36 protein-coding genes and 7 pseudogenes (1 of these 43 running past the window's edge) are annotated in these 57,671 nt (G+C 71.2%); 14 read left to right on the top strand and 29 right to left on the bottom strand.

Going from position 1 to position 57,671, the window contains the following annotated elements:
* The first annotated feature begins 504 nt into the window (after positions 1–504).
* The 3 genes from ACGRHY_RS00005 to ACGRHY_RS00015 all read left to right on the top strand — a co-directional run bounded on the left by ACGRHY_RS00005 (position 505) and on the right by ACGRHY_RS00015 (position 4,345).
* The gene (locus ACGRHY_RS00005) at positions 505–1,038 is read left to right on the top strand and encodes a hypothetical protein (protein ID WP_394633304.1); all 534 of its coding nucleotides are present in this window, start codon (positions 505–507) and stop codon (positions 1,036–1,038) included.
* A gap of 43 nt (positions 1,039–1,081) precedes the next feature.
* The gene (locus tag ACGRHY_RS00010; RefSeq protein WP_394633305.1) at positions 1,082–3,733 is read left to right on the top strand and encodes a DEAD/DEAH box helicase; all 2,652 of its coding nucleotides are present in this window, start codon (positions 1,082–1,084) and stop codon (positions 3,731–3,733) included.
* A gap of 207 nt (positions 3,734–3,940) precedes the next feature.
* On the top strand, positions 3,941–4,345 hold the full coding sequence (locus ACGRHY_RS00015; RefSeq protein ID WP_394633306.1) for a hypothetical protein: 405 nt from the start codon (positions 3,941–3,943) through the stop codon (positions 4,343–4,345).
* Positions 4,346–4,404: 59 nt separating this feature from the next.
* Here ACGRHY_RS00015 and ACGRHY_RS00020 read toward each other — a convergent pair whose 3' ends face one another.
* Positions 4,405–5,505 (bottom strand): IS3 family transposase, encoded by a 1,101-nt coding sequence (locus ACGRHY_RS00020; RefSeq protein ID WP_394633307.1) that lies wholly within the window; start codon positions 5,503–5,505, stop codon positions 4,405–4,407.
* 329 nt (positions 5,506–5,834) lie between these two features.
* On the opposite strand from ACGRHY_RS00020, the gene ACGRHY_RS00025 reads away from it, so the two are divergent.
* Positions 5,835–6,782 (top strand): peptidoglycan-binding protein, encoded by a 948-nt coding sequence (locus ACGRHY_RS00025; protein ID WP_394633308.1) that lies wholly within the window; start codon positions 5,835–5,837, stop codon positions 6,780–6,782.
* A 450-nt stretch (positions 6,783–7,232) separates the two neighbouring features.
* On the opposite strand, the gene ACGRHY_RS00030 is transcribed toward ACGRHY_RS00025, so the two are convergent.
* The 14 genes and pseudogenes from ACGRHY_RS00030 to ACGRHY_RS00095 form a co-directional block, all read right to left on the bottom strand.
* Positions 7,233–8,537 carry an ATP-grasp domain-containing protein gene (locus ACGRHY_RS00030; protein ID WP_394633309.1) on the bottom strand — a complete coding sequence of 435 codons (1,305 nt, stop codon included), beginning with the start codon at positions 8,535–8,537 and terminating at the stop codon, positions 7,233–7,235.
* On the bottom strand, positions 8,534–10,207 hold the full coding sequence (locus tag ACGRHY_RS00035) for a condensation domain-containing protein (protein ID WP_394633310.1): 1,674 nt from the start codon (positions 10,205–10,207) through the stop codon (positions 8,534–8,536). The genes ACGRHY_RS00030 and ACGRHY_RS00035 overlap by 4 nt, the downstream gene beginning before the upstream one ends.
* A complete protein-coding gene (locus ACGRHY_RS00040; RefSeq protein ID WP_394633311.1) occupies positions 10,104–11,537 on the bottom strand; it encodes a cytochrome P450 in 1,434 nt (477 codons plus the stop codon). Before ACGRHY_RS00040 ends, ACGRHY_RS00035 begins: the two co-directional genes overlap by 104 nt.
* Positions 11,534–13,381, bottom strand: a complete 1,848-nt coding sequence (locus tag ACGRHY_RS00045; RefSeq protein WP_394633312.1) for an amino acid adenylation domain-containing protein — start codon at positions 13,379–13,381, stop codon at positions 11,534–11,536. Before ACGRHY_RS00045 ends, ACGRHY_RS00040 begins: the two co-directional genes overlap by 4 nt.
* Entirely contained in the window at positions 13,374–14,162 is a 789-nt protein-coding gene (locus ACGRHY_RS00050) for a thioesterase II family protein (RefSeq protein ID WP_394633313.1), read from the bottom strand. Before ACGRHY_RS00050 ends, ACGRHY_RS00045 begins: the two co-directional genes overlap by 8 nt.
* A 47-nt stretch (positions 14,163–14,209) precedes the next feature.
* Positions 14,210–14,410 (bottom strand): MbtH family protein, encoded by a 201-nt coding sequence (locus tag ACGRHY_RS00055; RefSeq protein ID WP_093851314.1) that lies wholly within the window; start codon positions 14,408–14,410, stop codon positions 14,210–14,212.
* A complete protein-coding gene (locus tag ACGRHY_RS00060) occupies positions 14,400–15,791 on the bottom strand; it encodes an MFS transporter (protein WP_394633314.1) in 1,392 nt (463 codons plus the stop codon). The genes ACGRHY_RS00055 and ACGRHY_RS00060 overlap by 11 nt, the downstream gene beginning before the upstream one ends.
* Before the next feature lies 1 nt (position 15,792).
* Entirely contained in the window at positions 15,793–23,673 is a 7,881-nt protein-coding gene (locus tag ACGRHY_RS00065) for an amino acid adenylation domain-containing protein (RefSeq protein WP_394633315.1), read from the bottom strand.
* A 35-nt stretch (positions 23,674–23,708) separates the two neighbouring features.
* Complete coding sequence (locus ACGRHY_RS00070; RefSeq protein WP_394633316.1) at positions 23,709–26,411, bottom strand: non-ribosomal peptide synthetase; 2,703 nt, start codon at positions 26,409–26,411, stop codon at positions 23,709–23,711.
* Positions 26,412–26,467: 56 nt separating this feature from the next.
* Complete coding sequence (locus ACGRHY_RS00075; protein WP_394633317.1) at positions 26,468–27,238, bottom strand: aspartate/glutamate racemase family protein; 771 nt, start codon at positions 27,236–27,238, stop codon at positions 26,468–26,470.
* Between the two features lie 525 nt (positions 27,239–27,763).
* A complete protein-coding gene (locus ACGRHY_RS00080) occupies positions 27,764–28,564 on the bottom strand; it encodes a transposase family protein (RefSeq protein ID WP_394633318.1) in 801 nt (266 codons plus the stop codon).
* 43 nt (positions 28,565–28,607) lie between these two features.
* Positions 28,608–29,431 (bottom strand): annotated as a pseudogene (locus ACGRHY_RS00085) (IS630 family transposase); the annotation flags it as partial.
* Positions 29,432–29,913: 482 nt separating this feature from the next.
* Positions 29,914–30,372, bottom strand: coding sequence for a VOC family protein (locus ACGRHY_RS00090; RefSeq protein ID WP_394637865.1), 459 nt, complete (start codon positions 30,370–30,372; stop codon positions 29,914–29,916).
* Positions 30,373–30,491: 119 nt separating this feature from the next.
* A pseudogene (locus tag ACGRHY_RS00095) lies at positions 30,492–31,286 on the bottom strand (IS110 family transposase); the annotation flags it as partial.
* 396 nt (positions 31,287–31,682) lie between these two features.
* Here ACGRHY_RS00095 and ACGRHY_RS00100 point away from each other — a divergent pair.
* Positions 31,683–32,252, top strand: coding sequence for a TetR/AcrR family transcriptional regulator (locus ACGRHY_RS00100; RefSeq protein ID WP_394637866.1), 570 nt, complete (start codon positions 31,683–31,685; stop codon positions 32,250–32,252).
* Positions 32,253–32,325: 73 nt separating this feature from the next.
* Positions 32,326–33,504, top strand: coding sequence for a GDSL-type esterase/lipase family protein (locus ACGRHY_RS00105; RefSeq protein WP_394633319.1), 1,179 nt, complete (start codon positions 32,326–32,328; stop codon positions 33,502–33,504).
* 555 nt (positions 33,505–34,059) lie between these two features.
* On the opposite strand, the pseudogene ACGRHY_RS00110 reads toward ACGRHY_RS00105, so the two are convergent.
* Positions 34,060–34,266: pseudogene (locus ACGRHY_RS00110) on the bottom strand (DDE-type integrase/transposase/recombinase); the annotation flags it as partial.
* 395 nt (positions 34,267–34,661) lie between these two features.
* Here ACGRHY_RS00110 and ACGRHY_RS00115 point away from each other — a divergent pair.
* On the top strand, positions 34,662–36,323 hold the full coding sequence (locus ACGRHY_RS00115) for a glycoside hydrolase family 13 protein (protein ID WP_394633320.1): 1,662 nt from the start codon (positions 34,662–34,664) through the stop codon (positions 36,321–36,323).
* Positions 36,324–36,480: 157 nt separating this feature from the next.
* Positions 36,481–36,752, top strand: a pseudogene (locus tag ACGRHY_RS00120) (IS5/IS1182 family transposase); the annotation flags it as partial.
* A gap of 25 nt (positions 36,753–36,777) precedes the next feature.
* Here the strand turns inward: ACGRHY_RS00120 and ACGRHY_RS00125 are convergent.
* Positions 36,778–36,969 (bottom strand): annotated as a pseudogene (locus ACGRHY_RS00125) (transposase); the annotation flags it as partial.
* Positions 36,970–37,268: 299 nt separating this feature from the next.
* Between ACGRHY_RS00125 and ACGRHY_RS00130 the strand changes: the two are divergent.
* Positions 37,269–38,446 (top strand): IS3 family transposase gene (locus ACGRHY_RS00130; RefSeq protein WP_394633321.1). Its coding sequence is split into 2 segments (ribosomal slippage): positions 37,269–37,530 and positions 37,530–38,446, totalling 1,179 coding nucleotides; the frame shifts between segments, so codons are not numbered across the junction.
* 44 nt (positions 38,447–38,490) lie between these two features.
* Here the strand turns inward: ACGRHY_RS00130 and ACGRHY_RS00135 are convergent.
* From ACGRHY_RS00135 to ACGRHY_RS00145, 3 genes and pseudogenes are all read right to left on the bottom strand, one after another.
* A pseudogene (locus tag ACGRHY_RS00135) lies at positions 38,491–38,748 on the bottom strand (transposase); the annotation flags it as partial.
* 101 nt (positions 38,749–38,849) lie between these two features.
* Positions 38,850–39,701 (bottom strand): hypothetical protein, encoded by an 852-nt coding sequence (locus ACGRHY_RS00140; protein WP_394633322.1) that lies wholly within the window; start codon positions 39,699–39,701, stop codon positions 38,850–38,852.
* Positions 39,698–41,311 carry a serine/threonine-protein kinase gene (locus ACGRHY_RS00145; protein WP_394633323.1) on the bottom strand — a complete coding sequence of 538 codons (1,614 nt, stop codon included), beginning with the start codon at positions 41,309–41,311 and terminating at the stop codon, positions 39,698–39,700. The genes ACGRHY_RS00140 and ACGRHY_RS00145 overlap by 4 nt, the downstream gene beginning before the upstream one ends.
* A gap of 404 nt (positions 41,312–41,715) precedes the next feature.
* Here ACGRHY_RS00145 and ACGRHY_RS00150 point away from each other — a divergent pair, with 404 nt between their 5' ends.
* Complete coding sequence (locus tag ACGRHY_RS00150) at positions 41,716–42,771, top strand: ParB/RepB/Spo0J family partition protein (RefSeq protein ID WP_394633324.1); 1,056 nt, start codon at positions 41,716–41,718, stop codon at positions 42,769–42,771.
* A 436-nt stretch (positions 42,772–43,207) separates the two neighbouring features.
* On the opposite strand, the gene ACGRHY_RS00155 is transcribed toward ACGRHY_RS00150, so the two are convergent.
* The 6 genes from ACGRHY_RS00155 to ACGRHY_RS00180 are packed head-to-tail and all read right to left on the bottom strand — an operon-like array spanning position 43,208 to position 51,352.
* Entirely contained in the window at positions 43,208–44,434 is a 1,227-nt protein-coding gene (locus ACGRHY_RS00155; protein ID WP_394633325.1) for an ATP-grasp domain-containing protein, read from the bottom strand.
* Between the two features lie 39 nt (positions 44,435–44,473).
* Positions 44,474–46,090 (bottom strand): class I tRNA ligase family protein, encoded by a 1,617-nt coding sequence (locus tag ACGRHY_RS00160; RefSeq protein WP_394633326.1) that lies wholly within the window; start codon positions 46,088–46,090, stop codon positions 44,474–44,476.
* 9 nt (positions 46,091–46,099) lie between these two features.
* A complete protein-coding gene (locus tag ACGRHY_RS00165; RefSeq protein WP_394633327.1) occupies positions 46,100–47,206 on the bottom strand; it encodes an FAD-dependent oxidoreductase in 1,107 nt (368 codons plus the stop codon).
* Positions 47,207–47,572: a cupin domain-containing protein gene (locus ACGRHY_RS00170; protein ID WP_394633328.1), complete on the bottom strand. Its 366-nt coding sequence runs from the start codon at positions 47,570–47,572 to the stop codon at positions 47,207–47,209.
* Complete coding sequence (locus ACGRHY_RS00175; protein ID WP_394633329.1) at positions 47,569–48,822, bottom strand: lysine N(6)-hydroxylase/L-ornithine N(5)-oxygenase family protein; 1,254 nt, start codon at positions 48,820–48,822, stop codon at positions 47,569–47,571. Before ACGRHY_RS00175 ends, ACGRHY_RS00170 begins: the two co-directional genes overlap by 4 nt.
* Positions 48,815–51,352, bottom strand: a complete 2,538-nt coding sequence (locus ACGRHY_RS00180; RefSeq protein ID WP_394633330.1) for an ATP-grasp domain-containing protein — start codon at positions 51,350–51,352, stop codon at positions 48,815–48,817. The genes ACGRHY_RS00175 and ACGRHY_RS00180 overlap by 8 nt, the downstream gene beginning before the upstream one ends.
* 672 nt (positions 51,353–52,024) lie before the next feature.
* Between ACGRHY_RS00180 and ACGRHY_RS00185 the strand changes: the two genes are divergently transcribed.
* The 3 genes from ACGRHY_RS00185 (at position 52,025) to ACGRHY_RS00195 (ending at position 54,852) form a co-directional block, all read left to right on the top strand.
* Entirely contained in the window at positions 52,025–52,852 is an 828-nt protein-coding gene (locus tag ACGRHY_RS00185; protein WP_394633331.1) for a TauD/TfdA family dioxygenase, read from the top strand.
* 83 nt (positions 52,853–52,935) lie between these two features.
* The gene (locus tag ACGRHY_RS00190) at positions 52,936–53,883 is read left to right on the top strand and encodes a DMT family transporter (protein WP_394633332.1); all 948 of its coding nucleotides are present in this window, start codon (positions 52,936–52,938) and stop codon (positions 53,881–53,883) included.
* Between the two features lie 78 nt (positions 53,884–53,961).
* The gene (locus ACGRHY_RS00195; protein ID WP_394633333.1) at positions 53,962–54,852 is read left to right on the top strand and encodes an alanyl-tRNA editing protein; all 891 of its coding nucleotides are present in this window, start codon (positions 53,962–53,964) and stop codon (positions 54,850–54,852) included.
* A gap of 595 nt (positions 54,853–55,447) precedes the next feature.
* On the opposite strand, the gene ACGRHY_RS00200 is transcribed toward ACGRHY_RS00195, so the two are convergent.
* The gene (locus tag ACGRHY_RS00200; protein ID WP_394633334.1) at positions 55,448–55,930 is read right to left on the bottom strand and encodes a MarR family winged helix-turn-helix transcriptional regulator; all 483 of its coding nucleotides are present in this window, start codon (positions 55,928–55,930) and stop codon (positions 55,448–55,450) included.
* A 50-nt stretch (positions 55,931–55,980) separates the two neighbouring features.
* On the opposite strand from ACGRHY_RS00200, the gene ACGRHY_RS00205 reads away from it, so the two are divergent.
* Entirely contained in the window at positions 55,981–56,397 is a 417-nt protein-coding gene (locus ACGRHY_RS00205) for a nuclear transport factor 2 family protein (protein WP_394633335.1), read from the top strand.
* 501 nt (positions 56,398–56,898) lie between these two features.
* On the opposite strand, the pseudogene ACGRHY_RS00210 reads toward ACGRHY_RS00205, so the two are convergent.
* Both ACGRHY_RS00210 and ACGRHY_RS00215 read right to left on the bottom strand, forming a co-directional pair.
* Positions 56,899–57,195: pseudogene (locus tag ACGRHY_RS00210) on the bottom strand (GNAT family N-acetyltransferase); the annotation flags it as partial.
* A 47-nt stretch (positions 57,196–57,242) separates the two neighbouring features.
* Positions 57,243–57,671 carry the 3' portion of an MFS transporter gene (locus ACGRHY_RS00215; protein WP_394633336.1) on the bottom strand. It continues 951 nt past the right edge of the window, so the window shows 429 of its 1,380 coding nt (coding positions 952–1,380); the start codon falls outside the window, past its right edge; its stop codon occupies positions 57,243–57,245.

Genomic DNA, 57,671 nt, shown 5'->3' on the forward strand with positions numbered 1-57,671 from the left:
CCGGGAGCGGGACCCTCCGCGCTGCGCGCGGAGCAGCGAACCGCAGCGCTTCGCGCTGCGGTTGTGGCTCGCTGCGCTCGCCGTTCGACGCTTCGCGTCGTGCCTTCGCTGCGCTTCGGCACCGTGCTTCGCGCGGGCGGCTCCCTCCGCTTCGCTGCGGGAGTCGAAGGGGCCGGCGCTGCGCGCCGGGGCCCTCGCTGCGCTCGGGCTGGCCGCGTTGTTTCGCTGGCGCGGCGTCAGGGGTTTCGCTGCGCTCCACCCCTTCGGAGTCGGTCTAAGGGGGGTGTGGGTGGTCTGCCGTCAGCGTGTCTGTGGTGGGCGGTGGTTGGGCCCGCTGCGCGGGCCGGGCTGGCCGCGAGGTGGGGGTGGTTCGGTCTGGTTGGATGTCAGCGTAGCGGCTTCCTCTGGTTTGATGCACATGTAGTCTTGGCGGAAGTATAAGACACCCCTTCAATCATCTGATGCGGGCCCAGATGTCCGCGCCTTCCGGAAAAGGGAAAACGCATGTGGAGTGCTCAGGACGTGGCGCGGGATCAGGTCCGTTGTCAGGCGAATGGCTTGGATGCCGCCGCCGTTGCGGAGAAGGTGGCGGAGGCCGCTGTCCGTGAGCGGGAAACTGCGGAGCAGTTGAGGGGGAACGGATCCTTCTACGAATTCGAGATGGACCGGGAGCGGTTGGCTGTCGTCTGGCTGGCCAAGCACGCTGAGTGGCGGCGCGTCAGGGATTTGATGGCTGCGCTCGGTTGGGGCGTGTATGAGCCGGAGCAGGATATTCAGGGCTCGGTGTGGGCTCGTGAGCGTGAGGAACGGCTTGCTGGTGCGCTTGCGGCACAGGCTGCTTCCGGGGAGCGGGGGCGGGAGGGAGCGGATGAGCTGCGTGCGGAGGTCTGGTTGTCCGTCGCGTCCAGCCGGCTGGTCCGGGCGGTGGCTTACCGGGCGGGGCTGCCTCCCTCTCAGGTCCTGGCCCAGCTTGCCGAGCGGATCGTGATAGGCGAGGACGGTACCGTGTCCGTGCCGCCCTTCACACCGTCCCAGTGACTCCCGAAGCGAGTGAAAAAGAAGTCAGAGAAAGGGCTTGAGGATGCTGGGTATTCAGCTTCGGGAACACCAGGTGGCCCAGAAAGCGGCTTTCCGGAAGTGGGTGGGGTTTCCTGCAAGATCATCCGTTCCCTTGGAGGGGGCGCGGGCCACGATCGTGTCTGCGACCGGATCGGGGAAGACGATCACGGCCGCCGCGTGCGCACTGGAATGCTTCCCCGGCGGCCGGATCCTCGTCATGGTGCCCACCTTGGATCTGATCGTGCAGAGCGCGCAGTCCTGGCGCCGGGTCGGGCACCGCGCGCCCATGGTCGCGGTCTGCTCGGTGGACAGGGACGAGGTCCTGGAGCAGCTCGGGGCACGGACCACGACCAATGCGATTCAGCTCGCGCTGTGGGCGGGGTCCGGGCCGGTGGTGGTGTTCGCCACGTACGCCTCTCTGGTGGACCGCGAGGACCCGGAGGACCCATCGGGCCAGCGGACGGTTCGCGGGCCGCTGGAGGTCGCGCTGGCGGGCGGTGAGCGGCTGTACGGCCAGCAGATGGCCCCGTTCGACCTGGCGATTCTGGATGAGGCGCATATGACGGCCGGGGACATGGGCCGGCCCTGGGCGGCGATCCACGACAACGCCCGCATCCCCATCGACTTCCGGCTCTACCTGACCGCCACCCCACGGATCCTGGCCGCGCCCAGCCCGCAGCGCGGCCGGGACGGCCGGGAGCTGGCGATCGCATCGATGCAGGACGACAGCGCCACCTACGGCACCAGGATTTTCGACCTCGGGCTGGCGGAGGCGGTGGAACGCTCGATCCTCGCGGGCTTCGAGATCGATGTACTGGAGATCCGGGACCCCGACCCGATCCCGGGGCTGTCGGAGGACGCGCTGCGCGGCCGACGCCTGGCGCTGCTCCAGGCCGCGCTGCTGGAGCACGCGGCGCAGATGAACCTGCACACCGTCATGACATTCCACCAGCGGGTCGAGGAAGCCCGCGCCTTCGCCGAGCAAATGCCGTCAACCGCCGCCGAGCTGTACGCCGCCCAAGCATCCGAGGCCGCCCTGGCCGACGCTGAGGAACTGCCCGCCTCCTCCATCGACGCCGCGCTGTACGAGCTCGAGGACAACCGCCACGTACCCCCGGACCGGGTCTGGGCCGACTGGCTGTGCGGCGACCACCCCATCGCCCACCGGCGCGAGGTGATCCACCGGTTCGCAGGCGGCATCAACACCGAGAACCGGCGCGTACACCGGGCGTTCCTCGCCTCGGTACGGGCTCTCGGGGTCGGTGTCGACATCACCGGACTGCGCGGCGTGGAGGCGGTGTGCATCATCGGCTCGCGCAGCTCCCAGATCGACATCGTCCAGAACATCGGGCGGGCACTGCGCCCGAATCCGGACGGCACAGTGAAGACGGCGCGGATCATCATCCCGATCTTCCTGCAGCCCGGGGAGGACCCCAAAGACATGGTCGCCTCCGCCAGCTACCAGCCCCTGGTCGACATCCTCCAGGCGCTGCGCTCGCACTCGGAGCGCATGGTCGACCAACTCGCTTCCCGCGCCCTGACCCGCGGAACCGAGCGCCGACACCTCCACTCCCGCCCCGTCCCCGCAGCGGGAACCAACGGCGGTGACGGCCAGGAGACGAGCGAGACGCAGCAGGAGGCCGATCGGGTCACCTCCATCGTGATCAACTTCGCCCAGCCCCGCGACGCCGCCGACATCGCCGCCCTGACCCGCTGCCGCGTCATCCGCCCCCAGTCCCTGGTCTGGCTCGAGGGCTACCAGGCCCTGCTCCGCTGGCGAGCGGAGAACGACATCACCGGCCTGCACGCCGTCCCCCACGACACCGAGACCGAAGCCGGGACGACGAAGACGTTCCCGCTTGGGCGATGGGTGCACCAGCAGCGCAAGGCGCTGCGCGCCGGAGAACTCGACCCCCACCGCAAACAGCTCCTCGACGAGGCCGGAATGGTCTGGGAACCCGGCCAGGAAGCCTGGGAGACCAAACTCGCCGCGCTGCGCTCCTACCGGCACGCCCACAAACACCTCGCGCCTCGCCAGGACGCGGCGTGGACCGACCCCACCGACGGGGCAGAGGTCCCGATCGGGCAGCACATGGCCAACCTCCGCCGCAAGGGCGGCCTCGGCAAGAACCCCGAGCGAGCCGCCGTACGCGCGCAGCAGCTGACCGCGATCGATGAGGACTGGAACTGCCCCTGGCCCTTGGACTGGCAACGCCACTGGGCCGTCCTCCGCGACCTCGTCGCGGCGGATGGTCCCGGCGTCCTCGACGAGATCAGGCCCGGCGTGACCTTCGACGGCGACGACCTCGGACGATGGCTGAAGCGGCAGAAGAACGCGTGGGCGGAACTGTCGGAAGAACAGCAGAGACGGCTGACCAGACTGAGCGTGAAACCCGCTGAGCGTTCCACCCGGGCACCGGCCGCCAAAAGCACCCGGAAGGCGTCCGGTAAGGCGATCGCCTTCCAACGCGGCATCACAGCCCTCACCCAGTGGATTCAGCGCGAGGGCGACCAAAAAGCAGTGCCGAGAGGACACCTCGAACGCGTCGTCATCGACGGCCAGGAGCACCACCACAAGCTCGGCGTATGGCTATCGAACACCCGATCAAGGCGCGACAAACTCACCAGTGAGCAGCTGGGCGCGCTACGGAAGCTCGGCGTGGACTGGGCATGACCGCCGTGGAGGGTATGTCGTTCAGCGGACCGTGTTCTCGGTGCGGATCATCCGGCGCAGGCTGGTGCGGGCAGCAATCAGGTCTTCTTCTAGGGCGGTGATGCGGGCGCAAAACGTGGCGTTCTCCGAAGCGGCTTCTTCTAGCCGGCGAGTGAGGCCCTGGTTCAGGGCGTTCAGCTGATCGGCTCTGGTTGCTGTGTCGGGGGCGTGGATGGCATCAAGTTGCTGGCCGAGTTGGCGACGCAGGACTGCCTGGAGCCGGTCACGTTCGTCGCGGAGTTCTTTGACTTCCTGCCGGGCGCTTTCGAGTTCGGTGCGCAGACTGAGGTGGGAGGGTCGGCTTGCCGTGGCAGATGGCGGGGTGCTGTGGGCTTGGCGTGTTTGGGCTGCCTCGATGTGCTCGCGTACGCCGGGAACGTAGGTGAGCCAGGTGGAGACTCGGGCAGCGCGGGCGACTACGACGAAGATGAGCGGTTTTCCTTGTTCCTCGAGTGTGGCGAGGACGGTGAGGACGCGGGCTCGTTTGTCGAGGCTGTGGCGGCGTCTGGCTTCGACGAGGGGGCGGGGTTGCCGCGGGGGTTCATTGCGGGTCTTTCGGCTGGGTGGTGGTGAGGGGTAGGAGGGTGTGGTTATGGCCTGCTCGTTGAACCGCCCCGGGTTCGGTAGAGACCTCAGATTGTGGTCGTGACCTGGAGTTCTGTGAGTTCCGTGTAGTAGTTGGTCTCGTACTCGACGGGCGGGACGTGGCCTATCCCACCGTGCAGTCGTCGGTGGCAGTACCAGCCGATCCACTCGGCGGTGGCCGGCTCGACCTGGGAGAGGGTCTTCCAGGGCCGCTGCGGCTTGATCAACCCGGTTTTGAACAGGCCGATCGTGCCCTCCATCAGCGCGTTGTCGTACGCATCTCCGACAGAGCCGATCGAGGCCGCGATGCCGGCCGCGTCCAGGTGCTCGGCCAGCTTGAAACTGGTGTACTGGCTGCCCGCGTCGCTGTGATGTATCAACTCGCCGCGAACATGGGAATGTTCATCACGGTCACGCTGCCACAGCCCCATCTCCAGAGCGTCCAGGACGAGCCGGGTCTCCTTCGACACCGCAGCGGACCAGCCGACGATCCGGCGGGAGAAGGTGTCCACGACGAACGCAACGTAGACCACCCCGGACCAGACCGCCACGTGCGTGAAAAACGAGACCCAGCAGCGGTCCGGCGCCCCGGCGACGAAATCGCGGTCCAGGCGGTCCGGCGCCCGCGCGGCGGCCGGATCGGGGATCGTCGTGATGACCCTCTTGCCGCGCACCGCGCCGGCGATGCCGATCTCGCGCATCAGCCGCTCCACGGTGCAGCGAGCCACCGTGTGGCCCTGCCGGTTCAGCTCCCGCCAGACCTTCCTCGCCCCGTAGACACGGAAGTTGGTTTCGTGGACCTCCTGGATCAGGGTCTTGAGTTCCGCATCCCGCACGGTACGGGCAGACAGGGCGGCCAGGCGTTTGTTGTGAGCGTAGTAGGTGGACGGGGCGATCGTGCAGTCGTGCCCGCCGAAGGTCCCGCAGATCGGCTCGACCCCGCCGAAGCGGCCCCGGTGCCCGTCGATGAACACTACAAACGCAGATATGGCCGGTCGAACTCGGCCGCGAAGAAACCCGCCACGGCCTTCAGAACCTCGTTCGCCCGCTTCAGCTCGGCGTTCTCCTTCCTTCAACACCTTGAGCCGGGCGGACTCCTCCGTCGTCGTTCCCGGACGCGTCCCCGCGTCGATCCCGTGCTGCTTCACCCATGTTCCGCAGCGTCTCGCGGGAGCCGATGCCGAGCTTGTCGGTGACCGCCTACAGGACAGCCGTCTCATTCGGGTAATCACCGCGGACCCCGGCGACCATACACACCGCACAACGACACAGCTCAAAGAGCATAACGAGAAAGTCATGCCATGACCCGACCCCCCCCATAAAACCCAACCCCCACTCAAACCAAGACAATTCAGGTTGATTCCAAGCAGTACACGAGTTTCCGGCTCGCCGGGCGGCACTGCGGCCTGGACCGTACGGAGAGGGGACCATACGCTGCTGTGGCACGGTCCCCGACCCCGACGGAAGGTCCCCTCCCATGCGTTTAGGCAGATCCGGCCCCCTCGGGGTCGCCGTACTGACGGTGGTGACCGCGTTCCTTCTGGCACTGGTCCCGGCGTCCCAGGTCCGAGCCCTGCCCGCCTGGCCGTCGGTCAGCCAGGGCGCCAGCGGCGCGGACACCACGACGGCGCAGTACCTACTGCGGCACTACGGGCACGGCATCGCGGCGGACGGGCAGTTCGGGCCTGCCACCCACTCGGCCGTGGTCAGCTTCCAGTCCGCCCGCGGACTGATCGCCGACGGGGTGATCGGATCACAGACCTGGCCGCACCTGATCGTCTCCGTAAGCCAAGGGGCGAGCGGCGACGCGGTGCGGGCAGCACAGGTCCAGCTCAACGTGTACGGCGCGGGCATCGCGGTGGACGGGCAGTTCGGGCCCGCCACCGACAGTGCCGTGCGGTCGTTCCAGAGCTCCCACGGCCTCGCCGCCGACGGCCTGGTCGGCCCGCGGACCTGGCAGAGCCTCCTCGGCGGCGACGGCGGCGGCTCCCCGTCCGGTTACTCGCTGCCGCTGGACCGGGGCGCCGTCAGCCGGGCTGCCTACGCGGCCTCGCACTGGAACTCCACCCCGGCCGTCGACCTGATCGTGAGCTACGTCCCGACCTACGCGATCAGGAGCGGCGTCGTCGACCACTACAACAGCTCCTCCTGCGGCATCGGCATCCGGCTGCTCCAGTCGGACGGTTCGCGCTTCGTCTACTGCCATCTCAGCGCGCGTTCGGTGGGCGACGGGGCCCAGGTGACGGCCGGCGCACGGCTGGGCACCACCGGGGACACCGGTAACTCCGGCGCGCCGCACCTGCACGTGGAGATCAGGACGAGCGACGGCGTGGCGCGCTGCCCGCAGAGCTACCTGCTGGCGATCTACGACGGCTATACACCGCCCGGTCTGAACACCCTGCCGACCAGCGGCTGCACCGGCTGACGCCGCAGATGACCCGGCGCCTTCTTCGCGGAAGGGGGCGAGAAGTTCGGCGAGCTGCTGTTGCCGGTGCTCTGCGGTGGCAGGTCCGTGGGCGAGGGCGCCTGCCTTGTCCTGGAGGAAGAGCACGTCCACGCGGCCGGGGATGACGTCGGGTTGTACGTATCCGTCGGGGGCGGTGAAGTCATCGCCCAGGTGCCGCTGGCGGGCGATCTCGCGTTGGATCCGTGAGCGGACTTCGTCGGTGTGCCACAGCACCACCAGGAGCAGTCGGTCGACGCCAGCGGCACGCCCGACTTCGGATCGGTCGGCTCCCCGACCAAGGACGGCGACAGCTACACCCTTCTGGGAGACTGGGGCAGGATCACTCGGCCGGTCGGTCACCTCGCCATGCTGCCCCGGCCCGCGCCCCGCCACCGCGGGCGGGGACACGGGCCGTGGGCGGCGGGAGCGTCACCGCGGGGGCCGGACCTCCGCGCGGAGGTCGGCGGCGGGCACCCTGAGGGTCCCTCCGGGGAAGCGGAAGGTGTAGGTCAGGGCATCCAGGGCGCCGTCCACGACCTCCAGCAGGGTGTCGTGGACGTCGCAGGCCCCGATGAGGATGTCCATCTCCTGTGTCATGACGCCGCCGGGCAGGCGGTCGCCCGGGCGGGAGAAGGCACGGTAGCCGTCCACGCCCGGCCTGCGGCGCACCTCCTCGGCCCCCTGCACCCCGGCGAGTTCACAAGGGACGGTCGGGGCGAGGTTGTGGTACTGAAAGTAGACCCGGTCCGCACGCAGCGGATCCAGCTCGACCGGTTTGCCCAGCGCCAGCAGGCCGCCGACGCGCACCAGGTCGACGCCCGCCGCACGGCGGGCCAGTTCGTTGACGTGGCCGCCGAGCCGGCCGTTGACCTCGATGACACGCGGTCCCCGTGCGGTCAGCTTGATCTCGGTGTGGGTCAGGCCGGTGGTGACGCCCAGGGCCCGCAGCGCGCGGGTGGTCAGCCGCAGTACCTCCTCGTGCTCGTCGTCCGGCAGTGCGGCGGGCCAGAACTGGCCTACCTCACGGAAGGGCGGGACCAGGCGGAACTTGCCGGTCACCGCGAGGTGGGTGACGCCGTCCGGGCCGACGGCGCTCTCCACCGAGACGTAGTCGCCGAGGCCGAAGGGCTGCCCGGGACGTCCGGTGAGCAGTTCCTCGACCACGAACCCGGGGCCTCCGGAGGCGACGCGTCCGTCCATCAGCCGGGAGAGCACCGCGCGGGCCTCGTCCTCGTCGGCGACGGTGTGGGTGTCCCGGCTGCCCTCGCCGCAGACCGGTTTGACGATGGCGGGGTAGCCGACCTCCGCGATCGCCTCCGGCCAGTCGACGGGCCCGGTCAGCGGACGGCTGCGCACGTCGTCCGCCCCAGCCTCGCGCAGCGTGGCGCGCTGGCGGGCCTTGTCCGTCAGCAGCAGGGCGGTGGCCGCCTCGTGGAACGGCAGCCCGGTCGCTTCGGCGAGCCGGGCCGTGGTGCGCAGCATGGGCTCGCTGTAGGTGGTGATCGCGTCCGGCTCCAGGGCGCGCACCGCCGCCGCGTCGGCGTCCGGGTCGCCGGTCAGGCGTACCACGTCGCCGAGCCGGGCGAGCACCTGGCCGAGCCGGGCGGTGTGGTCGGAGGCGGCCACCAGGAAGGTGACCCGGCCCAGCCCGGCCAGGCCGCGCCCGATCTCCGCGGCCGAGACGGCGCCCTTGTCGTAGACGACCGCCAGGCCGCCGCTCACGGTGGTGGTCATCGGCCCTCCGCCAGGTCCGCCGTGTCGTCCGCCTCTCGGTCGGGATCCTCGGCGGCGGCGCGCAGGGCCGCGCGGTACAGACCGGCCAGCCGGTGTATCTCCTCCTCCCCTGCCAGGGCGGGGGCGTAGGAGTAGGTGACACCTGTGCCCGCCTCGGGCGACTCGATCGCGAAGTCCACCACCACGGGGAAGCTGTTCTTGTCGTACGCCCACCAGGTGCCCGGCCGTATCTCGCACAGCTCGTCGAGCCGCCGGTAGACGTGGAAGTGCGTGAAGTTGAATGCCACGTCGAAGGGCGGGCGGCCGATGAGCTGCTCGATGCGGCCCAGGGGATAGCGGCGGTGGGGCAGCGCGCGCTGCTCGGACAGCAGCGCGTGGCGCGCCAGGTCCGCCCAGCTCCCGGTCAGACCGGGGAACCGCATGGGCACGGTGTTGAGGAAGAGCCCGGCCATGAGGTCCGAACCGATGATTTCGGGACGGCCGTTGACCACCACGCCCGTCACCACGTCGCGCTCCCGGTCCGCCCAGCGGCCGAGCGACCAGGCGTGTGCGGCCAGCACCAGGCTGCGCAGCGGTACGCCTGCCTGCCGGGCCGCGCGGCGCAGTCGGGCCAGCAGGTCGGCGTCGATGTCGAACGCCACGTGGGCCGACTGGTCGGGCGCGGCGTCGAAACGGCCCCGGTCGAAGCGCAGCGCGGGCACGTCGGCCTCCTCGTGCCAGAACCGCTCGGCCTCGGCGGAGTCGAGTGCGGCACGCTCCAGTTCGGCGAAGATCCGTGCCCCGCTCTCGGGCACCGGGGGGAGACCGGGCTCGGTGCCGCTCAGCGCGGCGTCGTACAGCACCATCAGGTCCACGAGCAGCTGGGCATAGCTCCAGCCGTCGACGAAGGCGTGGTGCAGTGCCAGCATGACGTGGAACGACTCCGGACGGGCCACGACGTGGCAGCGGAAGGCGGGGGCACGGCCGGTGTCCAGCGGCTCGGCGAGCCTGCGCCGCTTCCACTCCTCCATCAGGCCGACGGTCTTGGCATCGTCGCCGGGGTCCTGGGTGGCGACGGTGTCGACGGTCAGCAAAAGCCCGGGGTCGGACCACACGAGCTGGAGCGGTTCGCTGAAGGCGCCCAAGTCGAAGGAGCTGCGCAGCATGGTGTGACGGCGGCAGAGCGCGGCCAGCGCGTCGCGGAAGAGAGCGCCGTCGAAGCGACCGCTCACCTCCACGCCGACGAGATCCTGGTAGAGCGTGGAGTCGGCGGACAGCTGCGAGACGTACAGCAGTCCGATCTGAAGGGCGGTGGCGGGCACGGCGTCGTCCAGACCGTCCGGCAGCGCCTCGCGGTCCGCCTCGGTGACCAGGCCGAACGGTTCGGCGGCGGCCGGGGAGGGCGCCGCTGCGGCGGCGCCCTCCGCCTCCTGGGCGTCGGCCGGGTCGCGACCGGCGAGTTCGGCGGCCAGTTCGGCGGCCGTCGGGTGGAACAGGATGTCCTGGAGGGTCATCGGAAGACCGCGGGCCTGGGCGTCGGCGACGAACCGCAGGGCGACGAGTGAGTCGCCGCCCATCGCATAGAAGTCATCGTCCGGCCGGATCTCCTGACCGGCCAGGTGAGTGGCGAGGATCTCCAGCAGTTCGCCGGTCAGTCGGCGCTCGGTCCACGCCATGGCGTTCTCCCTCATCGGACTCTCCTCTGACTGCGGCGGCTCGGGCTTCGGTGGGCGGGGCCTCGGTGGGCGGTGCGGCGGTCCGCCGCACCGACGCGGCACGTGAGGACGACCGGACCCGGACCGGCAACCGGGTGATGCCCGCGACGAAGTTGGACGCCAGATGGACCGGCTCCCCGGCGGGCTCGAACTCCTCGACCCGCTCGACCACCTCCGCGAAGAAGGCGTTGAGGGTCAGCCGTGCCACGGCCGCCCCGAGGCAGTAGTGCGGCCCGAACCCGAAGGCGATGTGCCGGTTGTCGCTTCGGGTGACATCGAAGCGGTAGGGGCAGGTGAAGACCCGCTCGTCCCGGTTGGCCGAGCCCACCCAGGCGGCCACGGCCTCGCCGGCACGGACCGTGCCGCCGCTCAGCTCGACATCGGTCACGGCATGTCGCAGGAAGCTGCCGGCGGCCGAGGTCCAGCGCAGCCCCTCCTCCACCAGGCCGGGTACCAGGGAGGGGTCCTCACGGACCAGCCGGTACTGGCCGGGGTTCTCCATCAGCGCCACGACGGTGCCGCTGACGGTGTGCGGGGTGGTGGCGTTGGCGCCCAGCAGCAGGCTGTAGCAGTTGAGGATCACCTCCTCGCGGCTGAGCGGCGCGTCGCCCGCGGGGATCTCCATCAGGTACTGGACGAGGTCGGGCCCCTCGGCGCGGAAGCCGTTCTCCCGAACGCGGACCTGCTCGGAGAAGTAGGTGAACAACTCGTGGTGGGCGATGGCCAGCGTCGCTTTGGCGCTGTGCACGCGGAAGGCGGGGTCCTGGGGCGCGGCGGCCATGCCGGTCCACTTCAGCAACCGGGGCCCGTCGCCGGGCGGAAGGCCCATCAGTGCCCCGGCCACGGCCATGGGCAGTTCGGCCGCGCAGGCCGCCAGGTCCCACACCTCGCCGTCGGCGGGCGGACGGAACACCGCGCGGGCCGCCTCGCAGACCAGTTCCCGGGAGGCGTCCAGGCCCTTGCCGGTCAGCATCCTGTTCAGCGGCCGGCGCAGCTCGCCATGGCGCGGCGGGTCGGTGGCCACCAGCATCTTGCCCGCGGCGGCCTCGCCCTGTCCGAGCTGCTGGAGCAGACTGCCGCGCTCCGAGGTGAACTCCCGGTGGCTGCCCAGCACCCGGCACACGTCCGCGTGGCGGGTCACCGACACGAACTCCCGTCCGTCGGGAAGTTCCTGCCGGTGCAGCGGCGCATGGGCGCGCATGGCCGCCCACGCGGGGTGCGGGTCCCCGGTGGCATAGGACTCGGGGTCGAAGAGGTCGAACGCGGCCGGGTCGACCGGTTCGGGCCCCGGGACGGAGATCCTCACCCCTCCTCCCGTTCGGCGCTCCGGCGCTCCAGCAGCCGGGCCAGTCCAGCGGGTGTGGGGTCGATGTAGAACGCCAGCGGGGTGATCTCCACGCCGTACCCGCGGCCCAGTTCGGTGATGATCGACACCGCGAGCAGGGAGTCGCCGCCGACCTCGAAGAAATCGTCGTCGGCGCCGATCCCGGCAATGCTGAGGTGGTCGGTCCACAGGGCCACCACGGCCCTTTCCGTCTCCGTCTCCGGTGTCCGGTGGGGGTCGTTGAGCTCGGGCCGCTCGTACGGGGTCCATTCGCGGGCCAGGGCGGCCCGGTCGACCTTGCCGTTGGCGTTCAGCGGGAGTTCGGGCACGCAGCGGATGAAGGCGGGCACCGCGTAGGAGGGCAGCGACACGGCGAGCCGGCGCCGGAGCCGGAGGGTGGACAGGTCGTCGCCCACCACGTGGGCCACCAACTGCCTGCCCCCGGAGGGGAGGGAACGTGGTACCACGGCGGCCCGTGCCACCCCCTCCAGGGCGGTCAGCGCGGCCTCCACCTCCCCCGGCTCGACGCGGAAGCCGCGGATCTTGACCTGGTCGTCGGCGCGTCCGACGAACTCCAGCGTCCCGTCGGGCCGTCGGCGCGCCAGGTCGCCGGTGCGGTACATCCGGTCGCCGGGCGCGCCGGATAACGGGTCGGGCAGGAACCGCCCGGCCGTCAGCCCCGGGCTGCCAAGGTAGCCGTGGGCGAGGCCGTCCCCTGCGGCGTACAGCTCGCCCGTCTCCCCGTCCGGCACCGGTTCCAGCCGCTCATCCAGCACGTACGCGCGGGTGCGGCGGATCGGCCGGCCGATGGGAACCGCCGCGCCCTCCTCCGGCGGTTCGGTGACGGGATGGCAGCAGGTGAAGGTGGTGTTCTCGGTGGGCCCGTAGCCGTTGACGACGGTGGTGGCGGGCAGGGCGGCGACCGCGCGCCGCACGTGTGCCGGGGAGAGGATGTCGCCGCCCGCGAGCAGGTAGCGCAGCCCGCGCAGGCCGGCCAGAACGTCCGGGCCGAGGTCCACCATCCGTTGGAACAGGCCCGCTGTGAGCCACAGGATGGTCACGCCCTCCCGGTGTACCAGCGCGGCCAGTTCGGCCGGCGTGAGATCGTGCGGCGGCGCGAACACCAGCCGACCGCCGTTCAGGAGCGGCCCCCAAAGCTCCAGGGTGGAGGCGTCGAAGGCGATCGGCGCGAGCTGGAGGAACACGTCGTCGGGGCCGATGGTGACGTAGTCCGGGCCGAGGACCAGGCGCAGCACGGCCCGGTGCGGCACGCACACGCCCTTGGGGCGGCCGGTGGAACCGGAGGTGTAGGCGATGTAGACCGGGTGCCCGGCCCCGGCTGCGACGGTGACCGGGTCCGGCGCGTGCCCTGCGACGGCGGACCGGTGCGGCTCGCGGTCCAGGGCGATCACGGTGCGTCCCTCCAGCCCCGCGGCGTCCGGCTCCCCGAGGGTGAGCACCACCCGGACCGCGGCGTCGTCCAGCAGCAGCCGGTGGCGCTCAGCGGGCTGTCGGTGGTCGAGCGCCAGGTAGGCGGCGCCTGCCTTGAGGATGCCCAGCAGTGCCACCGCGGTCTCCGCCGCGCGGTGGGCCAGGAGCCCGACCGTGTCACCGGGCCCGGTCCCGGCGGCCCGTAGGTGCCGGGCCAACCGGTTGGCGCGTGCGTCGAGTTCGGCGTAAGTGAGCGTGCCGTCGGTGCCGGACACGGCGACCCGGCCCGGATGGGCGTGTGCCCGGCGCGCGACGACGTGTGCGATGGTTCCGGGCTCCGCGGGTGCCTCGGCGGCCGTGGGGCCGGGCGCCGGTTCCGCGATGGTCTCAGACATGGTCGCTCCCCCCCTTCGCCGGTGCCGTGACGCGCTCCAGCAGGGACATCAGGTCGGCGGGGGCCGACAGGAACTCGTAGTGGCCGCCGCCGAGCACCGCGAACTCGACATCGTCGGAGTACGCACTCCACCCGTCGAGCCGTCCGGGCGGGACCTCGGGGTCGTCGGACCAGCGCAGCACCGTGATGCCGGACGGCAGGGGTGTCGGGCCGTCGGTGGTGTACAGCGCGGTCGCGTCCAGGTCCTGGTGCAGGACGTCGAGCGTCAGCTTCATCAGCAGGGGGTGCGGGGTGCCGCCGCGGGCGACCACCTGCTGCGACAGCTCGTCGGTCAGCTCCTCGTCGCTCAGTCCCAGGAACCGGTCGTGCGGGCACTCGTGCGGCGGAACCTGCGCGGACACCACCAGCCGGTCCGGGGTCGGCAGGCCGCGGGCGGCCAGCTGCCGCGCGGTCTCGAAGGCGGGCAGCACCCCCGCGCAGTGCCCGAAGAAGACGAACGGCCGGTCCAGGTGAGGCAGGAGGGGCTCGATGAGGTTCTCGGCCAGCCCCCCGAAGGTGCCGAAGTGCCGTTCCCTGATGCGGTTCTCACGGGCGGGAAGCTGGATCGGGCAGGTCTCGGCTCGGCCGACGCGCCGTGGCCAGCGGGAGAACATGGACGCGCCCACGCCGGAGTAGGGGAAGCAGAAGATCCGCGCTTCGGCGTCGGCGTCCGGTCTGCGCAGCAGCCAGCGCGCCGGGCGCGGAGGGCCCACGCCGTCGTCCGCCGCCGGTGCGGTGGGCACTGCGGGCGCGGCTGATTCCGCCGCCGGCGCCGTTCGGGACGTGCCGGTCATGAGCGCTGACGCAGGCTCAGCGGGCGGATGTCGGTCCACACCCGCGCGATGTGCGCCAGGCACTCGTCCTTGGGTCCCCGGTGGCCCGCGTCCCGCCAGCCCGCCGGGTTCTCCCGGTCTTCCGGCCAGATCGAGTACTGCTCCTCGTGGTTGACGACCACCTTGTAGATACGGTCGTCCGCGTCGTCATGCGCCATGAGTCGTCTCCTCCTTGGTGTGGTTCGTCGCGTGGTCGGGGGTCTCCGTCGCGGTCAGCGCGTCGGGCACTTCCTGTTCCAGCCGGATCACCCGCGGGCGCGCGGTGGTCACGGCGACGGCGGCGAGCAGCAGCAGGCCCGCGCCGAGGAACACCAGGGCGATGTCCGCGCCGGTGCCGGTGATCCGGCCGACCGTTGTCTCCAGGGCGCCGCCGGACGAGACCAGCGGGCGGGCCACCAACTCCACCAGCGGGCCGGCCAGTCCGTACGCGACGGGGCCGGTGGACCAGGCGATGGCACGGCGCACCGCGAAGACGCGGCCCTGCATCTCACGCGGTGTCTTCAGCTGCCACAGGGTGGCCGTGACCACGTTGATCACGGAGTAGCCGCCCAGGACGCCGAACAGCGCCGCGGCGATCACCCAGGGCGAGGGGTGGACACCACAGGCCAGCACCAGCAGGCCGTTGACCGAGGTGATCGCCAGGATGGCGGCCACCCGCCGGGTGGGCGCGCGGCGCAGGCTGAGGTAGAAACCGACGAGCAGCATGCCCGCCCAGCCGACGGCCTCCACGGTGCCGAGCTGCGCCGGGGTGCCGATGCTGAGCACCAGTGGCGGGACCAGCACCACGACGAGTTCGACGGCCAGGTTGGTCACCGCGAAGAACACCAGAAGGCCGAGCAGTCCGCGCCGGGCTCGGATGAACCGCCAGCCTTCGGCGACGTCCCGGCGTACCGACCGTCGGGGCCCGGGCCCGTCCTCCGCCGCCCCCGTCCCGTCCTCCTCCGCAGCGTGCGCCCTCCCCGGCGCGCCGGTGCCGTCGGCTGCCCTCCACCGTCCGGCCACGATCAGCGTGCCGACGGCTACGCAGAAGGTCAGCACGTCGAGCGCGACCAGTCCGGAGAGCCCTATCACCGTGTACAGGGCGCCGCCGAGCGCCGCGCCGACCAGTCGTCCCATGCCGTCGGCGAGACCGATCCGGCCGTTGGCCCGGCTCAGTTCGTTCGGCGGCACGATCTCCGGCACCAGGGCGGACAACGCGGGCCACTGGAAGGCGGTGCACACCGAGGACACCGCCACCAGTGCGTAGACGTGCCACATCACCAGCACGCCGGCGTGGTGCGCCAGGCCGACCGCGGCCGGGACGACGACGGCCACGGCGTCACTGAGCAGCATCGTCCGGCGGCGGTCCCAGCGGTCGACCAGCGCTCCGGCCGCAGGCAGTGCCAGCACCCCGGGCAGGGACGCGGCCAGCACCACGGTGCTGAAGTAGGTGACCGACCCGGTGGTATCGAAGACCCAGACTCCCAGGCCGAAGACGGTGACGGCGGAACCGATCAGGGAGACGAGCTGGCCGAACCAGATCAGGTTGAAGACGCGCACCTCACCGGCCTCCCTCTGACGTCCGGTCCTCCCCGCCCTCCCAGGGCCGGGCCCCGGGATCTTCCAGGGCCGCGGCCAGGACGCCGCGCAGCCCGTCCGCCCAGCCGCGCACCGTGTCGCGGTCGAACAGCTCGGTGCTGTACTCGATCCAGCCGGAGATCCCCTCCCCGGCCTCGTGGCAGCGCACCTGGAAGTCGTATCGGCAGGTGCCCCGGTCCACGGCGACGTCCTCGGCGGTCAGCCCGTGCGGCCACACCGCGCCCGAGGGGTAGTTCTGCACCGCGAACATCGTCCGGCAGGGTGCCACCCGCTCCGTGAGCACCTCGTAGGGCAGGTCCTGGTACTCCCAGGCGGTCAGGCACTCCGCGCGCACGGCACGCACCAGTGCGCGGAAGTCGGCCGGGACGCGCAGGTCGGCGGCGACCGGAACGATGTCGGCGAACGGTCCGACGACATCCTCGGCGACCGGGTCCGGCCGGTTGCTCACCGGCACCGCGACCGCGAAGCGCGGCGCGCCGGTGAGCCGGTGCAGCCAGCTCTGGTGGGCGGCGAACAGCACCATGAAGGTGCTGGCGCCCTCCTCCCGGGCCAGCTGCCGCACGGCGCGCGCGGTGCCCGGGCCGAGGTCGAAGGGAACCGTGGCGCCGTCCATGGCGGGCTCCGCCGGGCGCGGGCGGTCGGTCGGCGCCTCCGGCGCCTCGGGCAGACCCGCCAGTCGGGCCGCCCGCTGCGCCAGGCGGCGCGCGGTGGCCGGCTCCTCCAGCCGGGCCAGCAGCTGGGCGGCGTACGGCTCGAAGCCGGGGACGTCGGGCAGGTCCAGCGGCTCACCGGAGACCAGGTGACGGTAGTAGGCGGCCAGGTCCCGCTCGATCAGGGAGACCGACCAGCCGTCGGCGACGATGTGGTGGACCGCGAAGGCCAGGACGTGGTCGCCGGGGGAGCGGCGCACCAGGGTGGCGCGCGCCAGCGGCCCCTCGCGCAGGTCGAACGGCGCACGCAGCACCGCCGCGGCGATCCGGACGCCGGCGTCGCCGGGGTCGTCCTCCCCGCTGACATCGCGGTGTTCCAGCGGGAACGGCCGCACCGGGTCACGCAGGCACCGCACCACGCCGTCGGCGTCGCCGGGGAAGCGGGTGCGCAGCGCCGGGTGGCGGGCGTGGACCGCGTCGAGGGCGCGCAGCAGCGCGGTGGTGTCCAGCGGACCGGTCAGACGCAGGGTGAAGCCGAGGTTGTAGGCCGCGGTGCCCGGATGTCGGGCGCACCGCCTCCAGGTGTCGTCCTGCTGCGGGACCGGCCGGTTCGTTCCCGGCGCGTCCGTCACCGGTCCGTCCGCCGCCGCCTCCCGTGCCGACGACCGCCGTTCGTCGATGCGGGCGGCCAGCACCGCCACGTCGGACGCGTCGAAGACCGTGCGCAGGGGCAGGTCGACGCCGAAGGTCCGACGGATCCGGGCAGCCAGCCGGGCCGCCAGCAGCGAGTGGCCGCCCCGGTCGAAGAAGTCGTCCTCGCGGCCGAAGGGGCTTCCGTCGTCCAGCAGTTCGGCGAACAGCGCGGCCAAGGCCGACTCGGTCGGGGTGCGCGGCGGTGAGACCGGCGGCCGTCCCATCGCGTGCGCCGTACCCATCGTGTCCGCCGACCTCCCCTCCGCCGCGCCCGGTTCGGGCAGCGCCCGCCGGTCGAGTTTGTTGTTGGGGGTGCGCGGCAGCTCGGGCAGGGCCGTGAGCCAGGACGGCACCAGGTGCGCGGGGAGGGTGTCGCGCAACGCGCGCCGCAGCCTCGGCAGGTCCAGCCCGGCGGGGGCCAGAAAGGCCGCGAGCCGTCCGCGGTGGGCGACGACGGCGGCGTCCGCCACCCCGGGCAGGGCCCGCAGGGCCAACTCCACCTCGGCGGGCTCCACGCGGTTGCCGCGGATCTTGAGCTGGCCGTCGAGCCTTCCGAGGAACTCCAGTTCGCCGTCGGCCCGCCACCGGGCCAGATCCCCGGTGCGGTACGCGCGGGCGCCCGGCACGCCCCCGAAGGGGTCGGGCACGAACCGCTCGGCCGTCAGGTCCGGCCTACCCAGGTAACCGTGGGTCAGGCCCGTGCCGCTGATCCACACCTCGCCGGGGACGCCCACCGGGACGAGTTCGCCGTCGGCGTCCACCAGGGCGATCCGGCAGCCGGGAACGGGCCGGCCCGCCGGCACCGGACCGGAGCCGGCCGTCCCGTCCGGCGCGGCGGGCGGCACCCGGTGGCGAGTGGAGGTCATGGTGCACTCGGTGGGCCCGTACTGGTTCACCACCTGGGTGTCCGGGGCGAACGCCCGGCGCGCCCGGGCGGCGTCGTCGTGGTCGAGCGTCTCCCCGCTGAGCAGCACCAGGCGGACGCCGGGTGCCGGACCGGGGCGGTCCTCCAGCTCGGCGAGCACCGCGCGGAGCATGGTCGGCACCACGCTGAGCAGGCAGGTGACGTCCTCGACGGCGACCAGTCCGGCGATCGCCCCGGGGTCGGTGGCCTGGTCGTCGGAAGGCAGCACCACCCGGGCCCCGGCGGTCAGCGGGCCGAAGAGATCGCGGACGGAGGCGTCGAAGGACACCGGGGCCAGTTGCAGCACCGTGTCCGCCGTGCCCACGCCGTACGCGCGGACCATGTGGTCCAGGTAGGCGACAGCGCCCGCGTGGTGGGCGAGCACCCCCTTGGGGCGGCCGGTGGAGCCGGAGGTGTAGAAGACGAAGGCGGTGTCGGCGGGCGTGGTCCCGGTGTCGGGCGGCGCGGCGGGCCGGCCGGCGATCAGCGCCCGAGTGGCCGGGTCGGCCAGGTCCACCCGCACGCCGTCGAAGCCGCCGAACGCGTCCGGCGCGCCCACGTCACCGTCCGGTCTCCCGCCGGTGACCAGCCGGCACGCTCCGCTGTCGGTCAGCAGCAGGTCCAGGCGGGCCGCCGGGTAGGTGAGGTCCAGGGGCACCGCGGTGGCACCGCTCTTGAGTACCGCCAGCAGGGCCACCGCCAGTCCGGCCGAGCGCGGCAGCGCCACGGCCACCACGTCGCCCCGGCCTGTTCCCAGGGCGCACAGGTGGTGCGCCAGCTGATTGGCGCGCTCCTCCACCTGCCGGTAGGTCAGCCTCCCGTCCGGCCCGTCCAGCGCGGTGGCGTCGGGAGTGCGGGCGGCCTGCCGGGCGATCAGGTCGTGCAGGCACGCCGCCGACGGCGCGGAGGGGGCGCCTGCGACCAACAGCGACTCGCGTTCGGCCGGGGTGAGTATCGCGAGCCGGTGGACCGGGGTGTCGGGGTTCCGCACGGCGGCAGCCAGCAGCGTCCGGAAGTGGCGCGCCATGCGGGCGATCCGGTCGTGCTCGTGGAGGTCGGTCCGGTAGAGGAACCAGCCTCGGACGCCGTCGCGGTCCTCCTCCAGGGTGAGGTTCAGCTCCGCCTTGGCGTGTGCCGCCGAGGGCGGGAGTTCGGTCAGCCCCACGTGCGGGCCGAGGGTCGCCGTGGCTTCCTCCCGCCTCTCCAGGGTGATGGTGTGGCGGCCCAGCGCATCGGCGTCCAGTCCGAGTTCGTCCACCATCCGGTCGAACGGCAGCCGCCGGTGGGTAAAGGCACCCAGGAGGGTCTCGCGGACCTCTCGGCACAGCTCGCGGAAGGCGGCCTCGCACGGGACGCGTACCCGCAGCGGCAGGGTGTTGAGGAACATGCCTACGACGTCGGCCAGTTCGGGCCGCGGCCGGTCGATCACCGGGGTGGTCAGGACGATGTCGTCCTGACCGGTGTACCGCCGCAGCAGCGCGGCGTAGGCGGCGGTCAGTACCATGAACGGCGTGCAGCCTGTTCCGGCGGCCAGGTCTGCGAGCCCGTCGCTCACCGCCCGCGGCAGGGTGAAGGCGTGGACGGCCCCCGCCGTCGAGGGGGTGGCCGGGCGCGGGTGGTCGGCGGGCAGGTCCAGGGCGGCGGGGACGCCGTCGAGCCGGTCGCGCCAGTAGGCCAGGTCCCGGCCCAGCGCCCCGCCGGACACCAGCGCGCGCTGCCAGCGCGCGAAGTCCCGGTAGCGGACCGGGGGCGGGGCGGGCAGCGGGACGTCCGGTCCGTCGAGCAGGGCTTGGTAGGTCCGGTCCAGGTCGCGCACCAGCAACCGGACCGACCGGGCGTCCACGGCGATGTGGTGCGCGGTGAGGGCCAGGACGTGCTCGTCCTCGGCCAGGTGGACGAGCGCGGCGGCGAGCAGCGGGCCGGTCCGCAGGTCGAAGCGGTGGCCGGCCGCGCGGCGCAGCTCATCGCGGAGCGCCGTCTCGCGCTCGGCCGCCGCCAGCCCGCTCAGGTCCCGGCTGCGCAGCGTCACCGGTTCCGGCGCGGCGACCTCGGGGACGGGTGCGCCGTCCCGGTCGCGGTAGCGGGTGCGGAGCGCCTCGTGGCGCTCCACCAGGAGGTCCAGGGCACGGGCAAGGAGGTCGGCGTCGAGCGGGCCGCGCAGCCGGTACGCCTCGGGGACGGTGTAGGAGGGATCGCCGGGGGCGAGTTGTTCGACCAGCCACAGGCGGGCCTCGGCGAAGGAGGGTTCGGGCACCGGGTCGTCGGCGACCAGGACCGGCGGCAGGGCGGCCCCGGCCGTATCGCCCCCGGTCGTGCCGTCGCTCCCGGTGTTCAACCCGGCTACCTGCGCACCGAGTTCGGCGACGGTGGGCGCGTCGAACACCAGGCGCAGCGGTATCTCGATGCCCAGTTCCTCCCCCAGTTCGGCCACCATCCGGGCGGCCAGCAGGGAGTGGCCGCCGAGGGCGAAGAAGTCGTCGTGCCGTCCGACGCCGGGCACGCCGAGCAGCTCGGCCCAGCGGGCGGCCAGGGCGGTCTCCACCGGCCCGGCCGGCGGCTCGTACGCGCCGCGCCGGTAGCTGTCGGGGTCCGGCGCCGACAGCCGGCGACGGTCGACCTTGCCGTTGGCCGACAGCGGGAAGGCGTCCAGGACGACGAAGGCCGAGGGCACCATGGGTTCCGGCAGCCGGAGGCGCAGCCAGGCGCGCAGTGCGCCAGGGTCGGGCGGGGACGCGGGGTCGGCGGGGGTGAGGTGGGCGACCAGCCGGGTGCCCGCCTCACCGGCACGGTCCGCGGTCACCACGACCTGGTCGGTCGCCGGGTGTTCGGCCAGGGTCGCCTCGATCTCGCCGGGTTCGATCCGGATGCCGCGGACCTTGACCTGGTGGTCGACGCGGCCGAGGAACTCCAGGGTGCCGTCCGGGCGCCACCGCGCCAGGTCACCGGTGCGGTAGAGCCTGCCGCCGGGCGGGCCGAGGGGGTCGGGCACGAACCGCTCGGCCGTCAGGTCCGGCCTGCCCAGGTAGCCGCGTGCGATCTGCACGCCGCCCAGGTGGAGTTCGCCGGGCACGCCGACCGGCTGCGGCTCGCCATGCCGGTCCAGCACGTGGCAGGTGGTGTTGGCGGCGGGCCTGCCGATGGGGACGGCGTGCCCGTCCTCGTCCGGTGCGCACCGCCGGGCGGTGACGTCCACCGCGGCCTCGGTGGGTCCGTAGAGGTTGTGTAGTTCGGGCCGCCCCTGCGGTCCGCTGCCAAAGCGGGCGAAGAACGCGGCGCGCAGGTCGGCGGGCAGCGTCTCGCCGCTGCACAGCACCCGCCGCAGACCGGTGCAGCGCGCCGAGACGGGGTCGCGCAGGAACTCCCGCAGCATCGACGGCACGAAGTGGACCGTGGTGACCTCGGCGGACAGGATCAGTTCGCGCAGATGGGCGGGGTCGCGGTGGCGGCCGGGCTCGGCGACGGCCAGGCAGGCCCCGGCGAGCAGGGGCCAGAAGAACTCCCAAACCGAGACGTCGAAGGTGGCGACGGTCTTCTGGAGCACCACGTCGTCGGCGGTCAGGCCGTACTCCTCCTGGGCCCACAGCAGCCGGTTGCGGATCGCGCGGTGGCTGACCATCACGCCCTTCGGGGCACCGGTGGAGCCCGAGGTGTGGATGACGTAGGCGAGGTGGTCGGGGTGCGGGCGGACGCCGGGCGGGGTGTCGGGCCGGGCGGCGACGCGGACGGCCTCGGCGTCGTCGTCCAGGACGACCGTCCGGGCGGGGGTGCCGACCAGGGCGGGGGCCAGCGCGCCGGTGGTGACGGCCAGTGCGACGTCGGCGCCGGTGATGACGGCGGCCAGCCGGTGCGGTGGGTGCTCCGGATCGAGCGGCAGATAGGGGGCGCCCGACTTGAGCACGGCGAGGAGGGCGATCACCAGTTCGGCGGATCGTTCCAGCAGGACGGCGACCGGGTGGTCCGGGCGGGCGCCCGCCGCGATCAGGTGGTGGGCCAGCCGGTTGGCGCGCCGGTGCAGCTCGGCGTGGTCGAGGCGCTGGCCGCGGTGGACCAGCGCGAGCGCGCCGGGGGAGCAGGCCGCCCGCTCCTCGATGAGCGCCACCAGGTCGCCAGGGCCGGGATACCCGGTGGACCGGCCCTGCCAGCCGGTGGTGAGCCTTTCGCGTTCGGTGTCGGTGAGCAGCGGCAGCCGGTCCACCGGGCGGCCGGGGTCCTTCACCGCGGCGGTGAGCAGCCGCAGGTAGTGCCCGGCCATGCGGGCGACGGTGGCCTCGTCGAAGAGGTCGTGGCCGTACTCGAACTCCAGCGCCACCTCGCCGCCCTGCTCGTCCACGTCCAGGAGCAGATCGAAGCGGCTGGTGCCCAGGTCCTGGCAGGGCAGTTCGGTCATCGTCGCCGCGCCCAGCCGGACCGGCTCGCGCGGTGTGTTGTTCCAGTTGAACATCACCTGGAACACCGGAGGCGTGCTGGGATCGCGGTCTGGGGCGAGCGCCTCGACGACCTGCTCGAAGGGAACGTCCTGGTGGGCGAGCGCCTCCAGAGTCCGCTCCCTGGTGTGATCGACCAGGCCGCCGAAGGAGCGCCGTCCGACATCCTCGGCACGGATCACCACGGTGTTGGTGAACACCCCGACGAGTGGCTCCACTTCGGGCAGGAGGCGGCCCGCGACGGGCACCCCGACCAGGATGTCGTCCTGTCCGGAGTAACGGGCCAGCAGCGCGTGGAAGGCTGCGAGCAGCACCATGAACGGGGTGGCCGAGCGCTCCTGGGCCAGGGCGCGCACCGCCTCGGCCAGACCGGGGTCCAGCGACGTGCGGACGCAGCCGCCCGCCCCGGTGGGCTCGGCAGGACGGGGGCGGTCGGCGGGCAGGTCCAGGCGCGCGGGGGCACCGTCGAGCCGGTCGCGCCAGTGCTCCAGGCTCGCGCGGTGGCCGCCGGCGTCCGCGTGGCGGCGTTGCCACACGGCGTAGTCCCCGTACTGGACGGGGAGTTCGGGCACCGGATCACCACAGTAGAGGGCACTCAGTTCCCGCTGCACCACGCCGACGGACCAGCCGTCGAAGGCGATGTGGTGGAAGGTCAGCAGCAGGTGATGCTCGCCGCCGGAGCCGTGGCCGTCACCACCGCTGATGAGCAGACCGCGCCAGACGGGACCGCGCCGCAGGTCGAAGGGGCGGTGCAGCTCGGCGACAATCCGGTCGTTGACCTCCCGCGGGGTGATCTCGGGCCGATGCTCGCACTCCAGTCGGAAGGAGACCGGGCGCACCTCCTGGATCTCCTCGGTGCCCTCGCGCCGGTAGACCGTGCGCAGCACCTCGTGGCGCCGCTCCAGTTCACGCAGCGCCTCATCCAGCGCGTCGGCGTCCAGTGGGCCGTCCACGCGCAGCGGCAGCGGCACGTGGTAGTTGGTCGCGGCGGGATGGAGCTCGTCCAGGAACAGCATGCGCCGCTGGGCGAACGAGGCCGTCCTCTCGCCCCGCACCGGTTCGACGGTGCGGGTGCGGGCCGCGCCGCTCCGCGCGGCCTCGCGCAGCCTGCGCTCCAGGGCCGCCCGACGGCTCCCGGACCGCGGGGCGCCGGACGAATCGACGTGTCCCATGACGGAACTCCCCTCCCCTTCGATGTCGAACGTGCTCACCTGACGCCGCCGGCGAGTCGCCCACCGGGGTCCTCCGGCTCCTCGTGCGGACCGTCGGTGCCGCCCGGACCGTCCGCCTCGTCGAGGTCGTCCAGCCGTTCAGCGAGGGTCTCCTCCACCACCAGGGCGAAGTCCGCCAGCCGGGGGTGGTCCATCAGCCGCGGCAGCGGGACGTCGACGTCCAGCAGCACCCGCAGCCGGGCGATCATCCGTGTGGCCACCAGGGATTGCCCGCCGAGGGCGAAGAAGTCGTCCTCGGCACCGACGCGTTCGACGTCAAGCACGTCCGCCCAGATCGCGGCGACCGCCTCCTCCGCCGCGGTCCGCGGCGGCACATGGGCGCGTCCGGCAGGTCCGGGGGCGGGCGGGGCCGGGAGCGCCCCGCGGTCCAGCTTGCCGTTGGCCGTGACCGGCAACTCCTCCAGCACCAGCACGTCGGAGGGCACCATGAACGCGGCCAACCGCTCGGCGAGGTGGGTGCGCAGTTCCGTGGGGTCGGCCGTCCGCCCCGGCACGGGGACGACGTAGGCGACGAGCCGCTGGCCGCCGTGGGCGGTGTGCACGGCCGCGGCGGCGCTGGCCACCTCGGGGCGGGCCGCCAACTGGGCCTCGACTTCGCCCAGTTCGATCCGGAAGCCGCTGACCTTGACCTGGCCGTCCCGGCGTCCGAGGAACTCGATGGTGCCGTCGGGCCGGTACCGCGCCCGGTCCCCGGTGATGTACAGACGGGCGCCGGGCCGGTCCGAGAAAGGGTCGGGCACGAACTTGACGGCGGTGAGTCCCGGGTCGCCGTGGTAGCCGAGGGCGAGGCACTCGCCGCCGATGTGGAGGTCGCCGGGCACGCCTACGGGCACCGGCCGCAGGTCCTCGTCCAGGATGTGGTAGCGGGCGTTCTGGATCGGCCGTCCGTAGGGGATGCTGGGCCCGGCCGGATCGACCCGGCCGACGCGGTGGTGGTTGGACCAGACCGCGGCCTCGGTGGCGCCGCCGAGCGCCACCACCTCGGCACCGGGGAACGCGGCACGGCAGGTGTCCGGCAGGGTGAGGGGGATCCAGTCGCCGCTGAGGAAGACCAGGCGAAGCGTGCAGGCGGGCGGGGCCGGACGCAGCAAGTAGAGCGGTTCGAGCTGCTGGAGAGCGGCGGGCGCCGAGTCCCAGAAGGTGATCGGCTCGGTGTCCAGGACGGTCAGCAGGCGCCGGGGGTCGTGCCGTTCGCCGTCGGTGGCGACGCGGACGGAGCCGCCCGCGGCAAGCATGCCGAACACGTCGTAGACCGACAGGTCGAAGCCCAGCGCGGTGACGAACAGGACGCGGTCGGCCGGTCCGACGGCGAAGGTGGTGTTGACCCAGCGGATCAGGTTGACCACCGGCGCGTGGCTGAGTGTCACGGCCTTTGGCGCACCGGTTGAGCCGGAAGTGAAGATGACGTAGGCGAGGTCGTCGGGCCGGGCGCGAACGGGTGCGAGACCCGGGGCCGGTTCCAGCGCCGAGCGCACGGCCGGGCCGGAGCCCTCGGCGGGCGTCTCCTCCGGCGTACCGGGACCGAGCCATAACAGGGTTTTCAGCGCGGGCAGTTCGGCGTACAGGGAGCGCAGTTCCGGTACGCAAGCCGGGCTGGTGACCACCGTGGTGCAGTCGAGCGCGGCCAAGAGGTGCCGGACGCGGTCTCGGGGCAGCGAGCGGTCGACGGGCAGGTAGGCCGCTCCGGACTTGAGGATGCCGAGCAGGGCGACCACGGTGTGCACCGTGCGGTCCATGTGGATGCCGACGAACTGACCGGGACCGGCTCCGGCCGCAACGAGGTTGCGGGCCACGGTGTCGGCGGCGCGGTCGAGTTCGGCGTACGTCAGCCGGTCGCCGCCCTGGAGGACGGCCACCGCGTCGGGAGTGCGGGCCGCCTGACGCTCTACGAGCTCGTGGACGCAGGCCGGGTCGTCGTCGGGGACGCGGGTGTCGTTCCAGTCGTGGACGATGCGCCGCAGTTCGGGTTCGGACAGGGCGGTGAGGCGGCCGACGGGGGTCTCGGGCGGCGTCCGGGCGAGCACGTCGAGCAGGTGGCACAGGTGGCCCGCGATCCGGTCGGCCGCGTCGTCGTCGATCTCGTCGCGGTTGTGGTCGAGAACCACGGTCAGCGCCTCGCCGGTGGTGATCCGCACACGCAGGGGGCAACGCCGGTCCGGTCCGTCCTGCGGCTGCTCCCCGCCGGGGGTGCTCGCCCTGCCCGCGGCCGCCTCGGCCCGCCCGCGCTCCTCGGTGATCTCCAGCAGGGTGCCGAACGCCGGCCTTCCGTCCGGGTCCGGGAAGGCGTCCCGCAGCGCCGACCACAGGGCGTGCGGGTACCGCCGCCCGGCAACCGTATCCAGCAGCTCGCCGAGCGGGGTTCCACGGCCGACGCTCAGGCGCACGGCCACGGGGTCGTGCGGGCGGTCCTCCCCGGCGAGCCCGAAGACCACCTCGCGAGTACCGCAGTACTCGGTCAGCAGCAGGGTCCAGGCGGTGACCAGCAGGGGGGACAGACCGACCCCGGCTCGCCGGGCGACCGCCCGCAGCACGGCGGTCCGGTCGGTGCCGACCCCGGCCGTGGTACGGCGGCGGTCGGTGCGTCCGGTGCCGGCCCGCTGCACACCGAGCGGTGTTGCCGCGAAGTCCCCACTGGGCGTCTCCTGCTTCCCGGACAGGCGAACGTGTGCTTCACGCATGTTGCTCTCCCCCGTCATGTCCCGAACGGTTCTCCGAACGACTCGCGCGGTCGGCGTCACGGGGTCGGTGCCGGTTCCGGCCGTGTCCCGCCGCCGACGGTCCGTCTCAGGTCGGCGGCGACCGAGCGCAGCGGATCGACGATCGCGTCCGGCCCCCGGCGCCGTGCCAGTTCTCCGGTCAGCAGGTGGAACTCGGTACACCCCGTGATCACTGCGGGGCATCCGGTGCCATCCAGCCACCGCTCGACGGTGTCCGTCATGCCGGGCTGTTTTCCGGCGCGTTTCATCAGGTAGATCAGATGGTGCACCGATTCCTGGAGTTCCGCGTCGGGCCACACGACACGGTCCGCCACCTCCGGCCATCCCGGGGATTTCTCGAATATCCGGCCGAGCCGTGTCCCATGGGTGCACAGCATGAGCAGGGGGCCGGCCGTGGAACGCAGTTCATCGATGACGACGTCGATCAGGGAAACGGTACGCGCGGTAACCGCGGGATCCAGTTTTCGAAGGAAGTGGTGCACGGTGACGCAGGTTGGAACTACCTTGGTCGCACCGGCCTCCAGAAGTCCTCGTATTCTCTCGTTGAGACGTTCCAGCAGAGGCCGTTCGACACCACTGCGAATGGCCTCGGTGCGGTCCGGAATACCGGGGTCGGAATCGACGATACAGCGCGGCAGATCCTGTTCGGACGCAGTCATGTTCGTCTCATAGAAGGTACGCAGGAAATCGGCCGTGGCCAGCGGACCCAGACCTCCGAGGATTCCCAGGACAGGCTCTCTCCATCCGCCGTCGCCCGGTTCCCCCGCCGGTGTGAGCTGCCCGGACATCGGAGGAACGGTCACGTCAGGCGCAATCCCACCCGTCGGCACCCGTAGTGCAGATAACGGCACATCCTGCTTTCTCGCGCCCTCTGTCGGCATGGACTCGCGAACACTCAATGCTTCCCCCGTCAGAATTCGGTCAACGGCGTAACTGTCGACCCGTGCGGAACTCCTCGTTCACGTGCGCCCTCAAATGGACGCCTTTCTGTGCGGGATTCCGGAAAGAGTTACGGGACCATTCGATCCGGCGGTCTGCACCACCGGCGCGGAATCCTGGGCCACATAGGCCTTCGGTGCACTGTGCGGTAATTCCGGACAATCCTACGCGATGACTTCCGAAACGGTTCATCGAACTGTTCTCCGGCCGCGGAGTGCAACCGGAATACCTCTGGCATGCCGTGCAACCAAACTCGAACTGGAGCTTAGGGAAAGCGCTACAGAGTGTCAAGGGATGGTCGCCAAAAAGTGCGAACCCTAGAGGTTGTCCCGTAAATTCTCAGGGACATGTCTGCTGACCTGCTCGTTTGTCTGTCACCCGGCGATGGCCAGGTTGTGCAGGCGGGCGATGCCGCGCATGGCGTGGTGAACGCCGTCACCTTTGAGGCGGCAGTCGCGGAGGATCTTCCAGGTCTTCATCCGGGCGGAGATGTGCTCGACGCGGGCACGGGCCCGGCGGTGGGAGGCGTTGTGCTCCTCCTTCCAGGCGGGCAGGTCCTCGTCCCGGTGTCGTCGGTAGTGCGGGATGAGCAGTCCGGTGCCGCGGTAACCGCCGTCGGCGATCACCGCAGGCGTGGTGCCGACGGCACCCTTGGCACCGGACTCCTCCCAGGCCCGGCAGTCGTTGCGGTTGCCCGGCAGCGGCCGCCCGACGGCAACGGCGGTGGGGGTCCCCCCGGACGGAGTCTGGGGGAGGGTGTCGTCGTCGATGACGACCTGGTGGTTGGTGGAGTAGCGGTGGTTCTTGCTGGAGGCGGCCACGGTCCGGTCGCGGGTGGGCACCAGCGTGCCGTCCACGATGAGCACGGTGTCCGTGCGGAACCGCTGGCGGGGCCGGAGCGCGAGAGCCGGCCCGAGGTGGTCGACGATCCGATCGGCGGCCGACCTCGAGATGCCGAACAGCGGGGCGAGTTGGCGCAGGGTGAGGTTGGTGCGCCAGTACGCGGCCACCAGCAGCACCCGGTCCTCCAGCGGCAGGCTCCAGTGCCGGCCCCGGCGGACCGGATCGGCGCCCTCACGTCGCAGCGCGGTGATCAGCTTGCCGAACTGCCGCGGGCTCAGCCTGGTGAACGGGGCTGTCCAGGACGGCTCCGACGCCGTGATCACACCAGCCACCACAAGATCATCTCGCCCGTGACCAGCAGTTACGGGACACCGTCTAGTCTTCTGAGTCGGGAATTCTATTCAGATATCCGGCGAGGCGTTCGCGGATCTCGTCCGCGGTCTTCGTCCACACGTAGAGCTTCGGGTCGGTGTTCCACGCGGCGATCCAGGCACGGATGTCCTGCTCCAGCGCCTGCACCGAGCGGCGAACCATCGCTCGACCAGGTTCAGCCAGGACGATCCGGTGGAGGTGAGATGCAGGTGGAAGCGGGGATGGGCCAGCAGCCAGGTCTTGATGGCCGGGGTCTTGTGGGTGGCGTAGTTGTCCAGCACCAGATGCACTTCAAGGCCCTGCGGGACCTCCCGGTCGAGCTTGATGAGGAACTTCCTGAACTCCTCGGCGCGGTGCCGGCGGTGCAGGGAGCCGATCACCTTCCCCGTGGCGACCTCCAGGGCGGCGAACAGCGTGGTGGTGCCCGCCCGCACATAGTCGTGGGTGATCCGCTGCAGGACCCCGGGCATCATCGGCAGCACCGGCTGGGAGCAGTCCAGGGCCTGGATCTGGGACTTCTCGTCCATGCAGAACACCAGCGCCCGCTCCGGCGGGTCGAGGTAGAGGCCGACCACGTCGTGGACCTTGTCGATGAAGTACGGGTCGGTGGGCAGCTTGAAGGTCTCACTACGGTGGGGCTGCAGGCCGAAGGCCCGCCAGATCCACGACACGGTCGACTGCGACAGGCCCATCTGCTGGGCCATCGCCCGCGTCGACCAATGGGTGGCGTTCTTCGGCGTGGTCTCCAGCATTCTGGTGACCACGGCGTCGACCTGCTCGTCGGTGACCGTCCGGGGCCCGCCGGGGCGCGGTGGTGTGGAAGCTCCGCAGCGTGTTGACGTGTTCGGTCAGGTAGGCGCGCGGGTCTCCGATGAGGCCTGGCAGCCCACAGTCCTGCGCCGCTTCGGTATGGTCTGCGGGCAGGCGGTCGAGAATCGCCGACAGGTCCAAGCGGTCCAGGGTACGGGCGGTCTCGGCCACCGCCGCCGGTACCCTCGGCACTCCATGCCTGCCGTACCGCACGCCAGTCCCTTCTCCTCGGCCCCGCTCAGGGCGGCGGCCCGGCCCACTCTCACCCACCAGGACCAACGGCAACCGGAACGGAACACCCCCGCCTCGGCGGAGAGGACCGGCGGGAGACGAGCGGGTACGGCCTGCGCAACGGAACACGCCTCCGCCCGGCGTGGCAAGAGCGTCATTGGATCACCGGTCTGAACGACCCCGGCGCAGACCTCCACGGCAAGTTCACCGGCGAACTCGCTGGCAGCAACTGGCCCCGCCCGCAAGCCCACAGCAGAGGACCCCGGACCTACAGGCCGAGGTCCTCCCGTCTCGTCCTGACGCTCCACTCCGGTGAAGGGCCGCGGTAGGTGCCGAAAGTCCACAGGTTGCCCTCCGGGTCCTGCACCGTGCACACGTACGCCACGGCGCCCGATCCGAACCGGGTCTCATGCGGCGCTTCGAGAACCTCGCCGCCGGCATCGACCACCCGCTGGTGTACTGCGTCGACGTCGTCGCTCACCACGTAGACCGCGCTGGTGCCCGCCCGCATCCGCCCGTGCACGCTGTCTGTGTGCCGGGTCGATCCGAACACCAGCGCACCACCGCCAGGCCAGCGCAGCTCGGCGTGCCCGATCCCACCGTGTTCGTCCGGCGCGGCGATCACCTCCGTGAAGCCCAGCACGTCGACCAGGAAGCGCAACGCCGCCCTCGTGTCGTCGTAGTGCAGGACCGGCCACACGGAGGACGGGGAGGCATCAGGCAACATGCCGCTCATCGTAGGTCCGAAGGCCGCTACCGCCCAGAGCCCCCGGCCACCGGCGGAACGAGCCGCCCTCTGGTGCCCCGGAGCTCTGATCAGCGCTCGTACACCCGGGCTTGGCACCCATGCAGGCAGGCTGCGGACCACCTCTGCGTGCGGGTGCTCGCGAAACCTGGCCTCGATCAGGGCGTCGAGCTCGGCGATCTCCTCATCGAGGTCCATCACCCTCTTCGCGAGGCGGACCACCATGGCGGCGGCCAGCTATCTCGCCAGGCAGCGCGGTGTACTGAGCCTGCGCGGCGGCACCACGGACCTTGCGGTTCCTCGGCCAGGTCCTCGATCCGCTTCGCACCCGCGCGGCGGATCGCGGCCGGGGGCTGGTACCCGGTCAGCGACATCACCGGCCCCTTGTTGACCAGGCCCAGGGACCGTTCCAACGCAGTGAAGATCTCCAGCAGTTGAGCCCGCAGGCGGTTGATCTGCCGAGTCCGGTCGAAAACCACGTCCAGCCGTCGGGTGGTCAGCGTGCGCAGATCGACAGCGATCTCGTCGCCGGACCGCAGCAGGCCCAGGTCATGGCGGACGCGGGCCTGGTCGGCGATGACGAAGGCGTCCTTGGCATCCGTCTTGCCCTCGCCGCGGTACGTCGCCGAGGCCCGGTGGGCCGCCAGGCCGGTGAGGTAGGCCATCGGCTGGTCGTGTCCGAGGAGCAGACCGATCAGCAGGGCGGCGCCACCGTAGTTGAGGTCGACGGCCCACAGCACGCCGGCGGATATCGCCAGGACGTCGCCGATGAGCTCAAGCAGCTCGGTCTCGTCGTTCAGGACCCGGCGGGACAACAGCCGTTCACCATCCGCATTGATCACCACACAGTGGTGGTGCGCCTTGCCGATGTCCACGTCGGCCCGGATCTCGGGCACGGTCACCTCCGCCGGCTCACCGCCTCACACGTCGCCCGCAGACGACCTCGCCGACGTTGTCCCACAGCAGCGATCGGAGTCGCGTCTCCCAATTGGCGGTGGAGTCGTCGCGGGGCTCCGGGCGGCCGAGTCCTTTCAGTCCTGCCAACGGCGCGCCTGTGACAGCCATACCCGGAACCCCTGGGCCCTCCGGTCTTACGAATGACCAGAGCAACCACCTTTGAAAAGTGGGACCGTTTGTGCGGTTCAGGGGGCGCCCGTGCGGCTTCGCCGACTCTGCCGTCGCGCTCGCCCCATTCGGCAGAGTACGCAAAACCTTAAGATGATACACCATTTACCTATAGGCTGTAGGCAGATGCATACTGGTCATAGCTATACTGAGAGTAGGTGATGGTTGTGGTTCGGGCAGGACTGAGCCCGGAGCGGCTGACGCTCGCTGGTGCGGAACTCGCCGATGTGGCCGGTTTCGACCAGGTGACCCTGTCCGCGCTCGCCCGGCGTTTCGACGTGAAGCCAGCGAGCCTGTACGCGCACGTGAAGAACTCCCACGAGCTCAAGACCCGGATCGCGCTGTTCGCTCTGGAGGAACTCGCCGACCGGGTCGCCGACGCGGTGGCGGGGCGCGCGGGCAAGGACGCCCTGACGGCCTTCGCGAACGCCTACCGGGACTACGCCCGGGCGCACCCCGGCCGGTACGAAGCAGCGCGGTACCGGCTCGACCCGCAGACCGCCGCGGCCAGCGCCGGCGTCCGGCACGCGCAGATGACACGGGCGATCCTGCGCGGCTACGACCTGGCTGAGCCGGACCAGACGCACGCGGTCCGCATGCTGGGCAGCGTCTTCCACGGCTACGCCTCCCTGGAGGCAGCCGGCGCCTTCGACCACACCGACATCGCCGCGCAGCAGTCCTGGGCCTGGACCCTGGACCGCCTCGACACCGCATTGCGGAGCCGATCCACCCCCTGACCGGCCGCGTCACCCGCGACGGCTGCCCCATACCGACCCGACACCCCACCTCAGAACGAAAAGGCTTGAGGCGATGAGCACCGAACAGAACTTGATCACCACCCCCATCACCGCCGACTTCCTGTGCGGACACCTCGACGTGGAAGAGACTGCCCGCGGCCTGCTGCCGCACCGGCTGCCTGCCTGGGCGCGCCGCCAGATCCCCGACGACCGGCTGGCCGTGGCCGAGGCCCAGCCCTCCGGTGTCCGGCTGGCCTTCCGTACCAGCGCCACCACCATCCGCCTGGACACCCTGCCGACCAAACGCGTCTACCGGGGCTTCCCGCCCCCGCCGGACGGCATCTACGATCTCCTGGCCGACGGCCGCCTCACCGCCCAGGCCACCGTGGACGGCGGGAACCTGCGCACCATCACCGACATGCAGACCCAGACCGCGGAATTCACCCCGGGCTCCGCCGGCACCGCCCACTTCACCGACCTCCCCACCGGCGAGAAGGACATCGAGATCTGGCTCCCGCACGCGGAGATCACCGAGGTCATCGCCCTTCGCGCCGACGCCCCCGTCGAGCCGGCCCCGAAGACCGGGCGCCGGGTGTGGTTGCACCACGGCAGCTCCATCAGCCACGGATCCAACGCCGTCTTCCCCAGTACCATCTGGCCCGCCCTGGCCGCCTCCGCAGGCGATGTGGAGCTGATCAACCTCGGATTCGGCGGCAGCGCACTGGTCGACCCGTTCACCGCCCGCGCGATGCGCGACACCCCGGCAGACCTGATCAGCCTCAAGCTCGGCATCAACGTCGTCAACAGCGACGCCATGCGCCTGCGCGCCTTCGCCCCCGCCATCCACGGCTTCCTCGACACCATCCGCGAGGGCCACCCCACAACCCCCTTGCTCCTGATCTCCCCTGTCCTGTGTCCGACCCACGAGAACACCCCCGGACCTCTCATGCCGGACCTCTCCAGTGGAACCCTGAAGTTCAAGGCCACCGGTGATCCGGCCGAGACCGCCGCCGGACGGCTGACGCTCACGATCGTCCGCGACGTCCTGGCCGACATCGTCAAGCAGCGGTCCGCCGAAGACCACAACCTCCACTACCTCGACGGACTCGACCTCTACGGCCAGAGCGACCACGACGAGTTCCCCCTGCCGGACGCGATCCACCCCGGCCCCGGAGGACACCGCCGCATCGGCGAGAACTTCGCCAATCTCGTCTTCGCGGACAACGGGCCCTTCGCCATCACGACTGGCTGACCCGGATACGGGGTGCCGGTAAGAACACTGTCACCAGCCGCAAACGGCGAGGGGCACGTTCGCGTCGGCGGGCAGCGGGGCCGCGCTCAGCGACGTATCGAGCGACCGTGTCGACGCTGTGGCGGGCGTACCGCTCCAGGGAGCGGACGGAGGCGTGACGGTCGAACACCCTCCCGCAGTTCGGTGATGCGGTCACCTACAGCGGCAAGGTTCCTGTAACGCAACTCAGATACTCGGCACCCGGTCGCAGGCCGACCGGAATCCCGATGGGTTCGCACAAGACATCGGGATCGTCCGCAACCAGGCACAGGTGACGGACGTCCCACTGGCGACAGCCGGAAACCTCAGCCGTGCCTTCGCCGTGTCACCCCACCGAGACTGACGGCCACACAAACCCGTCCCCCGCTCTGCAAGCCGTGTTACTTCGTCCGGATACGGGAGGCGGGCCGTACCGCACCGTGATCGCCCCTTGCGGAACCGGCTCAGGGAGGCCCCACGCTGGGGGAGTCGCTCACCACTTTGGCCGCTAGCGGAGGTGCTGCCATCGTCGCTGCGATTGTCCGCGCTGGGGCCGATCGCGCTCATGGACTGCCGGGTACCTGCCCGGCGGCAGGTGTCGGCGAAGGCCCGGCTGGTGTACTGGGATCCGTGGTCGGTGTGCGGGACCGCTCCGGCGAGACTGCCGCGGGTGAGCTCGGCGGCGGCCAGGGCGTCGATGACGAGATCGGTGTGCATATGGTCCGCGATCGCCCAGCCGGCCAGCGCACACCCCTCCCCCTGTTCCGGGGCCTGGACCGCTTCGGTGAGCAGGACTTCCCGCCGGGTGTCGCAGCCGCCCTGGTCGGTGTCACTCCAGTGGCGGAACCTTCCCCGCCCGTGGCCGCTGCGGGACTTCCCCGCGGTCTCGAGCCGGGTGAGGGTCTCGGCCGGTTCCAGCCCCTCCCCCACCCCACGTGCCCTCCGCTGACATCTTCGGCGGCGGGGCGGGCAGACAGTTGTGGAAAGCCTTCAACCGACGGGCCGCTTGCGGGTCCGGCACCGCCTGCGCGGTGATCTTGGTGCCGGTCCTCCGACATGGGACCGCCGAGGGAACCGTCGCGGGAGCCGTCAGGCAACCGGCCCCCGTCCGACATCCCGATCACGCCCTGAGGAGAGACGTGGCATTCGCCCGGACCACCGCCGACTGGTGGCGCGACGCCGTCATCTACGAGGTGTACATCCGCAGCTTCGCCGACGGCGACGGCGACGGTATCGGCGACATCGCCGGAGTGCGGCAGCACCTTCCGTACCTCGCCGGACTCGGCGTCGACGCGCTGTGGCTGACCCCCTGGTACCCGTCCCCCATGGCCGACGGCGGCTACGACGTCGCGGACTACCGGGACATCGACCCGGTCTTCGGCACGCTGGACGACGCGCGGGCACTGGTGGAGGAGGCGCACGAGCACGGACTGCGCGTCCTCATCGACATCGTGCCGAACCACACCTCGTCCGCGCACGCGTGGTTCCGTGAGGCGCTGTCCGGCGGGCCCGGTTCCCCCACCAGGAAACGCTACATCTTCCGGCCGGGGCGCGGCCCAGGAGGCGAACTGCCGCCCAACGACTGGAAAAGCGTCTTCGGCGGTCCCGCCTGGACCCGGATCACCGAGCCCGACGGCTCGCCGGGCCCGTGGTACCTGCACCTGTTCGCCCCCGAGCAGCCGGACCTGAACTGGGACGACACCGAGGTGCGGGCCGAGTTCGAGTCGATCCTGCGCTTCTGGTTCGACCGAGGCGTCGACGGAGTGCGCATCGACGTGGCGCACGGCCTGGTGAAGGCGCCCGGTCTGCCCGACATCGGCTCCCTCGACGGCAAGCTCCTGGAAGGGGCGGGCGACTTGGACCATCCGCACTGGGACCGCGAGGAGGTGCATGAGATCTTCCAGGGCTGGCGAACCGTCGCCGACGCGTACGACGATCCCCGCGCGTTCGTCGCGGAGGCGTGGGCGGGCTTCCCCGAGCGGCTGGCCCGCTACGTCCGACCCGACGAACTGCACACCGCGTTCAACTTCGACTACCTGACGGCGCCCTGGCGCGCCGGCCACCTGCGCCGCGTCGTCGACGAGTCGCTCACCGCGCTCGGCGCGGTCGGCGCCCCGGCCACCTGGGTGCTGTCCAACCATGATGTCGCCCGGCACGTGTCCCGCTACGCCAGGCCGCAGCCGGACGGGCCGGTGCACTCACTTGCGGACCTGCGGGGGCCCGCGGACCTGCGGCTCGGCGCTCTCCGGGCCAGGGCCGCCGCCCTGCTCACCCTCGCCCTGCCCGGCGGCGCGTACCTGTACCAGGGAGAAGAACTGGGTCTGTGGGAGGTCGAGGACCTTCCCGAGGAACTGCTCCAGGATCCCACCTGGCAGCGCTCCGGGCACACCGACCGGGGGCGTGACGGCTGCCGTGTCCCGCTGCCGTGGAGTGGGGACGGCCCGCCGTTCGGATTCAGCTCAGACGGCACCGGGACGCCGCCCTGGCTCCCTCAGCCCGACGCGTGGAAGCCGCTGACGGCCGAGGCCCAGAACCGCGATCCGTCGTCGATGCTGAACCTGTACCGGTCGGCACTGGCCCTGCGCCGCAACCACCCGGCGCTCGGGGACGGCACGCTCACCTGGGACAGCGCTCCGGACGACCCTGTGCTGTCGTTCGTCCGCACCCCTGGGTTCCGGTGCGTGGCGAACCTCTCCGGCGAGCCGGTGACGCTGCCCGCCCACAGCGAGGTGCTCCTGGTCAGCGAGGAGCTGGAGGGGAGCCGCCTGCCGGGCGACACTGCGGTGTGGCTGGCTCTGTGACACCCGGACGAACTGCCCGCCGGACTCGGCTCCTTCACGGACGGCCCGCCGCGCGGGTGCGTCCGACCCCATCGGCCCGTGTCAGGAACCGGACGTCCCGGGCACCGCGTCCTTCCGCCGGCGCGGCACGGCCGGACGCCCTGCCCTCCGAGAGGGAGCCGGGGTGGAGTGCTGGGCTGATCCCTGTAGGAGCATCAAAGGCCACCGATGCGCCGGCCCCGCCGTGCGGGTTCCCTACGGGGGCGCCGGGAGGCGCTGTCCACCGGCCAGCAGGCCGTCAACCACTCGCACGCGAAGATCCGGGCCCTCGCCGAGCAGGCCATGGCCACCCTGAAGGCCTGGCGACTCCCACACAAGCCGCGGTGCTCCACCACCCGCATCACCAGCCTGGTCCAGACCGTCCTCACTCCGCACGCGGCCTGCTCAAACCGAGGTCGGAAAACGCTCAGCAGTCCTCCGGCCGCCCGTCCCGGCGCGCCAGCCAGGCCGGCACCGGCAGCAGATACCGCACCCGTGCCCACTCCGCATCGCTCATGTCCGAGGAGTACCGGGGTCGGCGCTCCGGCCGGTCAGCCGCGTTTCCGAACCAATGGGCGAGACAGTCGCACCCAGGGGTGGACGAACTGGACTCGGCGAAGATGACCACGCGACACTTCGACAACAGGGCCTCTTGTCTCTCGCTGGATTCGACAACCGCGAGCTGCCAAGAGGCCCTTCCTCCATGCGCCCACACCGGCCGACTCGCCCGAACCAGGGCCTCGTTCGAATCCCTCCGACCACACGGACGGATAGAGAACAGTCAGTCAGAGCCGCAAACGGTGTGGATCTTTGGTCCCTCCAAATCCTGCCGTTGTAGAGTCCGTTGACACGTCAGTTGAGGGGCCCCGAGGATCCCGGACAGGGACCCAATAGGGTTGTCCTGTAAGGAATCGAGGGAAGAAGCACGTGGCACGTCCAAGTCCGTACTCGCCGGAGTTCCGCGAAGAAGCGGTCCAACTGGCGTTGAAATCCAGCAAGCCCATCGCCCATGTGGCCCGGGAACCCGAGATGAATCCGGAGACGCTGCGCACCTGGGTGCGCCAGCACGAGCGCGAACACGAACGGCAGGACGGGCCGCTGCCGGTGGACGAGCGGGCCCGGCTGAAGGAACTCGAACGCCGTAACCGCGAACTGGAGACGGAAAACTCCTTCCTGAAAAAAGCCGCAGCGTACTTCGCGAAGGATCCCCGGTAGCGAGCAAGTACGAGTTCATCGAAACGATGCGGCTCGGAAACGCGGAGTACGCCTACTCCGTCGAGTTCATGTGCAGACAACTCGGCATATCCACCTCCGGCTACTACGACTGGCGAAACCGGCCCGATTCCGCGACCGCCCAGCGGCGCGGGGAACTGCGGCTGCTCACCAAGAAGGCATTCGACATGTCCGACGGCACCTACGGCTACCGCCGCATCCACGCCCAGCTGCTGCGCTGGGGCGTCGCCGCCGGCCCGGAGCTGATTCGCCGGTTGATGCGTGAGCTGGGCCTGGTGACCTGCCAGCCGCGGCCGAGGCGGTGGGCGCTGACCCGGGCGGCGCCGGGGCCGGTGCCGGACCTCGTCGGGCGTGACTTCACCGCCGATGCACCCGGTGAAAAACTCGTCGGCGACATCACCTACGTTCCCACCGGCGAGGGGTGGCTCTATCTGGCGACCGTCATCGACTGCTGCACCAAGGAGATCATCGGATATGCCATGGACGACCACTACCAGACGCCGCTGATATCCCGGGCGATCCGGAACGCGGCCCGCAACAGGAAGCTCGCGAAGGGGGCGATATTCCACTCCGACCGCGGCAGCAACTACATGTCGACCGAGTACGGGAAGACCCTCGGGAGGCTCGGGTTGCGGCGCTCGGCCGGCCGGACCGGAATCTGTTTCGACAACGCCATGGCCGAATCATTCTTCGGCGCCCTGAAGAATGAACGGGTGTCACGCGTGACGTATCACACCCGAGCGGAGGCCCGGCGGGACATTATTCGGTATATCGAATTCTGGTACAATCGCAGGCGTCTTCACTCGGCGATCGGTTATCGTCCGCCGCAAGAAGCGCACGCCGAATATGAACGACTCCGTCTCGCCGCATGAAATAACCGGCTGCATCACCTGCCCGGAAAACGCGAGGCCCCTCACTGGTTGGTGCCGTCGTCGCGCCAGAGGTAGAAGTAGTACTTCACCGCACCGGGCGGAGACATGTCGTGGGGCAGGAAATCCCACTGGCAGCCGGTGCGGTTCTGGTACAGGATCGCGTTCACGATCTCCCGCATCGCGTATTTGCCCTGGTGACCGCTGACCGAGGGGTGCTGGGCCTTCCATGCCGTGATCACGGGTTCGATGAGCTCCCACTGCTCATCGGTGAGATCGCTCGGGTACGGCTTGCGCATGTCCATGCCGCAACCCAAGCGAACCTCGAACGTCCGACCGGCAGCGATGCCCCAACGTCACACCAACGAGCGATGACAAGCCGGACGGAAGGCCACATCCCGCATCCTCAGGGGCAGGCGTAGGTGAGGCGGGTGGTGACCGACCGGTGGGCCGGAGAGAAAATGCGCAGGTCCGCCCGCGCCGTATGGTGACCCTGCCCCTGGAAGGTCCACCGCAGGCGAAGACGCGCTTGGCGCTGGCCCCGGACCACCACTTCCCGCAGGACGCCCGAGGTGGTGCCGTCGCTTCGGATCCAGCGATAGGTGAGCGTTCCCGGACGGCCGTTCGTCGTGACGAGGCCGACGATGTCCGCGGTGTCGTCGCAGCCCAGAGCCACTGGCCGGGCTGAGACCGACACCTCGCGCACGGCGACGGGCGGCCCGAGGCGCTGCCAGGCGAGGAAGGCGAGGACGAGCAGTACCACCAGCGTCGGCAGAGCGTGTCTGCGCCATCGGCGGCGGGCCGCTGAGGGGGGCGGCTGCACAGCAGGGAGCGTCCGGTGGGTGCGGTGGGCGATGGCGGCGGTCACGCCTGGGCCGAAACGCAGCACGCCGCTTTCGATGCGATCGGCCACCAGCGTCGGATGGTTCTCTGTGGTGGGCGATTCCTTGAGGGTGGTGCCGTCCGGCCCGGGACGCTCGATCCAGTGGCTGGCCAGAATGGTCGCGCTGTATTCGGCATTGGCGGAGCGGGACTCGTCGCCCGAGGCGGGGCCGCCGGCGGGGGCATCCAGGCGGACGGTGGAGGCGCGCTCGCCAGTGGGTGCCGGCACCTTGGTGGATTGCTCCACAGGCGACAAGACCTCAGTGGTCTCACCCGCAGGCGGCGGTACTTGCGTGGCCTCACCGCCGGGTGACAGGACCTGGGTGGGCTCGCCGTCCTCGGCGGGCGTGGACGGGCGGTCGTTCTGAGCGGTCATCCGATCTCACACCGCCTGGTCAGAAGCTGCTGCGAGGCGCCGCCGCCGGTGGCGGGCGGGGTGGTCGTGGCCTGCACCGCCCAGTAACAGCCGCTGTTGCGGAAGGTGTGGTTCACGCTGATGGTGTGCTGGGTGGTGCCGCTGCGCGAGAAGGTCTGGGACGCACCGTCCGGCGCGCCGAGTTGTCCCGGAAGGTTGCCCGAGAACCACGAGACGGTGACGGAGACCGGCCCGGTTCCGTCCGTGGTGACGTCGATCGTCACCGTAGCGGTCGTTGGGCCTGTCTGCCGGAAGGAGGACACCGCGACGTCCTTGACCGTGGGAGCGGCGGGCGAGGCGGTGGAGGTGGTGGCCGTACCGCCGGGCGCCGTGGCGGTCGTGGCCGGTGCCGCCGTGGCGGTGGCCGCGGGGCCCGCTGTGCCCGAGGGCGACGGGCCCGGGGACGGGGACAGGTCGTCCGATGCGCTCGGCGATGCGGACGAGGACGGGGAGGGCGACGCGGTGGGTGACGTCGACTCCGCTCCGGGCCGGGCACGGGTGGTGGCCAGGGCTTGCGCAGCCTTCTGCGAAGCGGATCCCGGGGCGTGCTGGACACCGTAGGTCAGCAGGACACCGAGGAGCACGGCGGCGGTCGACACGAGCGTCCCGGGGCGGCCGGGCAGCCACGACCGCGCCCCGCCACGGCCTGGCCCGGGCCCCAGATCCGTGCGCGCGGTGTCCGTGGTGGTCCGGGGCTCGCTACGGGCTGAGGGCAGCAGCAGCGGTAGCAGGGCCACCATGGCGGCGAGCCGGCCGCGGCCCCGTTGCTCCCAATCGGGCCCGTAGGCGGTGCTTGCGGTCTCCTCCAGTTCTCTGACAAATGCCTCGGCCTCGGCCTGCCGTTCCCCGGGGTCCTTGGCCAGACCGCGGCGCACCAGCTCACGCACCGCCTCGGGCGCCTCTTCGGCGGGGACGGGCGCGTCGACGTGCCGCAGCGCGAGTTCGGCGAGGTTGTCTCCCGCGTACGGCTTGTGGCCGGTCAGGCACTCGAAGAAAGTGGCCGTGGCCGCGTACACGTCGGCGGAGGGAGAGGCGGGTGAGCCGGTCCACTGCTCCGGGGCCATGTAGGACGGCGTACCCGCCACACCGGCGCTGGTGCCCGCGTCGACCGCGATCCCGAAGTCGACGAGCTTGGACGACCCGTCCGGCGTGACCAGGACGTTCTCCGGCTTGTAGTCGCGGTGGACGACGCCGACGCGGTGCGCGTCGGCCAGGCCGAGCAACGATCCCTTGAGCACGACGAGCGCGGCCTCGGGGCCGATCGGCCCCTGATCGCGCAGCAGGGCCCGCAACGGGACGCCGTCCACCAGCTCCATCACTATGGCGGCGCCGTCTGTGCTCTCGACGTACTCGTACAACTCCGTGACGTGCGGGCTCCGGAGGCCGCCGAGCAGCCGCGCCTCCGCCCGGAAATCGTGCACAAAGTCCGGACGGGTGTGAAGTGATTCGCTGAGGTACTTCACCGCGACCGGAACTCCGGTCTCCTCGTGCACGGCCAGGACGACCCGGCCGCTCGCCCCCGACCCGAGTTCCAGTGAATCGCTGTACCCGGGTACCGCCCATGTGTTCATCGCATACCTCCAGGACGCCGTGCCGCCGGAGCCTCACCCACGTCCGGACGGCCAGGCCATGTGTGGGAAGACGCATGTTCGGCCACTGTGGTTGCGATGTGCCATCCTCCGGGTTCCCCCGCGGGCGGGGCAGGTCCGTCAAACGGACACCCTGCGCCACTGACACGGCAGCTGTAGTTCTGGTGTCTGCGCTGGTCAGCTGCTTGCAGGGGCTGGGTGAGGGCATGGGGACGGCCACCGTGATCATGAACGCGTTTGTGAGAGTGCGGGATGTGACCTTCCGTCCGGCTTGTCATCGCTCGATGGTGTGACCGCTCACCTCCGCTCGCGCGGAGAGGACGGTCGTCGGTACCCCCGACTACGTCGCCTCCGAGTCCTCTCCGCGCGAGCGGAGGTGAGCCGAGATGGCCGACAGCCTCACCGGGCGAGGCGTCATCCAACCCCTCACCGTCGTCACCCGCCAGGCCTTCCTCGAAGCCCACCCCGACCACGACGATGCCCTCGGCCCTGCCGAGTACGTCGTCGTCGACGGCAACCGCCGCCTCGAGGGCGCCAAACTCGCCGGCCTCGATGACGTCCCCGTCCACATCGACGACGCCCTCGCCGAGAACGCCGACACTCTCCTGGAAACCGCCCTCACCGCGGCCGTCCAGCACGAGAACCTCGACCCGCTCGATGAAGCCAAAGCACTCCAGCGCCTGATCGAAGTCCACGACTCCCAGCGCGCCGTCGCCAGAGCCCTCGGCAAATCCAGCGGTTGGGTCACCCAGCGCCTGGCCCTTCTGAAGCACACCCTCGGCTTACAGAAGGCCGTCGAAGACAAGAGCCTCCCGGTCGAGGTCGCCCGCCGCGTCGGGCAGCTCCCCGAGCAACAGCAGCACGACGCCGCCCAGGAAGCCCTCACAGAGCGCACGGAGAACAAGAAGCGCCGACGACAGCTCTCTCGTGGTGCTTACGCCGTAAGCACCACCTCCCCCGCGCCAGGTTCGAGCGAGGGGGCGAAGCCGGACACCATCACGGACGCGTCCGTCTCGCCCCCGCCGGTACAGGAGAAAGACCTGCCGGCTCTGGCAGAGGATCTCCGCAGCCCGCCAGTAACCCCAACCACCCTGGTTACACCGGCTCGTTTGACAGACCCTCTGATTCCCCGTCACAGCTCCCCCAACTCCCGCAGTGCGGTGGTGTCCGGGGGAGGTTTCTCCGGTCAGTGGTTGGGGATCCGGCCTGGGTTGATCAGTTTGGTGTGTGGCTGTGGTCAGGCTGTGCTGGTGCCTCGGTGTCCGTGGGTGCTGGCTTCGGGGTGGGGCTCAGATCGGTACGGCCACCGCGTTCGCCCCCTGATCGCGACCAGCACGCCGGAGGGCCGGCCCGCCGTACTGTGGTGGATTCCCGCGGAGGTGAGCGTGGCAGCCGCCGCCCTGGTCCGTACGGTGCCGGCCGCAGAAGGACGAGGAGGCTGACGCGCCGGACGGCGGGGACGGCGCTCCGAGCCGCGCCGCGGAACGACGGTCTGAACCGTACCTCTGTCGTCTTCCTCGCGGCCCTGTAGGGGGCTGCCGGTCTCCGGGCCCGGCACGACTGCCGCCTCTTTGCCGATGGGATGGCTCCACGGACGGCAGGCGCGGGCACCCCGTCGCAGCGGCGGGTTCCACGGGACGCTCGCGCCGGAGGGTCGCGCCGGGCGACTCGGCGAAGGTGTTGCCCGCCCTCCTCCCGCGGTTCCCGTGGGCTGCGCACGCCCGGCCAGGCCCTCGAAGGCGTGGTCCCCGGTCAGGCGGAGACCACGCGGCCGCGGCCTCCTTGGGACCGGGCGAGCAGGCCTTCATCGCTGTAGAAGACCCCCGGCCCGGCCCCTGGCCGGTCTGGGACCGGAGGTGTCCGGCACCGTGGGAAACCTCAGGTCGCCGGCTCCGCCTCGTAGGTGTACTCGGCCATGACGCGACGCACCGCCGCCCGGACGTTCCGCTCGTCCGGGCCGGTCAGCCGGAACCGGCCGGGAACGTGGAAGTAGCCTCCGGTCCCGTCGAACACCTCGCCGACAGCGGGCAGCACCTCCGCGTACACCTGGGGCACCACGGGCGCCATCGAGGTGCACGACACGATCCGGCTCGGCAACCGAGCGGGCTCCGGGAACACGACCCACCCGACGGTGGCGGAGTCGGGGAAACGGCTCCCCTCGGTTTCGAGCGGCATGCCGACCGAACTGCGGAAGGTCTCGGTCGCCAGGTCGATGCCGTAGAAGTCGCGGTGCACGAAGGGTACTTCCGCGCCGCCGGGACGCAGTCCCACCTCCAGGAAGAGGAGCTCTCCGGTGGGGCGGCGGATCGCCTCCAAGTGGAAGCAGCCGTCCTTCAGCCCCAGCGTGGTGACGCACTCGACCGCGAAGTCGGCAATGCGCGTGCGCAGCGGTCCGGGATCGAGGACGACCGACCCGAGTGGCATTCCCCTGGCGAAGTCCAACGGGGTGTTGGCGTAGCCGGAGACGCTCACGAAGTGCCTCTGTCCTCCGGAGAGCACCCCGTCCGCGTGGTAGATCTCGTCGGAGACGTACTCCTCGCACTCGTGGGAGTCCGGTTCGGTCAGTGCGGCCAGTTCGGCCGCCAGGCCCTCGCGGTCGTGGATGACGCGTACCCCGGCGGACCCCGCCCCGGAGCGCGGTTTGAGGACGACGGGCAGCCCGACCGCCGCCTCCACCTCGGCGACCGGGGAACCGGGACCAACCGGTGCGAACCGGGGTACCGGAACACCGGCCGCGGACAGACGCCGCTTCATCTCGACCTTGTCCTTGAAGCCCCGCACCAGGTCGTGCGACGGTCCGGGGACCCCCAGGGAGTCCCGGATCATGGCGGCGGTCAGCACGTCGTACTCCGAGAGTCCGGCCACTCCGTCGAACGCCCCGTGCAGCCCGGCCAGCTCCCGCGCCGCCTGGAGAACGGCCTCGACCGTCAGGGACGGCACCACCGCGACCCGCCCCGGATCGTTCGCCCCCAGTGCGGCCACACAGTCGGACAGGGTGACGTAGGAAAGGTCGCACGTGTGCCCGGCGCAGTGACGGGCGTAGTCGGCGTCCTCGTCGTCGTAGCGGTTGATCACCAGGTAGTGCGCGCGGTCAGCAGGGGGCATGTGTGCTCTTTCGTCAACTTCTCGTTCGGCGTTCCCCGCTCAGCGGAGCGAGGCGGGCAGGCAGGGGGCGAAATCGGCTTCGGAGACGAAGTGGAACCACCGCGCGTACGCGTCGGGCGACGGTGGTGTCGTGTCGGCGAAGTCCGCGGTGCGCGGTTCGCCGTGGGCACCCAGGCGGTGCCACAGGTCGGTGCAGTAATCCGGTGTCAGGGGGTAGCCGAGCAGGGCGACGCCCTTCAGCCACCAGTAGTGCCAGTCGGGGGTGCCACCGCCGTCGGCAAAGGCATCGATCCACGAGTCGAACACCGCGCAGGTCTCGGCCAGATGGACGGTCGGCCCGTCCAGCGCGCGCTCCATCCGTTCCAGCCGGTTGTTCAGCGCGGTCAGTACACGCCCGGGGAGAGGGCCGGGTACCTCGGGCCGGGACTTCCACGCCGCCTCGACCCGGCTCTCCAGCTCCCCGGCAAGCCGGCCATTGACATGGGCGAGGAACTCCCTGACCACGAAGTCGGTCTGTCGTGTCTCAGGGTTGTTCATGGCGAGGTAGTGGCGCGTGGCGTCCGCCGGCAGCCCGGGCACACGGGCGACGGTCGAGGCGCGGATCGCGTGCTTCCTGCTGGTGGAGAACTTCTCGCCCTCCAGCCGATAGAACTCGTTGACCAGACATCGGTCGTACGGCCTGGTGTCCCCGTGCACGGGGGCGACGGCGTTGATGCACAGCACGGTCGGCACGATGTTGTCGCTGCCGATGCTGGTCACGGTCACCACGTCCGACACCGGGGAGAAGGAGTTGACATCGGCTCCGATCCGCCGCCGGTGCAGCTCTCCCAGGAGCCGCGCGAACATGAAGCACCCGGCGTACGAGAACAGCGAAGCCGGGACGGGGCCGTGGCCCGGCTGTCCGGGCAGCGGCATGCCCCAGCGCTCGGGCACGGACAGCCGGAAGCCGCCACCGCACCGGCGCACCAGCGCACGGACCGTGTCACGGTAGCGCTCCGCGAGATCCAGCCGGTCGAACTCGGTCTCCAGATCGGCGGGCGTCACGGCGCGGACGAAGAGGGAATCGACGTCCCGCCACTCCCAGTGCTCCTCGTCCCCGGCGAACCGGGCCCGGGGATCGGTGATCTCCTCGGGACGGAAATGAGCGCCGCACTCCTCGCAGAAGTAGCCGGCCGCCTCGGCCCCGCAGTCGGGGCAGCCGCCCAGGAGCAGGGGCCCGATGACGAACCGGCCGCCGCCCGGGTCGTAGGGCATGCGCTCGGTGCGGGTGACGACCGCGCCCCGCTCCCGCAGGCGGCGCAGGCAGGAGTCGATCTCCTCGCGGAACCCGGTGTGCCAGGGTTCTTCCACGGGATTGACGAAGGTGTCGATCCCGATGCGTAACGCCTCCAGGTCCGTACGTATCTCGCGGTGGTAGTGGGAGACGACCGTCATCGGGTCGGTTCCGCTCATCCTGGCCTTCATCGCCACCCACGGTTCGTAGGCGTCGGTCCCGGTCATCACGGCCGGCACGTCGCCGCGCATGCGCAGGAAGCGGGCCAGCACGTCTGTGCGAAGGAAGGGGCCCGCGATGTGCCCGAGGTGGAGCGGCCCGTTGGGGGTCGGTTCCGAGGGAGCCAGCAGGTAGTGCCGGGCCGCTCGTCTGGTGGAGATCATGCGGGTCTCCTAACGGAAGTCGAGGAGGTCGAGGGCGCGGTCGGCGATGGCCGGGGCGAGCCGGAAGCCGGAGCCTGCCCCGCCGGTCGCCAGGACCGCGTCGTTCCGGCCGTCCAGGGGGACCGTGAGCGGACTGAAGCCGGGTGCGTAGACGTCCGCTCCCACCCGGCTGCCGACGATGTCTCCGCGGAAGCCCGGCAGGTGGTCGCCGCGGACGGCGTCCAACTCGGCCCGGTCCGGGCCGGCGGCGTACAGCTCGGTGCGGCCGGGGGGACAGTCCCAGTGGGTGCTGGTGATGCTGCACCACCAGTCCGTCCCGTCCCCTCCGGCGGCGGGCAGCAGGAAGGCGTCCGGCTCGTCGACGACCAGCAGCGGCCGCGGCCCGGCCGGTTCCGTGCCGCGACCGGGCGGCACGGCCCGCAGCCGGTAGGCGACGATCTTCTTGGTGCGGGCCCCGTGCCGCCGGGCGGCCCCCGCGAACGGCCCGTGCAGCGCCCAGGCTCCCGGCGCCGCCAGCACCTTGCGGGCCCGCAGCTCACCGCCGTCCTCTGCCACGAGGCGCCACCCGTCGGAACAGGGCAGGACGGCTCGTACGGTGAAACCCTCAACCAGGGCGTTGCCCGGGCGCCCGGTCAGCGGGGCCAGTAGCTGCCGCACCACGGCGGCCGGCTCCACCACCCGGGCGGGAGCCGAGCGCAGCAGCATCGTGCCCGGGGCTGCCGGCAGCAGGCCGAACGGCTCCGCCAGAAGCGCGTTCTCCCCGGGGTCGCAAGGCGTCAGCCGGTCGCCGACCAGTTGCTCGTCGGCGGCGGCGACCCCGTCCTCGGGGACCAACCAGTACGTCGGAACCCGCCGGCCGCGCAGTGCCGGGGCGATCGGCTCCAGCAGCGTCAACAACCGGAGGCTCCTGACGGCCAGAGAACGCTGCTCGGCCGTCCGGCCCGAGAGGATGTCGACGGCGAGCGAGAGGCCGGTCGAGCCGTCGTGCACCGTGCCGGAGCAGACCGCCAGCAGGGACGCGTCCGGACGTCTCGCCGCGGCCAGGGCGACCGCCGCGGCCCCGATGATCCCCGTGCCGACCACAGCCAGGTCGTGGATTCGTCCGGCGGCGCCCATCTACGGCTGCCACCACAGTGACACGACGGTCAGCTCCTCCTGGTCGGCGTGGAGCTGGTGCACCTCGCCACCGGGCAGGGCGACCAGCGCGCCGGGGCCGACGGGGTGCTCGCGATCGCCGCAGCGGACCCGGCCGTGCCCGCTCTGCACCAGCCACATCTCGTGCGAGTGGTGGCTGTCGGGCGGTGTGACCGCTCCGGCGGGGACGGTGAACACGGCCAGGTTCACCGGCAGCCGTCCGACGGCCGTGAGGACTTCGGCGGCGTCCAGGTCGGCGTCGCGGCTCGAGGTGCCGGTCTCGTCGGTGTCGGGGGGCAGGAAGCGCAGCAGCACGGAACGTCCGGACGGGGTGGGCTGGACTGTCACGGGCTCACGCTTCCCTTCGGGCGGATGCCGGTTGCGTCACGGATGCTGTCGAGGATCACCTTGCTGCGCCAGGCCACCAGACTGAGGTTGGGGTCGGCGACGCCGAACGCGTGTCTGGCGCCGTTCTGAAGGTAGATGCGATGTCCGTCGGGCCCGTCCCACTCCGCGGAGAAGTCCTCGCGGACCACGGGTGCTCCTTCGGCCATGCACAGCCGCAGGGCCAGCGGGGCGGTGCACGCTGCCGGGCGCTGTTCGTATCCGGTGGCCAGTACCACGGCGTCGGCGTCCAGCAGGGCCCCCGAATCCACCGATTTGAGGGTCAACCGGTAGCCGTCGTCCGCGGCGGCGGCCCCGACCACCTCGTGGCCCGGCAGCAGGTCGATGAAACCGGTTCTGCCCTCCACGTGGGTGGCGAGGTAGATCCGCTGGTAGATCTCGGCGAGCAGTGATTCGCTGATGCCGTCGGAGGTGTGCTTGCGCTCCCGCAGCAGTACCGCGCGTTCGGCGGGCGAGCGGCTGAAGAACTCGCGCGCCGCCTCCGGGCGGTACAGGTGGTTGGCGAAGGCCGACTCGTCCAGTGGGACGAAACCCGGTCTGCGGCTCACCCAGGTGATGCGTTCCGCGGTACCGGCGGCCAGCAGGTGGCGGACGATCTCGGCACCGCTCTGGCCTCCGCCGACCACAGCCACCCGCCGCCCCGGCAGGACCGCCTCGTGCCGCAGGAAGTTCTCGGCGTGGAAGACGCGCTCCCCCAGGTGCTCGCGGAACACGGCGGGGACGACCGGTGTGCCGCCGGTGCCCAGCACCAGGTGCCGTCCCCGGAAGGCGCCGTGGTCGGTGAGCGCCTCGAAGTGGTCGCCGCGGAAGTGCACCTCGCGCACCTCGTGGCCGAACCGGACGGTCGGCAGGCGCCGCGCCGCCCAGGCGAGGTACTCGCTGTACTCCGCCCGGTGCACCGCGGGGAACCGGGCGCTGAGGAAGTCGTAGAACCGCCCGGTGGAGACCAGGAACGACGGGAAGGAGTAGTCGCTGGTGGGGTCCACGGGCGTGACGAGGTCCTTCAACGGCGATATCTGGATCACCGCCCCGGGAAGCAGTAGACCGGGGTGCCAGGCGAACTCCCGGCGCCGCTCCAGGTGGATCCCGCGCAGTCCGGGCACCGCCTCGGCCTGCGCGGCCAGGCTGAGGTTGGCCGGCCCGACGCCGATCGCCACGTAGTCCGCCACATCAGGGTCCGGTGTCTCAGGCATGTGTGCCCCCCGCAGGGTTGATACGTAAGGTCTCGTCGATGCGTCGCCGCAGCTCTGCCGCGGCCTCGTGCGATTCGGCGGTGAAGACGGCCCAGCCGATCCGGCAGCGGAAGTCCGTCGGCGGATGGATCGGGTCGCCGGGTGCGAGGTCGATCCGGGCCCGGCGGACTCCGGAGAGCGCCAGGACGTCGGCCAGTCCGGCAGCGCCGGTGAACCGGTCGGCGCCGGGCGCGGTGAAGAAGTGGACGCCCGCCACCGGCGCCGCCGGGGCGAGGGTCCCGGCCGCCTCCGGAGGCTCGCCCAGCAGAGCGGCGAGCCACACCCGGGCCAGGTCGACACCCCGGGCCAGCTTCACCAGGTCGGTGATCCGGTCCCCGCCCATCCGGGCCCCGATCTCGACCAGTACCGGCCCGTGCGCGGTGATCCGCACCTCGCAGTGGAACGGTCCGACGGTCAGGCCGACGGCGCGGACCACATCCTCGACGTAGACGCCGATCTCCTCCTCCAGCCCGGTCGGCAACGGGGCGGGTACGGTGTGCCCCAGCTCGGCGAAGTGAGGTTCCGGGCCGAGGATCTTCTCGGTGACGGCCACCACCGTCGTCCGTCCGTCGAGCACGTACCCCTCGACGCTGTACTCAGGACCCGCCAGGTACTCCTCGACCAGTGCCCGCTCTCCCATCGGACGGCCAAGGTCGATGAAGGGGTCACCGCTCAGCTTCCGGTAGGCCGCGGCGAGTTCGGCCGGATTGTGGACGAGTGTCACATGGAGGCTGCCGGACTGGTCGACAGGCTTGAGCACGCACGGGAACCCGACGTGCTCGCCGGCCTTCGGCAGTTGCTCCACGTCCGTCACCTCGGTGAACCGCGGGCAGCGCAGCCCGGCCGCGGCGACCGCCTCGCGCATCCGCGTCTTGTCCCGTACCCGGTCCACCATCGTCACGTCGAGGCCACGCAGGCCGAGGGCCGCGGCGACCCGCGCGGCTGTCGGCACGTACACGTCGCAACCGGGGAAGACCGCCGACACCGGACTGCGCGCGTGCAGTTCGCGTACCGCCGACAACAACGCCGCGGAGTCGTTGGTCTCCACGGTCACCAATTCCTCGATCCGGTCGCGCAGTTCTTCCGGAATGGTCCGGTCCGCCGTGTCGGCGCTGGCGATGACGACCGAGTGGCCCTGGCGGAGCGCCTCCTGAGCCAACAGCGCGCCTCCGGAGACTGCTTCGATCACCAGGACGCGTGGTGGGGGCGCGGGCGGGGGCGTGAGTGGTTCGGGCATTTCGAGCACGGGTGGCGTTTCCTTCCGGAGAGGTTCCACAGTGACGGCGCCGCCCCGGACCGGGCCGGGTTCCGTCCCGCCGGCCATCGGGGAGGCGAGGGCGGGGCGCCGGGAGGCCCTCGCAAGTGACGGCGACAGCACCGACATGAGCAGCAGCGCTCCGACGGCCGCGGCCTGCAGCACGAGACTCGGACTCGCGTGCTGTCCGAGCACTGCCAGGGTGGCGCCGGCCAGTGGGACGGGGACGACGGCCAGCAGGGCGAAGACGGTGACCGTGCTGCCGAAGACCTCCGCCGGCACCCGCTCGGCCCTGCTGGTGCGCATGTACACGCTGAAGAGCGAGTCGAGGGCGAGGAACGCCCCGAGACAGGCTCCGAAGAGGGTCATGGTGGGCGCGAGGGTCAGCGCCAGGCAGGTCACGCCTGAGGCCAGCGCCGTACCGATGCCGTACCGCCCCAGCCCGAAGCGCCTGATCAGGTACGGCGCGGCTCCGACCACCACGACGGAGACGACGCCCGCGGCGGAGTAGACGAAACTCAGTCCGCTGGCGGAGACTCCGAAGGCCGTCGAGACCAGTTCCGCGGCGCTGCCGGTGACGAGGCCGAGCAGGTAGTTCAGCAGCATGGTCAGAACCACCACCGACCGCAGCAACGGGTCGCCGAGGCTGTGCCGCACGCCCGATAACAGCCGAATCCGTCCGCCGGTGGTGCGCACGGTGGGCAGGGCACGGTCGAGCAGCAGGCCGGCGGCGTAGCCCGCGCTCGCGGCGAGGACGAACGCCACGGGCGGCGCGAGTAGCAGCAGGCCGCCGAGCGCCGGGGCGGCGATGATCGCGGCCTGTTCCAGCGCGGTGAGTGCGGACTGGACCCCGGCCGCCCGCTCCGGTGCGGCGAGCAGCTTGCCGGCCTTCTCCCCGGCCACGAACGTCGGCTCGAACAGCACGCCCGAGACCACGGCGAAGGTCAGGACGGCGGGCAGCCCCAGCTCCGGCCGGGCCACGATCGCCAGCGAGCAGGCCGCACCGACTCCCAGCCGTACCGAGTCGCAGAGCATGAAGACGTGCCTGATGGACAGCCTGTCCAGCAGGGGACCGGCCCCGGCGAGCGAGACCAGCCGCGGGGTCCACAGCAGAGCGACCGCCGTTCCGGACCAGCTCACGTCGCCGGTCATGCGGTAGCAGAGCAGAGGGGTGCCGAACAGCAGCAGGTTGTCGGCCAGCCAACCGACGGTGCGCAGGCTCAGGTACAGGATCACGTCCTGCGCGCCTTAGGTGCCCGGCCCCACCCGCCGACTGGCTTGTGTGCGGCGACCGACGAAGGGCGTGAGCGGGGTAACACCGCCTCGATGTCGTCGTCTCCCACGCCCGAACCGGAGGACGGCACAGCCCTCCCGCTCTCCGCCGAGTCCCTTGTACCGATATGCCTGCCCTCGGCCATACCGCTCCTGAAGTCCGGTGAATCGGATTTCTGCACAGCGCCCCCCGGGCAGCCGCGCAGCACGCTACCATTTCGGCCGCATCACGGGAGTGTTTCTCGCCAAGGGGCGATATCGGGATGCCGTTCCTTGACAGACCTGCCGAGGTTCAATGAACATGGGTTCGCCCGGAGGGGAGTCGGGCTTTCCCTTGCCTTCCTTCCGGACTCTTGGTTCGCCTGCCGGCCGAACTTCTGGCCTTGATTCCCGTATATCGCGCCAACCACAGGGGCGACGGACCAAAACAGCATCAGCGATTTTGCCCTATTGCATTTCGCGTCGCCGTCCACATCGCACTCACCTCACAGGGGACATGTAGTGAGCCGCTATACACTTGACAGTAACGAAAAGTTACATGTAAGGGACCTGGGTCAAAAATTCCTGCTGAACTCCCACCCTTGGGACGCGGTTCGCTCCACGGAGGAGTTACGTCGCGAAGCCGAGGAATTGCCCGTGGGGCTGCGCCGTTTCATGGCCGGGGCCCGGGTGAAGGAGGAGCCCCTGATCACAGTGGCCAACCTCCCGGTCGCGGAGGACCTTCCTCCAACCCCCGAGTCCTGGCAGGAGGCCCACCGGAACGAGGCCGGCCTGCTGGAGGAGGTCGTCCTGCTGCTGTGCGCCTCGCTCCTCGGAGACCCGTTCGGCTGGACCGGAAGCCAGGGCGGCCGGCTGGTGCACGACGTCTGCCCCTCCCGCAGCATGGAGGAGTCGCTCACCAACGCCAGCAGCCGGGCCGCACTGAACCTGCACACGGAGGATGTGTTCCACCCCTGCCGCGGCGACTACGTCTCGCTTTTCTGCCTGCGGAATCCCGACCGGGTGGGCACGACGATCTCACGCATCACCGCCTCCGACAACCTGCGGGGACTGACCGCCCTGTGGGACGACCGTTTCCGTTTCTTCCCGGACGACGCCCACTTCGCCGACTCCACCGAAGCCGACCTGACCGGGCGGCAATCCGAGTGGGGATCCGTGCTCTTCGGCCCCAGGAACGAACCCTATCTGCGCATCGATCCGGACTTCACCCGGCCCGAACCCGGCGACGACCAGGCAGAGCAATCCCTGCGTGAATGCGAAGCCCACCTCGCCGACGCGGCCGAGCGGGTAGTGCTGGAACCCGGTGAGGCGGTCTTCGTCGACAACTACCGGGTCGTGCACGGCAGGGAGACGTTCACTCCCCGCTACGACGGCACCGATCGCTGGCTGAAACGCACCAACCTGGCACGCGACATTCGGCGTGCCTACATCCACCAGCGCTCCCGCTCCCGGGTACTGAGCTGACGTCCTCGCCCCCGCACCCCGACCACCGGCGGCAGACGCCGGAGCATGCCCGAAGGGCCCCGGCCGAAAAGGAGAGTTCACCCGTGACGCCCTCTCACGACGTCACCGCAAGCCGCCGCCGGGGAACTGCTCCGGCTCTGCTGCTGATGGTCGCCGTCGCAGCGGTGTGGGGGTCCACTTTCGTCGTGATCCAGGACGCGGTCGACCGGATGCCCGCGAGCGGCTTCAACACCGCACGTTTCGCAGTGGCCGCCCTGGTGCTCGTCGCGCTCAGACCGCGGTCCTTGCTCGCCCTGGACCGAGGCGGCGTCCTACGGGGGGTTTTACTGGGCGCCGCCCTGGCCGCGACATATCTGCTCCAGGCGTACGGCTTGCAGCACACCTCGTCGACCGTGTCCGCCTTCATCACCGGCATGTTCGTCGTCTTCACCCCGCTGATCAGCGCCGTGGTGCTGCGCAAACGGCTGGCAGCCACCACATGGGCGGGCACGGGGCTGGCCGTGGTGGGCCTGGCCCTGCTGACCCTGCGCGGCTTTGCCATTGGCTACGGTGAGGTACTGACCCTTCTCTGCGCCTTCTGCCTGGCCCTGCAGATCGTCGGCACCGGCGAGTGGGTGACCGGTCGCGACCCGTACGCCCTCGTCGTCGTCCAACTGCTCACGGTGACGGTGCTGTGCGGAGCCGCCTCGGTGCCGGACGGGTTTCGCGTGGTCCCCCCGGACGCCTCCGCATGGTTCGGCGTCCTGATGACGGGAGTGCTGGCGACCGCGGTCGCCATCGTCGTCCAGACCTGGGCTCAGACCCGGATCAGCGCGGTCCGGGTGGCCGTGGTGATGACCATGGAGCCGGTGTTCGCCGCCCTGATCGGGCGGCTGGTCGGCGACCGCCTGACCCTGGCCCAGATGGCGGGCGCGGCAATGGTCCTGATCGCGATGTACGTGGTCGAACTCGGCTCGGTGAGCCGCGACCGGCCCCGGCAGCGCCGGCAGGAGAAAATGCCCGTCGACCTCTCCTCCGCCGGCGGGGCGTGAGCGGTACGTGCCCTGTGACCACGAAGCCCCCGCCGCCACGGCGGGCCGTACCCTTCACAAGGAGACACTGACCCACCGATGACCGGAATCGCCACCCGGATCCCACCCACCGAAGTGCTCTTCCCGGAGGGAACCCTCCGCGCGAAGACCCGGATCCAACGGGTCGAACACGACGCCGAGGGCAGGCTGCTGCTCGTCACGGACCGCACACCGTTTCATCCTCTGGATCACACCTGGCCCGACCAGCCTGCCGACCGGGGGACCGCGGTCTCCGGCGGCACGTGCCACACCGTGGTCGACGCCGTCACCGGGGCCGTCGGCCCCGGGCCCGACGGCCTCCTCACCGGAGGGGACATCCCGGTACGCCGGGGAGACCCGGACTGGTCGTTCGTGGTCGTCCATGTACTCGGCCGGCCGGAGGGCGGCACAGCGCCACCGGCCGTCGGGCAGGAGATCGACCTGACCGTGGACGGGGAGTACCGGGCCGGCCTCAGCGCCGGGCACTCCGCATGCCACCTTGTCTCCCTCGCCTTGAACGGGCAGGTGGCGGATCTGTGGTCGAAGAAACCGCCGCGCCTGGACTGCCTGGGCAACCCCGACTTCGACCAGACGGCGATCACGGAGTCCCGGATCCTGCCCTACGGCAGCGTCGACAGGTACCGACTCGGCAAGTCGCTGCGCAAGGCCGGGTTCGCCGCCGCCGTCCTGGCGGAACGGCTCGCCGAGCTCCAGGACGCCGTGAACGGGCAGGTGGCCGCCTGGGTCGCGGACGGGGGCGCGGCGCGCATCGACCGCGAGGAGTTCCACCTGTCCGCCCGCCGTTGGTGGACATGCGATCTGCCGAGCGGCCGGGCGCGCATCCCGTGCGGCGGCACCCACGTCGCTTCGACGGCCGAGCTGGGGTCCGTAACCGTCACCCTCGAACTGTCTCCGGGCGATCTGACCGTAAGGACCCGAGTGGTTCCCTGAGGTCGGGTTCACCGCCGGCGCCACGCTCCTCCTCCGCCCCGCCCGCCGCGGGCAGCACCCGGACTGCCCGCGGCCGAGGCGGTATACGGACTGGTCAGCGCCCCGATTCGGCTTCGCAGCCGGTTCAGTCGGCCCGCGGCCTCACCACCCGGCGAGGCGAATCGAGCATCACCTGTGCCATGTTGTGGGCACATCCGAGGCCGGGACTGCAGGAGGTGCAGCTGCCGGGCGGGCACGGTCGCGCGGACGTTGCGAAACCCCGCCGGACGCGGGCAGGAGTGAGCCGACGGGGGCCGGGGACCGCGGCCAGGCAGTCAGCAAGCCGGGGAGTTCGCCGCGTGAAGCCGGTGGCGCGTCGGCGAACCGGCCCAGACCGCCGGGGACAGGAGAAGGCGAGCGGACAGGCACGGTCTCACGTTGTGGTGATCAGGGACTCGACGCCTCGTGATCACCGGAAGCCGTGCCTGCCTCCGTTCCACACCCGGGCGAGCCCTCCTGCCTCGGATCCGCATCGCCCCGGACGCACCGCCTGAACGACGCCACCCTGCATGTGTTCCCGCGCGGGGCGAACAGCCGGTGCGTGTGTTCCGCGTGACTACCGGGGTGGTCGTACGGCCCGGCGCTCGATCGCTGTGGTTCCGCCGAGCTCGTCCAAGAGCCGGACCAGCAGGTCTCGATACCCGGCCAGGTGCTGTTCGCCAAAGCGGTCGGCCAGTCGCTGTTCCAGAGCGCTGCGGGCGCACCGTGCCGCGGCCACGGCGTCCTGGCCGCGGCCGGTCAGTCGGACGCGGCGGACCCGGGCGTCGGCGGCATCAGGCACACGCTCGCAGTAACCGAGGCGTTCGAGCTCCGCCACGGCCTTGGAGGCGCCCTGCTGGGTCATGCCCAGGCGCGCGGCCAGCTCGCCGACCGTGGGCTCGTCGTCGATCAGGCACTGAAAGACATAGCCGTGCGAGAAACGCAGATCGCCGAACCCCTGCTCGGCCAACTGCTCCTGAACCAGCAGGGCGGCGGCCTGGCCGGCGAAGAGGGCGAGTGTTCCGGTGTCCAACTGCTGCGGGTCGAGTGAGGGCGGCATGAGAACATCCTGCACTTGACAACCAAGGTTGTACAACTATGTTTGTTGATATGTCACTGCAACGGCATACCAACATCGACACCGCTGTCCGCTACCACCAGGCCGTTTCCGACTTCGCCAGCGGCGAGGAACTCTCCGCGTTCTTCCATCCCGACGCCACCCACCACGAGCTGCCCAACGCGCTCTTCCCCGCCGGCGACGTCCGAGATCTGGCCGGCTTGTGCGCTGCCGCCGAAGCGGGCCGCAAGACACTGGGTGCGCAGAGCTTCGAGGTGCTCAACGCCCTCGCCGTGGGCAACCAAGTCGCTCTCGAAGTGCTCTGGACCGGGACGATCGCCGTTCCCCTGGGCGACCTGCCCGCAGGACATACCCTGCGGGCCCATATCGCGGCTTTCCTGGAGTTTCGCGATGGAAAGATCATCACTCAGCGGAACTACGACTGCTACGAGCGGCTCACACCCGCCTGACACACCGGGGCCGGGGAAGCATGATCAGGCTGCGGTGACTCCCTCTCGCCCGACCGGGACGCAGTTCTCGAACCCGGCACCGGAACGGACAAGTGCGACCAGGTGGGCTCCGGCGTCAGGCCGGGGCCGGCCTGGCTGTCGGTGAGGCGCCGCTGCGGCATTGGACGCGGCGCGGCACCGTCGCCGGACACGCCACTCCGCCGGGTCGGGAGCACGGGCTCCGCCGCCTCCGGCCCACGGGGAGGGATCATGATCCACCGCGCACCGGCCGTGTGGTGTCTTCGCCCGTACACCACCCGTACAACTCCCGCCTGTCGGCGGTGCTGTGCGGTGGGCGCCGCCGGTCTCCGGAACGGTCAGGTCAGCGCATGTCCCCGCCCCAGCCCCACCGGCACGCCCCGCCCGGGCGGGGCCGTCAGGCAGCGCGGCCGCCGGGCCCGAACGCGCCGAGGCCGACGCCCGTGGAATGCGCCCGGCGGCCCCGCGCTGCCGGGCACGGGCTCAACCGGGCGGCGGAGCCGGGGACCACACACCGAACCACTGCTCGGCGCCCCACTCCTCGAACCGCTCCACCTCGGTGAATCCCAGCCTCGCCGCGAGGCGCATCGCGCGGGCGTTGGCGGTCCGGGTGCACAGCACCACCGGCTCGCCGGGATGCGCGGCGGCGAACCAGCCGAGTGCCGCCGCGCACGCCTCGGCGGCGTACCCGCGTCCCCATGCCCGCGGCAGGAGCAGGTAACCGAGCTCGGCCTCTCCGGCCTCCGCCCGGATGTGCCCCGGACGCTCCGCGCCGCTCCGGCGCCCCCGAACACCCCGATCCGCATGCGGGCCGCCCGGACCCCCGGTCACCGCTGCGCGGCCTCGTCCAGGCCGCAGCGACGCTGGAAGGCGACGGCGACCGCCATCAGCGCGGCGGGGAGGACGGTGAAGCCCAGGAGCAGTGCCGTGAGCGCGGAGTCCGGCTGCGCCACGGTGTGTCCCTCCGTGGTGGCGACGAAGCCGCCGACGGCGAGGGCCGCCGAGTACACATAGGGCCCAAGGGCCGTCCCCGTCGCCTCGGTGGCCGTCCAGACGCCGGTGTACGCGCCGGCGCGGGCCGTACCCCGGGTCTCCGCGGCGGCCACCGCGTCCGGCACCATCGAGAAGGCCAGCAGCTGCAGCCCGGCGAAGGCGGTACCGAGGGCCACCACCACCACGACCGTGAAGGCCACGCCGGCCGTCCCGCCCAGCAGCAGTGCCAGCGAACCGGCGATGAACACCCCCTGTGCCAGCAG

The organism is Streptomyces shinuiensis (assembly GCF_043660855.1).
GTDB lineage: Bacteria > Actinomycetota > Actinomycetes > Streptomycetales > Streptomycetaceae > Streptomyces.

Excerpts from the sequence above, each read along its gene's own strand:
- ACGRHY_RS00175 (WP_394633329.1), bottom strand. The coding sequence starts at position 48,822 with ATGCCTGAGACACCGGACCCTGATGTGGCGGACTACGTGGCGATCGGC.
- ACGRHY_RS00010 (WP_394633305.1), top strand. The coding sequence starts at position 1,082 with ATGCTGGGTATTCAGCTTCGGGAACACCAGGTGGCCCAGAAAGCGGCT.
- ACGRHY_RS00075 (WP_394633317.1), bottom strand. The coding sequence starts at position 27,238 with ATGTCCGGGCAGCTCACACCGGCGGGGGAACCGGGCGACGGCGGATGG.
- ACGRHY_RS00165 (WP_394633327.1), bottom strand. The coding sequence starts at position 47,206 with ATGGGCGCCGCCGGACGAATCCACGACCTGGCTGTGGTCGGCACGGGG.
- ACGRHY_RS00055 (WP_093851314.1), bottom strand. The coding sequence starts at position 14,410 with ATGGCGCATGACGACGCGGACGACCGTATCTACAAGGTGGTCGTCAAC.
- ACGRHY_RS00160 (WP_394633326.1), bottom strand. The coding sequence starts at position 46,090 with ATGATCTCCACCAGACGAGCGGCCCGGCACTACCTGCTGGCTCCCTCG.
- ACGRHY_RS00035 (WP_394633310.1), bottom strand. The coding sequence starts at position 10,207 with ATGAGGGAGAACGCCATGGCGTGGACCGAGCGCCGACTGACCGGCGAA.
- ACGRHY_RS00070 (WP_394633316.1), bottom strand. The coding sequence starts at position 26,411 with ATGCGTGAAGCACACGTTCGCCTGTCCGGGAAGCAGGAGACGCCCAGT.
- ACGRHY_RS00140 (WP_394633322.1), bottom strand. The coding sequence starts at position 39,701 with ATGACCGCTCAGAACGACCGCCCGTCCACGCCCGCCGAGGACGGCGAG.
- ACGRHY_RS00105 (WP_394633319.1), top strand. The coding sequence starts at position 32,326 with ATGAGCACCGAACAGAACTTGATCACCACCCCCATCACCGCCGACTTC.
- ACGRHY_RS00150 (WP_394633324.1), top strand. The coding sequence starts at position 41,716 with ATGGCCGACAGCCTCACCGGGCGAGGCGTCATCCAACCCCTCACCGTC.
- ACGRHY_RS00045 (WP_394633312.1), bottom strand. The coding sequence starts at position 13,381 with ATGTCTGAGACCATCGCGGAACCGGCGCCCGGCCCCACGGCCGCCGAG.
- ACGRHY_RS00090 (WP_394637865.1), bottom strand. The coding sequence starts at position 30,372 with ATGTTGCCTGATGCCTCCCCGTCCTCCGTGTGGCCGGTCCTGCACTAC.
- ACGRHY_RS00200 (WP_394633334.1), bottom strand. The coding sequence starts at position 55,930 with ATGCCGCCCTCACTCGACCCGCAGCAGTTGGACACCGGAACACTCGCC.
- ACGRHY_RS00155 (WP_394633325.1), bottom strand. The coding sequence starts at position 44,434 with ATGCCCCCTGCTGACCGCGCGCACTACCTGGTGATCAACCGCTACGAC.
- ACGRHY_RS00145 (WP_394633323.1), bottom strand. The coding sequence starts at position 41,311 with ATGAACACATGGGCGGTACCCGGGTACAGCGATTCACTGGAACTCGGG.
- ACGRHY_RS00005 (WP_394633304.1), top strand. The coding sequence starts at position 505 with ATGTGGAGTGCTCAGGACGTGGCGCGGGATCAGGTCCGTTGTCAGGCG.
- ACGRHY_RS00030 (WP_394633309.1), bottom strand. The coding sequence starts at position 8,537 with ATGACCACCACCGTGAGCGGCGGCCTGGCGGTCGTCTACGACAAGGGC.
- ACGRHY_RS00025 (WP_394633308.1), top strand. The coding sequence starts at position 5,835 with ATGCGTTTAGGCAGATCCGGCCCCCTCGGGGTCGCCGTACTGACGGTG.
- ACGRHY_RS00065 (WP_394633315.1), bottom strand. The coding sequence starts at position 23,673 with ATGGGACACGTCGATTCGTCCGGCGCCCCGCGGTCCGGGAGCCGTCGG.
- ACGRHY_RS00205 (WP_394633335.1), top strand. The coding sequence starts at position 55,981 with ATGTCACTGCAACGGCATACCAACATCGACACCGCTGTCCGCTACCAC.
- ACGRHY_RS00195 (WP_394633333.1), top strand. The coding sequence starts at position 53,962 with ATGACCGGAATCGCCACCCGGATCCCACCCACCGAAGTGCTCTTCCCG.